Raw genomic sequence first — 57671 nt, 5'->3', positions numbered from 1 at the left:
CTTATTGGTCTGTGGCTGGATCAAACGACACATTTGCGATCACGACTTCATTGTTAGTCCCGACCCGCATCGCCGGTCCCCAGACACCGGCGCCGGAGGTGACAATAGACGTCATAGCCCCCTTTTTCAGGACTCCGCAGGCGTTTTCCCAGAGAAAATGGACCACAAGGTTTGCCGGAAACATCTGACCGTCATGGGTGTGGCCGGAGAGGTCCAGATCGACACCGGCATCGGAGGCTTCTGACAATTCTCCCGGCTGGTGATCCATGACGATGATGGGAAGTGAGGGATCGAGAGGTTCGGTGATCTCAGCAAAGGTTTTCCGCGGGAGCTGTTCTTTTTTTGCCATATCCTTATCCCGGCGGCCGACAAGATAGAATGCATTATTGATGCAGACGGTCTCGTCCTCCAGCATCGTGATACCGGCGTGGTGCAGAAATTCCGTAAACCGCCCGTCCCGGACGATCGTTTCCTTCTGTGGAAATGTGAATCCGGCGAGGATCTTCTCGCTTACGTCATGGTTGCCCCAGCAGGCGTATGTGCCGTACCGGCTCTTGATATCGGATAGAATGTCAGCCACCTCATCCGGGTCCTTGATCGCGTTGTAATCATTGTCGAAGAGATCTCCGGCAATGCAGACGAGATCGACATTTTGGGAGTTAATGGTGTCTACGATCTTTCTTACATGGGACTTCGTGGAGTTGTATCCAAGGTGAAGATCCGCGATCAGGGCGATCTTAAGTCCCGGAAGAGAAGAACTCTTTTCGATGACGACCGGATCCTGCCGCACATAGACCCGTCTTGCATGCAGGACACCGTAAATGCTGACCATAAGGATCAGGCCAATGGCAAAGCCGCCAAAGATCACGAGATTTTTCGGCATGGTATGCAGCATGGCCGGGTACCGGTATTTCATAAAGAAGGAATGGCCGGTGACACGGCGGATCACGTCGAAGGTGATGATAAAAAGCAGAATATATTCCAGAGTGCCGAGCCAGTAGTTGCTGATCACCCGGAGAAAATGGTGAAGTGGTTCTTTTGTGATCAGAAATCCGGTCAGCGGGCTGACGGCAAAAAACAGATAGAGGACTGTGACAGGGATCCTGAAAAACAGTGAATGAAGCGCCGGGGAGCAGGAATCCGCCCAGGCGTAGAGCCATAAAAGAATGTATGCCTGAAATAACAGGTAGACCGGAGATAAAAATACAGCTAACATGAGATACTCCTGATGCTTCGTGGACAGGAATGGTGTATAATGATTCCTGTACGGTGGTTTATGGTGTAAGTATAGCGAACACTTTAACAATTTGCAATGGAAAAGAAGAAAAGAGGTTGTTATGATCGAGCTGACAGGAATGATCTCCATTCCATATTTAAAGAAGACAACATTTACCGGAAGTGAAAAGGGAACGAATTTTATGATCCGGAAGATCAGCGGAGAGGAAGGCGAGCCGGATAAGATCCAGGCGATCACCTGGCCGGGGCCGTTTATTTTTTCTGTGACGGAAGATGAAAAAAAGACGTATCAGGAATTTGAGTTCAGCGAGGACGGGATCAAAGCGGCAGTAGCCTGGCTGAATGAGGTGACATAGAGAGGAATCCTGTATACAAAAAGGCCCGGAAGTTTTCGGGGTGAAAATATTTTAAGAACGAGTATGACCGGTGAAGTTAAGCCGGTTATACTCGTTCCCTGTTTTATAGACTTTAGCCGATCTGCGTATACAGAGCATTAGATCTGATGTACAGATGTGGGAGACGTTCCCTACATCGACGGTGTTCTCGCCACAAGATCCAGTGTCACATCCGTAAATCTCTGCTTTAAGAGCGCGCAGATCTCCTTCCGCTGCTCCATAAGCTTCGGGATCATGTCCTCGGTGAGCTGGAGTTTTGCGCACCACGGCGCATCGGCCTTTGGGTCTGCGGCAGCGGGATCCGGGTACACGCGGACGCGGAAATCGCGGAATCCAAGGTCGGAGAGGGATTTCTCCGCCCATTCCACATCCCTTAATACAGAAGCTTCGATGGAAATTCCCGACGGAACTCTCGTCGCAAGACAGGCGTAGGCGGGCTTGTTCCATGTAAATAATCCGGCATTTCGGGAATATTCCCGGAGTGCCGTTTTTGTTATTCCGGAAAGGCGCAGCGGGGACAGTACCTTCATTTCTTTTAAAGCGCGCATGCCCGGGCGGTCACCGGCGTCATCGGAGGCATTCGTTCCGTCCATGATCTCGGTAAAGCCGTCCTCCTTTGCGGCTTTCAGGATTCCGCCGAATACCTGATTCTTGCAGTAGTAGCAGCGGTCTTTCGGATTGCTCTTTACGACTTTATCCGTCAGCACATCAAAGGGCAGGACCGTCATGTCCGCGTGTAATGATTCAGCGAGAAGCTTCGCGTCATCTAACTCAAATTGCGGCTGGAACGGAGTGGAGACATAGTAAGCATGTACATTTGCTCCGCAGGCCTTTGCGGCATAGAGAAGATAAGAGGAATCCGTTCCGCCGGAAAAAGCAAGAGCGATGGTAGAATGCTCCGCAAAAAATTCCCGGAGTGCGGCCGGAACGCAGTCTATGGAAACGTTGATCGTGTTGTTCATAAGGAATTCTCCGTCCTTTCATATTCTCAAGTTGAACGTCCGTGAGACTTGCCGCGTGATTCTGGTCAGAGAAGCTGACATATTTCTATCAAAATCACTGCGCATCCTCGCGGAGCGTTTATCTTAGCAGTCTCGTACGGGTGGTCATATCTTCATAGCAAATTGGTAGGTTTAATTCACTCATTATAATTCGCAGAGACGTAGAAGTCAAGCTTGTAACCGGGAAGGCGTTACCGTCAGGCGGAATTCCCGATTTTTATAGATTTTCAGTATTTTCATTTCAGTATGTTTGTTATATCATAGATGAATAAAATGGCAAGGAGGATGCAGGCTATGGAAGACAGAGGACTAATCGTGAAGACATCCGCGTATATAGACCGTCACAGGGACGAGATGCTGTCGCTATGGGAAAAGATCGTTTCTATCGAAAGCGGAACCCCGGATAAAGAGGGCGTTGACCGGGTAGGTGCGGTCTTAAAGGATGAACTGGAAAGTGCCGGAGTGGAGACAGCTGTGATCCCGATGGAACGTTTCGGAAACCTCCTGGCAGGTGTATGGAATAAAGAGGCAGCAGGCCAGCCCATCGTCCTGATCGGACACATGGACACGGTATTTGCGAAAGGCACGTTAGAGAAAAATCCGTTCCGCATCGATGAGAACGGAAATGCCCACGGACCGGGAGTTCTGGATATGAAGGCGGGACTTGTGATCGTTGTCTACGTTTTAAAGGCGCTCCATGAGTACGGATATGGGAAACGCCCGATCCGCGTTGTCTTTGCGGGAGATGAGGAGAACGGACACCGTCAGACAAATGCGGAGTCAGAGATCCGGAAACTCTGCGCGGGATGCGCGGCGGCATTCAACTTTGAGACGGGATTTATCGATGACGGACTCGTTGTTGGAAGAAAAGGTTCCTGCCGTGTGACACTCACCGTTCACGGAGTCGCGGCCCACGCTGGAAATGATCCGCAGCGCGGAAGAAACGCGATTTTGGAGATGGCGCATAAGATCATCGAGATCCAGAAGCTTCATGACTTTGAACATGGACTTTTTGTGAATGTAGGTGTGATTCAGGGCGGAACGGTTGCAAACGCAGTGGCTGCGTCCTGTGAGGTTGGAATCGACATCCGCTACGACAGCTTTGAACGCCTTGAGGAAACACTTCAGGCGATCAAAAAGATTGCGGAGACGAGAACTGTCCCGGATACGACGGCAGATGTGACCTGGACGAAGCCGAGCACGGTAATGCCGGTATCGGAGAAAAATCTGGAACTTTTCCGCCATGTCCAGAAGACGGCAGACATGATCGGTTACGGAAAGCTGCAGACAAAGAAAGTTGGCGGCTGGTCCGATTCCTGCCTGGCTGCGGCGGAAGGCGTTCCGGTAGTTTGCGCCATGGGCGTCAAGGGCGCGAACAATCATTCAATGGAGGAGTATGCGGTAGCTGAGACACTGTTTTCCAGAGCGAAACTGGCGTTGGCTTCCATCATTACGTTTTGACAGACATGAAAGAGACAAGAAAAAAATATGACATGCTGACGGACAATCCGGGAAAATCCCTGCTTTTCTTCGTGCTTCCGATGATACTCGGAAATCTTTTTCAGCAGTTTTACAACATCACGGACTCAGTAGTGGTAGGAAAATTCGTCGGGGAACAGGCGTTAGCGGCGGTTGGCGCATCCTATGCGATCACGAACGTCTTTATTGCCATCGCCATCGGCGGCGGAATCGGAAGCTCCGTGGTGATCTCCCAGTTTCTGGGAGCGGGAAAACTCGCGAAGATGAAGACGGCAGTCTACACAACGATGTTCAATTTCCTTGGGATTGCGGCGTTTCTGGCAGCAGTGGGGCTCCTGTTCAACAATCGGATCCTGAATCTCGTCAACGTACCGGAGGATATTTTCTCGGATGCGGCGCTGTATCTGGCGATCTACTTTCTCGGACTGCCGTTCCTGTTCATGTATAACGTTCAGGCATCGATCTTCAACGCACTGGGAGATTCAAAGAAGCCGCTGTACCTTTTGATCTTTTCTTCCCTGTTAAACATCGTGCTGGACATGATCCTCGTGATCATTTTCAAGCAGGGTGTCCGTGGCGTTGCGTTGGCGACATTGATCGCACAGGGAATCTCGGCGGTGATCTCGTTCCTGCTTCTGATGCGCAAGCTAAAGGGGTATCCTGCCGAGGAACCGGTGCGTCTCTACAGCGGAGAGATGGCGGTCTCCATGGTGAAGATCGCCGTTCCGTCCACACTGCAGCAGTCCATCGTCCATATCGGAATCCTGCTGGTCCAGTCTGTGATCAACAGCTTCGGCTCCACGGCGATCGCCGGATACTCCGCGGGCATGCGGATCGAGTCCTTAAGCATCGTGCCAATGCTCGCCATGGGAAATGCCATGTCAACCTTCACAGCCCAGAATATGGGGGCCGGAAAGATCGACCGGGTGAAGGAAGGTTACCGGATGTGCTATGTGATCGTCCTGACGGCGGGTGCGGTGCTCTGCGTGATGTACCAGCTGGCAGGAGGAGCATTCGTGTCCCTGTTCCTTGACAGCGGCAGCAGTGAAGCATATTCGGTGGGACTCAGTTATGTGAAGTTCTTATCGTTTTTCTACTCGTTTATCGGCCTCAAGGCGTCCACGGACGGTCTGCTGCGCGGCGCAGGTGATGTGACGGCATTTACGGTGGCAAACCTCGTGAATCTCGCGATCCGTGTCAGCGTGACGAACCTGTTTGCACCGATTTATGGAATCCAGGTAGCATGGATGGCGGTTCCCCTTGGCTGGGCTGCGAATTATGTGATCTCGTTTGGATGGTATCTGACAGGAAAATGGAAGAAGGTCCGCGTGATAAAGAAGTAAGATATAGATAGGTATACAGTATCAATTACAGAAGAAAGGACAGAAATCATGGAACAGAAAATACTTGCTTACTTAAAAGAACATGAGACGGAGATCTTTGAGGACTTAAAATCTCTGGTCCTGACAGAGGCCAGCACTTCAGATATTGAGGCTCTGGCAAAGGTGCGGGAAAAGCTGGTCATGCTGATCAAGGAGCGCACAGGAGAGGACTGCTTTGTCTACGAGGCGGAGAACGGACACTGTCCGGTGCGGTTCCAGTATGGAAAGGGTACGGAGAAGATCCTGTTTATCGGTCATTATGACACCGTACATCTCATCGGTGCGCTGAAGTATTATACAGAAGGAAATGGGCTCCACGGGCCGGGTGTTTATGACATGAAAGGCGGACTTATTTCCGCGATCTGGACTGTAAAGGCATATAAGGATCTTGGGATCGATCCGGGAAAGAGGCTGGAATTCATCTTTAACGGTGACGAGGAGACCGGAAGTGCTGAGTCTACCGATATCATTTGTGAGCTTGCGAAGGACGCGAAGGCGGCGCTTGTCTGCGAGCCGTGTACAGCGAACGGAGATTTAAAGACAGGAAGAAAAGGCCTTGTCCGTTTTACCGTAAGGATTCACGGAAAGGCATCCCATGCGGGAAATGCCCATAAAGAGGGGATCAATGCCATCGAGGAGCTGGCACATGAGATCCTCGCGATCCAGAAACTGACAGATTACGAGGCTGGAACTACCGTCAATGTGGGCGTTTGCAGTGGCGGTACAAAACCGAACGTTGTCCCGGCCGAGGCAGAGATCGAGATCGACTGCCGCGTAAAGACAGCCGCCGAGGGAGACAGGGTCCGCAAGGCGATCAACGAGATCAGGACGACGGTTCCGGGAACCACAAGGGAAGTCATCGAACGTGACAGCAAGATGCCGATGGAGGAGACGGAGGCGAACATGGCGCTCTTCGAGAAGGCGAAGATCTGCGGCGAGAAGGTCGGGCTTAAGTTTTCCCATCAGTTTGTGGGCGGCGGCAGCGATGGAAACGAGGTATCTGCTATGGGTATCCCGACCCTTGACGGTCTCGGCGCAGCCGGTGACGGGGCCCACTCCGCAAACGAGTACATCCTGATCGACCAGTATATTCCGAGGATCGCGATGCTGGCTTCGTTTGTGCTGACGATCTGAGAGATTTCAATATATAAGATATAAACAGAGAGCGTATTGCCTAAAAAAGGTGGTACGCTCTCTGTTTATAAGAAGCTATTTAGTTTTTGATCGGAAACGTGATCTGCGCCTTAAACAGGTCACCATCGATGATCAGCTCGAACTTTCCGCCCTGAAGAGTTGTCAGGTCTTTCGCGATGGAAAGTCCAAGTCCGCTTCCCTCCGTGGTTCGGGAAACGTCACCGCGGACGAATCGCTCGGTGAGCTCATCCGGGCTGATGTTTAACGGGTTTGCGGACACATTCTTGATCGTGAACACAACGTCGGCGCCATGGTCTTCGATCGTGACGTAGACGCGGGTTCCCTCTAACGCGTACTTGAACGCGTTATTATAGAGGTTTTCAAGGACACGCCATAGCCTTCGTCCGTCTGCCTCGATCATGATGACCTCGTTCGGAAGTGTGTTGACGATCTCCAGATGGCGGATCGCGTATTTTTCCTCAAATTCTCCGGTCGTCTGCTGGACAAGTTCCACGAAATCGATATTTGTGATCTCCAGCTTGATATTTCCGGAGCTTGCGCGGGAAGCTTCCACAAGATCCTCGGTCAGTGTCTTTAACCTCTGGGATTTCTGATCCAGAACCTCCAGATATTTCTGAACCGTCGGGTCTTCAATGTGCTGGCGCTTGATGAGATCCACATAGTTGATGATGGAGGTCAACGGTGTCTTGATATCGTGGGACACGTTCGTGATCAGGTCGGCCTTCAGGCGTTCGCTCTTTACCTGTTCGGCAAGAGCTGTCTCCAGACCGTCACTGATACGGTTCAGTCCTTCGGCGAGTTCCGCCTCCAGACTCGAGAAATCATTGACATCCACCTTGTAGCTCGTCTCCCCGGAGGCGAGTTTTTCGATGGCGGCATGGATCTTGTCAGTCTGGTCCGCATTCCGGTAGATAAAGTAGAATACCAGAAGGTTTCCGGCGATCCAGGCGATCATCACGAAGATGAACGGCATGAACTGGAAAACGGAATTTTCATGATGGAAGATCATGAATGCCCCCACGGTGATCATGAATACGTTGTATGCAAGATACAGCACAAAGCCTATTGTGATCCGGTAGCGGAACGTGCTCTCGGAGAGTGTTTCTGTAAGATCATGTAGAAAGCTGTTCTTCCAGAGTGTCTCCGCCTTGTATCTGCGGATCAGGCTGAAGAAGGTCAGGATGACGCAGAAATACAGGTATCCGAAGGCCACCAGCAGGTTCGCGCGGTCCCAGTAATCTGATGTCACTACCAGGTGCAGGAGCTTTGATGTCACCGGCGCCATGATGTGGATGCAGAGGTAGGACACGAATGCCATCAGGAGCAGCATGAAATCCGTTTTTGTCCGGTCAAACGGGTAAAGCGTGATGGTCCGGTCAGAGATCGACGCATGTCCGGACAGGAACAGAAGGAACGCGAAGGTCACGAGGGAACCGGCAAGTCCCGCGATCGTAATATAAAGTCCGTTGGAGAAATTCACGCGGGACTTATTATAGGCGGTATATGCCTGAGCATAGTCATCGTTCGCCTTATAGGATGTGTCGAGACCGATGACCACATAGTAGCTGTTGCCGTTGTACGGGTTATTTTTCGACATCAGCGCCGGGATACTCGGAAAGTTGGATTCGAAGTTCGTCCGGACCGCAAGGTCGTTGGAGTCTCCGGAATAGTAGATATATCTTCCCATGGCCATAATGTCATCGTTGGACATCTCCGGCGCGTTGGTATGGATCTCATAGATCGCATTATTTTTTGAGTAGTACGCCACGCGGAAATAGAGATTCGTAAAGTCGCTCATGAGTCTCGAATAGATCGAGTAGTAGGAAGAGAAACGCCTTAAGATCTCATATATCAGATCCGGCATCGTCGAGAAAGACTGATCCGGGCTCGTTAAGTCTTCCTCAGACTGGTAGCAGCGGTAGCGGACATAGACCTGTTCCTGATCTTCCTCGGAGAGCGTCTCCGGACCGCCCTTTAACGCGTAATTGTCGGACTCGTCCATGTAGTAGCCCAGGGATTTTCCGTACTGGATAATATCGTCCAGAGTATAGGATTTCTCACCGCCAGGTCCCGTGGTGACTTCCAGAACGATCTTGGAGTAGTCGACCTCGCCGTTGGATTCAAAAATATCCTGATACTGGACATAATCAAAGATATTTGTGATATCCGCCTGAACCTTTTTGCTGAAATCCGGGGACTGTTCGAAGGTCTCCGTTTTGATCCAGTCCAGACCGCGCCCGTAGTTGCTGTTTAAATACATGAACCCGATCCCCACGAGTGTCACGCAGGCAAAGAGAAAGTGAAGGAAGCCGACGAGACGCTTGAAGAATGAGTTTGTCTTTTTTTCTGCCATCTGGACTCTCCTTACTGTTTCTCGATCTTATAGCCGACGCCCCAGACTACCTTTAAGTAGCGGGGTTCTTTCGGGTTGATCTCGATCTTCTCGCGGATGTGGCGGATGTGGACCGCAACGGTATTATCCGCGCCAATTGCGTCTTCATTCCAGATTTTTTCATAAATTTGATCAATAGAGAAAACTTTCCCCGCGTTCTTTACGAGAAGAAGCAGGATGTTGTATTCGATCGGTGTCAGCTTGATCGGCTCTCCGTCGACGGTAACTTCCTTGTTCTCATCGTTGATCATCAGTCCACCGCACTTGTAGACCTGGGAGCTGCCCTGCTGGTTCAAATTGCCGAGCTGGGTGTAGCGGCGGAGCTGGGATTTCACGCGGGCTACGAGTTCTAATGGGTTAAACGGCTTTGTAATGTAGTCGTCAGCGCCGATGTTTAACCCTAAGATCTTATCGGTATCCTCGGATTTCGCGGAGAGGATGATGATCGGGATACTGCTGGTTTCGCGGACCTTAAGTGTGGTGCGGATTCCGTCGAGACCCGGCATCATGACATCCACGATCATTAAGTTTACTTCATTCTTCTCCAGAAGCTCCAGTGCTTCGTAGCCGTCGTAGGCCTTAATTACATTGAAACCTTCGCCGGTCAGATAAATATTGATCGCCTCTACGATCTGTTTGTCGTCATCGCAGACGAGAATGGTTGGCATAATCGATTCCTCCTCATATCAGACATAATAAAAGATGAAAAATCGTAACTGATCATGTTTCCAGTTACAAAAAAATCAAATCAAAGAAAAAAATATATCATAATCCAGTATAGCATAAAAATGACGCAAAAACATAAGGAACGTTCTTAAATTTTTATGTAGAGATGTAAAGGAGTGTTATAGTACACGGATACTCCATGCCCGCGCACTGTAACAGGATTTTGCCGATGCTTCGCATTCCGAATCGGCAAAATCCGCGGCCATAACGGTATCATACGGAATTTTTAGTTCAGAAAATTCCTACCCATGAAAAGTAACAAAGGTGTTACTGTATTGTACAAAAATTTCAGTTCAGAAAAGCTTTTGGTACGACGCGGCGATTTGATGCAGTGGAATAGGTAAAAAAATATGAACGCAAAAATTTGTGTATAATGTTGTGAAAGCGAGGGATAAATAATCACGCAAGAGGTTAAAATAATAAAAAAATATAGAAAACTTTGTGAGATTTGTACAAAATACATATTTTACCGTGAAAAGGTTGATAATAGTTGTGCAATGTGTTATGATTGAGTTAACTTAAAAAAGAAGCCGTGATAGGAGAGCAAAATGTGATCAGCTAACGATTAGCTGTTGTTTGGTGCGCTCCTTTTCTTTTTGAGAAATGGAGAAAAGTTTAGTGAAACGTTATTTTTATCATGCATTGGAAGAAAACCCGATCATCGCAGCGATCAAAAACATGGAGGATCTGGAGCTTTGCTGTTCGCTGGAAGAGATCCGCGTGGTATTTGTCCTGTTCGGCGATATCTGTACGATCCGGACGATCGTAAAACGTTTAAAGGACGCCGGGAAGATCGTGATCGTGCATGTAGACCTGATCGTGGGTTTAAGCAGCAAGGAGATCGTGGTGGACTTCATTAAAATGTCGACGGAGGCAGATGGGATCATTAGTACAAAGGTCCCACTGATCAGGCGGGGAAATGAACTGGATTTCATAACGGTCCAGAGGTGCTTTTTGCTGGATTCCATGGCGTATGAAAATTTAAGACAGCAGCAGCATCAGGTAAAGCCGGATTATATCGAGGTTCTTCCGGGAATCATGCCACAGGTCATCTCAAAGATGTGTAAGGTGTCGAAAGCGCCGATCATCGCAGGCGGACTGATCTCCGAGAAGGAATCCGTTATGAGTGCTCTCACAGCGGGAGCAATGGCAGTTTCATCTACGAAGCATGAAGTCTGGAAGCTGTGAATAGACTGATAACACAAGCTGTTTCAATGCCGGGAAAAGGGCAATTGAGATAAAGCATGGGAAAAACTATATTGAAGGAGGAATTGGTATGGCAAAGTATGTAATGGCACTCGACGCGGGGACAACCAGCAACAGGTGTATCCTGTTCAACGAAAAAGGTGAGATGTGCAGTGTAGCGCAGAGAGAGTTTACCCAGTACTTCCCGAAGCCGGGCTGGGTAGAGCACGATGCAGACGAGATCTGGGCAAGTATGCTGGGGGTTGCCGTAGAGGCGATGAACATGATCGGTGCCACCGCAGAGGACATCGCGGCGATCGGTATTACAAACCAGCGTGAGACAACGATCATCTGGGATAAGAATACCGGAGAGCCGATCCATCACGCGATCGTCTGGCAGTGCCGCAGAACATCGGAATACTGCGACACCTTAAAAGAAAAAGGCCTGACCGACAAGTTCAGAGAGAAAACAGGCCTCGTGATCGATGCATACTTCTCAGGCACAAAGGTAAAATGGCTGCTTGACAATGTACCGGGCGCGAGAGAAAGAGCGGAGAAGGGCGAGCTGTTATTCGGTACGGTTGAGACATGGCTGATCTGGAAACTTACAAAGGGCGCGGTTCATGTCACAGACTATTCCAACGCGTCCCGTACAATGCTCTTCAATATCAATACTTTACAGTGGGACGATGAGATCTTAGCGGAACTCGATATCCCGAAGTGCATTCTCCCGGAGCCGAAGCCGTCAAGCTGTATTTACGGTGAGACAGACCCGTCTTACCTCGGCGGACCGATCCCGATCGGAGGCGCTGCAGGTGACCAGCAGTCCGCACTGTTCGGACAGACCTGCTTCAATCCTGGTGAAGCGAAGAATACATACGGAACCGGCTGCTTCATGTTGATGAACACCGGTGAGAAGCCGATCTTCTCAAAGAACGGTCTTGTTACAACAATTGCATGGGGCTTAGACGGAAAAGTCAACTACGCACTCGAGGGCTCTATCTTCGTTGCAGGCGCTGCGATCCAGTGGCTCCGCGATGAGTTAAGAATTATCGATTCCGCACCGGATTCCGAGTACATGGCAAAGAAAGTAAAAGATACGAACGGCTGCTATGTTGTACCGGCATTCACAGGTCTCGGAGCTCCGCACTGGGATCAGTACGCGCGCGGAACGATCGTAGGAATCACCCGTGGTGTCAATAAGTACCACATTATCCGTGCGACTCTGGAATCTCTCGCATACCAGGTAAATGACGTTCTGGAAGCGATGAAGGCAGATTCCGGTATCGAGCTTGCGGCTCTTAAGGTTGACGGCGGCGCAAGTGCCAACGACTTCTTAATGCAGACACAGGCCGATATCATCAACGCACCGGTGAACCGTCCGCAGTGCGTAGAGACAACCGCTATGGGTGCCGCTTATCTTGCAGGTCTCGCAGTTGGTTACTGGAGCAGCAAGGAAGACGTTATCAAGAACTGGGCGATCGATAAGACCTTTGAGCCGAAGATCGAGGCTGCTGAGAGAGAGAAAAGGATCAAGGGATGGAATAAGGCTGTGAAATACGCTTACGGCTGGGCAAAAGAAGATTAAACCAGATATTAAATGAGGAAAAGGTTTTGGGTAAGACGTGCGGCTTGTAAAAAATGGACTTGAATGGGAATCATTACCCGAAGTTGCGGGAACAAATCAGAAAGTTTTGAAAAAGCAGAAAACTGTCTCCGGCTTTTGAGGGGAACGAAAGCCGGAGATGCCTAAAACAACAAAAAGGGGGATTTTCTATGCTGCCTTATATTGCAGAGTTTCTTGGAACCATGATGCTTATCATCCTCGGTGATGGTGTTGTTGCAAACGTAAACCTCAACAAGTCCGGAATGAAAGGTGCAGGAGCTGTCCAGATCACACTGGCATGGGGCCTTGCGGTTCTGGTACCGGCATTTATCTTCGGAGAAGCTTCCGGCGCGTCCTTCAACCCGGCGCTCACGATCGCACTGGCAGTAGAGGGAAGCTTCGCATGGTCTATGGTGCCCGGATATGTGATCGCACAGCTGGCAGGTGCATTTGTCGGCGCATCGATCGTTTACCTGCTCTTCAAGGGACAGTTTGACGCTACAGAAGATCCGGGAACAAAGCTTGGCGTATTCTGTACAGGTCCATCGATCCCGAACACTGGATTAAACATTTTAAGCGAAGCAGTCGGTACATTCATCCTCGTTTTCGCGATCAAAGGTATCGGCAATGTAACAGGACTTTCCACAGGTGTTGATAAACTCTTCGTATTCGGAATCATCGTTTCCGTAGGTATGTCCCTCGGCGGACTTACCGGTTATGCGATCAACCCGGCAAGAGACTTAGGACCTCGTCTTGCACATGCAGTCCTTCCGATCAAGGACAAAGGCGATTCCAACTTCTCTTACGGTCTCGTAGTTCCGATCGTTGGACCGATCATCGGCGCAATCGTGGCGGTTCTCCTTTATGGAGCGATCCCGTGGTAGGATAAAATAACAGAGGGCTGTGCCCGGTGCAGTACAGCTTGACAATCAGATAATTATGGCATGAGATGAGAGAGCCTGACAGGATAACCGCATAAGGGTATGCGTTTACTTGGCGGGCTCTTTTTTCTCAAGGACGGATGCCGCCGGCTCCCCAAGGTTGTGGGATATGGCGGAAAACTTCTAAAAGAGACAGGATGTAAAGGAGTGAACGGTAAATGTATGATGTGATCATAATCGGAGCAGGCGTAGCCGGATCGGCATCTGCGAGGGAATTGTCGCGGTATCAGGCAAAGATCTGTGTGCTGGAGAAAGAAGAGGACGTGTGCTGTGGCACTTCCAAGGCAAACAGCGCCATCGTCCATGCGGGCTATGACGCGGCGGAAGGTTCCCTGATGGCGAAACTCAATGTGCGCGGAAACGAGATGATGGAACAGATGTCGAAAGACCTGGATTTCCCATTCAAAAGAAATGGTTCGCTGGTAGTATGTCTGCATAAGGACGAGATGTCAGGTCTCGAAACTCTCTATAAAAGGGGAATTGCAAATGGAGTACCGGATCTTCGGATCTTAAACAGGGAAGAACTCCGGGCGATGGAGCCGAATATTTCCGATGAGGCATGCGCAGCTCTCTACGCGCCCACGGGCGGAATCGTATGTCCGTTTAACTTAAATATCGCTATGGCGGAGAATGCCAACGCGAATGGAGTAGAATTCCATTTTGATACGGAGGTCACCGACTTAAGACCGGTGGAAGACGGCTGGGAGATCCGGACAAGCAAGGGCACGTATAAGACGCGGTATGTCGTGAACGCGGCGGGTGTCTACGCAGACAAATTCCACAATATGGTAAGCAACAAGAAGATCCATATCACCCCAAGACGTGGAGATTACTGTCTGCTCGATAAAACTGCCGGAAATCATGTGAGCCATACGGTGTTTGCTCTTCCCGGAAAATACGGAAAAGGCGTTCTCGTGACACCGACGGTCCACGGAAATCTGTTGGTGGGACCGACAGCAATCGATATTGAGAATAAAGAGGGAACCAATACTACGAGAGAGGGCTTAAATGAAGTTATCACAAAGGCAGAGATGAATGTGAAGAACATTCCGATGCGTCAGGTGATCACTTCTTTCGCCGGACTCCGTGCCCATGAGGATGGACATGAATTCCTGATCGGTGAGCTGGAGGACGCAAAAGGCTTTATCGACTGTGCGGGAATCGAGTCTCCGGGTCTGACAAGCTCCCCTGCGATCGGCGAGATGGTGGCGGATATCCTGAAAGAGAAGATGGATCTCAGGGAAAAAGAGAACTTCATCGCGACGAGAAAAGGTGTTCTGAATCCGAATACTTTAAGTAAGGAAGAACGAATCCAGTTAATTAAGGAAAAACCAGAGTACGGAAATATTATCTGCCGATGCGAGATGATTACAGAAGGCGAGATCATCGATGCGATCCGAAGACCTTTAGGCGCAAAATCCTTAGACGGAGTAAAACGCAGAACGAGAGCCGGAATGGGGCGCTGTCAGGCAGGCTTCTGTTCTCCGAGAACTATGGAGATCCTTGCGAGAGAATGCCATAAGAGCATGTTTGAGATCACAAAATCCGGCGGAAACTCGCAGATCGTCAAGGGAATCAATAAGGATTCGTTATAAAAGGGAGGTGTCAGAGCATGAAATCGTATGATATTGTGATCATCGGAGGCGGACCGGCGGGTCTTGCCGCTGCAGTTTCCGCGAAAAAAAACGGAATCGAGAGTATTCTGATCCTGGAACGTGACAGGGAGTTGGGCGGAATCTTAAACCAGTGCATTCATAACGGCTTTGGACTCCACACCTTCAAGGAAGAACTTACGGGTCCGGAGTACGCGGGACGGTTTATTAAACAGGCAGAAGAATTAAATATCGAGTATAAACTGAACACTATGGTTATGGATATCAGTGAGCAGAAGATCGTGACGGCCATGAACCGGGAAGAAGGTCTCTTCGAGATCCGGGCGAAAGCAGTGATCCTCGCAATGGGATGCAGAGAGCGGTCGAGAGGCGCTTTAAGTATTCCCGGATACCGCCCGGCGGGAATCTTCTCTGCAGGTACGGCTCAGAGGCTTGTAAACATTGAGGGATATATGCCGGGACGCGAAGTTGTGATCTTAGGTTCCGGAGATATCGGACTCATCATGGCGAGACGAATGACGCTTGAGGGCGCGAAGGTTAAAGTCGTTGCGGAGCTGATGCCGTATTCCGGCGGATTAAAGAGAAATATCGTCCAGTGTCTCGATGATTATGGAATTCCGCTAAAGTTGAGCCATACGGTGGTGGACATCAAGGGAAAAGAGAGGTTGGAAGGAATTACACTGGCCCAGGTAGACGGAAAAGGAAATCCGATTCCCGGAACGGAAGAGGAATACAGCTGTGATACGCTGCTTCTCTCCGTCGGATTGATCCCGGAGAATGAGATATCCAGGGGAATGGGCGTGGACATGAACCCGGTGACATCCGGTCCGAAGGTCAACGAAAGTCTTGAGACGAATATTGAGGGTGTTTTCGCCTGCGGAAATGTGCTTCATGTCCATGATCTCGTGGATTTTGTATCTGAGGAGGCGGCGATTGCCGGAAAGAATGCGGCGGCCTATGTGAAACAGGGCGAGAACCGTCCGTCCGGCGGACATGAGATCGTCTTAAATCCGATCGAAGGTGTGCGCTACACAGTTCCGGGAACCATCGATCCGGCGAGAATGGACGAGGAGCTGACCGTTCGTTTCCGCGTGGGTGGTGTTTATAAGAACTGCTATGTGAGTGCGTATTTCGGTGACGAACGTGTGATCCACAGAAAACGTCCGGTCGTGGCACCGGGGGAGATGGAGGAACTGAAATTCAAAAAGGCAGATCTTTTGAAATATCCGGATCTTGAGACGATCACGGTCAAAATCGAGGAGGCATAGACGATGGAGGAAAGAAGATTAACATGTATCGGCTGTCCGATGGGCTGTCCTCTTGTCGTAACGATGGACGGCGGTGAGGTCGTAAGCGTGACGGGAAATACCTGTAAGCGCGGCGAGATCTATGGACGGAAAGAAGTGACAAACCCGACGAGGATCGTGACTTCCACAGTCCGGGTATCCGGCGGAAGTATCGACATGGTGTCGGTGAAGACGAAAGAAGATATCCCGAAGGGAAAGATCTTTGACTGTGTGAAAGCGTTAAAGACAGTCGAGGTTGCTGCTCCGGTGCATATCGGGGATGTGATCATGAAGGACGTTGCCGGAACGGGAGTTGATGTTGTGGCGACGAAGAACGTGGAGTAAGAGTAAGTAAGGTCAATAAATGCAAGAAATATAGGTGATGATTGAGGTGCTGTCCGCTTACCGTTTTCTGAGGAGAATGGAAGTCGGGCAGTTCCTTTTTATGTGGGAAATTGCAACAAAGCTGCATGTGTCAGAATTTCCTGAAAATATGTATCTGGGTGTGCTGTTTGTGAAAATCAGAACATCCGTCCTGAACCTGTTTTTAGTGGATTCAGGACGGATGTGTTACTTGCAAAATATATATTTTTAGTTGAACTTAAAGATTGCAGTCCCGTACGCCGGCAGCGGATACGCAAAGGAGTATGGCTGGCCATCGCACTCGCTCTTCTTGGAGCGGGCGGAGAATGCATGCTCGCCGCGCTTGTAGAGCCCATGCTCGGAATCCAGGATCAGGGAGTAGGTTCCGGACTTCGGAACGCCTACCCGGTAATCGTCGCGTGCAACCGGTGTAAAGTTAATGACGAATAAGAGATTCTTCTTGCCCGTCTCATCACGGCGGATAAAACTGAAGATGCTGCGGTCACCATCGTTGGCGTTGATCCACTGGAAACCGTTCCAGTCGGAATCCAGCTGCCACAGTGCCGGATATTTCTGGTATACATGCAGCAGGTCGCTGTAATATTTCTGCAGGTCTTTGTGAAGCGGCTCGTCGGCGAGATACCAGTCGAGGGAAACCTTCTCATCCCACTCATGATACTGACCGAAATCCTGGCCCATAAACAGGAGCTTCTTTCCCGGATGCCCCATCATGAAGGTGTATCCTGCTTTCAGATTCGCAAACTTGTCGCCATTTAAGCCCGGCATCTTGTTGATCATGGAACACTTCAGGTGAACGACCTCGTCGTGGGACAGCGTCAGGATATAATTCTCACTGGTGGCGTAGGTGATGCCGAATGTCATCTTATTGTGGTTGAATTTTCTGAAATATGGATCCAGTTTCATGTACTCCAGAAAATCATGCATCCAGCCCATGTTCCACTTGAAGGTGAAGCCGAGACCTCCCTCTTCCGGCGGTTTTGTGACACCCGGCCATGCGGTGGACTCCTCAGCGATCATCATGGCACCGGTGAGATGTCCGGTGAGGACACTGTTCAAATGGCGGAAGAACTCGATGGCTTCGAGGTTCTTGTTCTCGCCGTACTTATTCGGAACCCAGTTTCCATCGCTGCGGCCGTAATCCAGGTACAGCATGGACGCGACGGCATCTACGCGGAGACCGTCAACATGGAAGTTCTCTACCCAGTAGAGGGCGTTAGCGATCAAGAAGTTTTTGACCTCATTTTTGCTGTAATCGAAGACCTTTGTGCCCCAGTCCGGGTGCTCGCCCTTTCGCGGATCTGCGTATTCATAGAGCGGCTGACCGTCGAAGTCGGCAAGTCCGTGGGCATCCTTCGGGAAGTGGGCCGGAACCCAGTCAAGGATGATACCGATCCCTTTTTTGTGGAGGTAGTTCACAAAGTACATGAACTCTTTTGGAGTGCCGTAACGGGAAGTCGGCGCGTAGTAGCCGGTAACCTGATAGCCCCAGGAACCGTCGTATGGATGTTCCGCAATTCCCATGAGTTCTACGTGGGTGTAGCCCATCTTCTTTACATAATCAGCCAGCTCGTGGGCAGCTTCCATATATGTATAGTAACCTTCCTTCTGTGGACGGTCTTTCTTGCGCCAGGAACCGAGATGGACCTCGTAGATTGCCATCGGGGATTTCACAGGATCAGCTTTTTTTCTTGTCTCCATCCAGGCTGCGTCATCCCATTTGAAGCCGTTAATGTCTTCTGTGATAGAAGCGGTTCCCGGACGGAATTCCGCATGGACCGCATACGGGTCAGCCTTGAACAGGATCATTCCCTCCTGTGTGGTGATCGCGAATTTATAGAGTTCTCCGAGACCGACGCCGGGAATAAACGCCTCGTAGATTCCGGAGTCAGCTAACGGGGACATCGGTGCGGCGTCCGGATCCCAGCCGTTGAAATCGCCCACAACACCGACGGCCTTTGCGTGGGGAGCCCAGACGGCAAAATACATTCCGGCTTTCCCCTTATAAGTCTTTGGATGTGCACCAAGTTTTTCGAAGATTTTATAATGGGTCCCCTGTCCGAAGAGATACCGGTCCAGTTCGGTGATGAAACCGAGACCGATCTCCTTTGTTTTGGCAGGAGCTGTGGTTTTCTTTGTTCTTGTCATCACTTAAACCTCCTGAAGTTTAAAGATCGCGCCGCCGTTTGCCGGGAGCGTGACGGAAAGTCTGCCGTTTTCGAGGGAGAATGGGATCTCTCCGGGCAGCAGGGATACAACATCTGAGGCTGCGCATGGCAGCGGGATCGAGATGGATGCCGGCTGTTCATCATTATTGACAGCGGAGATCACGGTTCCATGTTCCCCGGACCGGCTGAAAGCATACTGGCGGTTCGTGAGGAGAAGTTCCTTGTAGGAGCCGTTGTGAAACGCGTCATTTTCTGTGTGGATTTTTCCGAGTGCCGCGATGTGGGACGCGAGCTCCGGAGCTTTTCCAAGCATGTCAGACAGGTTGAGTGCCGGGCGAAGGACCTCATCGGATGTTCTGGAACGCTTTCCTTCAATTCCCCACTCGCTTCCATAATAGACAGAAGGAATTCCGGGGAGAGTGAAGAGAAGCTGGTACACCGGAAACAGGTTTGCCAGGTTGTTTAATTTACTTGCGATCCGGTCCTCGTCGTGGTTGTCCACAAAGGTGTAAAGCGATCTTCCCACCGCCTCCAGACGTCGCACATTGTGGGCAATCTCAAAGTAGTTGTGGTCATTGTGACCGGAGTAGAGCGCCTTGTGAAGCTCATAGTTTGTCACGGAATGCAACATTTCCGGGTTCACCCAGCGGTTATATTCGCCGTGGATCACCTCGCCCATGAGCCAGAAATCAGGTTTCATGGCGGAGGTCTTTTCCCGGAGCTCTTTCATGAACCCGAAATCCAGGACGTTCGCGCAGTCCAGGCGGATCCCGTCGATATTGAAGTTGTCGACCCAGAACTGGATCGAGTCAAACAGATACTGGCGGACCTCCGGGTTCCAGAGATTTAAGCAGGGGAGCTCGAAATGTCCCTGCCAGGCCTCGTAGCCGAATGGGTTACCCAAAGGGCTTCCCCAGCCGAAGTTTACGCCGCGGTACCAGTCCTTATACGGGGAAGCTTCCCGCTTTTCGCGGATATCCTGGAAAGCGAAAAACTCACGTCCGGTATGGTTGAAGACGCCGTCCACCACAACGCGGATTCCGTTTTCATGGCAGAGGCGCACAAAACGGGCAAAATCTTCGTTGGAACCAAGTCTGCGGTCCACGAGACGGAAATCTTTTGTATCGTAGCCGTGGGTGCAGGACTCAAAGAGCGGTCCGATGTAGATCGCGGAGCCATTTAAGTCGCTGATATGCGGGATCCAGGACTCAAGCTCCGTGAGCCGGTGGGCGGTCTCTGTGAGCGTGTTTGTTTTTTCTGCCCCCAAAAGTCCAAGGGGATAAATATGGTAAAAGACAGCCTGTTCGTACCAGGTATGCATGGTTATCAGACCTCCTGAAGCTCCCGTTTTTTCAGGCGGCGGAGAAGAAACTGATACCGGAGCTGCGCGGCGTTCAGCTCATAGATATAGCAGTCGACTAAGGTCGGGTCAACGACCTGTTCGAACTGGTTCTGGGCGGATAAGATCGCCGTTTTGCTGAGCTCGATCTGGCGCTTCAGTTCATTTGTTTCCCGGCGGTAAGCCTGTTTGGAAGCATTTTTTTTCGAAAAAAACATAAATATCATACCCCAATTCCTTTACGGATAGTGCCAACAGCAGTCTGTTTCAGGCGGCCGAAGGCTGTTTTGCCGAATTTTGTTCACAGATAGGCTTTGCCGGATCGCGGCGCGTCTGTCTGTGGAGAAAACCAGAAGTTTCTGTAATTGGTAGTATGAGGATCATTCACCCGGAATATTCAGGATTCCGGATATTTTTCAAGCTCTTCTTTCAGACGACCGAGCTTGTCGATGGCGCTTTTGTTTGTGAGATAATAATAATTGCACACGCCTTTTCTTAAAACATCGATCAGGCCGGTATCTTTTAAAATCTTTAAATGGTGAGAAACAGCTGGACGGGAGAGACTTGTCCGGTCCGTGATCTCGTTGACATTTAAGCCGGGGATCCGTCCTTCACCAGTGGTCTGTGTCTCAAAGAGACACTGCAGGATCGTCAGTCTTGTTCGGTCACCGAGCGCAATAAATAAAGGAATGCACTCTTCAAAGATATCGCCCAGAAGATTTTCTGAGATCATGAATTCTCTCCTTTCCGGAATGTTTTGGTTTAAAAATTTAAACTTAATTGCATTTTACCATTTTTCCTGAATTGCGTCAATGAATTGTTCAACATTTCTGGAAAATGATGGGTGACATAATATTTTTTGGTAAAATTTGACGAAAAATGGCACCTTGATTTTACGAAACTGAAATTGACTTTCGGCCAAAATTCAGAGATAATAGGGGCACATTCAGAAATGAGTTCTTCATTTCTAGATAGCAGATGTATGACCGGCAGCTTCGCCGGATGCCCGGATTCAGGGCATGAAATCCGTTTAACGTATTGATTTTTGAATTGCAGTAACTGGGAAAAGGCTCTTTTTTGATCCTTTCGGGAGAATTCTGTTCTCCGGGGAAGGTGATTGGAAAAGATGGCTGTGCGGGAGGTGATCTTATCGTGGTATTGTTTGCAGTTTTGCTGTCCGCAGCGGTGACAGACTGAAAGAAAGGAAAGATCTTTCACATTCAGATCATAGCAGGGATCGCGGCTGGAATAGTCCTTGCTTTTGTAGAAAGCAACAAGTCGTCGGGGGCGCAGCCTTTGGTGACTCTGGCGTTTATCGAGGTTGGATCATTTATCCTGCGGTTTGTGGGGACATGCGCGGTCTTTTACCCGTTTTTCCTGTGCCGGACCATCGGCGCGGGGGATATCAAGCTTATGGGAGTAGTCACTGGATTTCTGGGAGTCTGGGATGGCGTGCTTGTAATTGGTCTTGGAATGGTCTTTGCTGCTGTAGCGGCGTCTTACCGGATGATCAAACAGGGAACTTTCTGGTATCGCATGGAGCGGGCCGCCAGATTTGCGGTGGAGACAGGAATTAAAGGGCGGCTCACGGAATATCCGGGGTATTTTGAGAAAGAAGGTCTTTTACGGCTGGGGTCGTATCTGTTTGCGGGATACTGTCTGTTTATGCTGATCCAGTAAAGAGACGGGAACGCATATCTTACAGGACTGCGTAGCGGTCTGATCAAATGTATGCCGGAGTCTGATTCCGGCGGGGGAAAGGAAATGAGAAGACATGAAAAAGATGATGGCGGTTTATGACGCGGATACCAGGTATGCGGAACGGTTGTCTGATTATGTAAACCGAAAGGAAAAGGGAGTTTTTATTGCCCAGGTGTTTACTTCAAAGGAAAAGCTGGCAGAGTACGCAAAAAAGCATGAGATCGATGTCCTGCTCTCGGGGGAACGGACGGATTCCGGGGATATTTCCGGAATCCCGTCGGCCCAGAAGATCTATATGTCTGAGGAGACAGAGAAGCAGATGGATTCTGGAAAAGAGATCTATAAGTTCCAATCCGGGGACGATATTATCCGGGAGGTGATGGCTGTCTACAGTGAGATTCCGGGAATCCGGCCCAATACTGCCGGAGCTACTGACCAGTCCAGGCGGATCATCGGTGTCTACTCGCCCATCGGAAGATGCGGGAAGACATGTCTGGCGTTAGCAATCGGACAGATCCTTGCTAAGGAGGAGAAGGTCCTGTTTGTGACACTGGATACCTTTACAGGATTTACAGGACTCTTAAATGAGCGGTGGAAACGGGATCTTTCAGACCTCATCTACTACTATAAACAGGACCGTTTTCATGTGGTCCGGCTGAATTCCATCGTCTATTATCTGGGGGACATGGCGTGGATCCCGCCGATCCGCATTCCACAGGACTATACGCAGCTGTCGGTGCAGGAGATGGCGGATCTTTTGGAACGGATCCTGCAGGAAGGAAATTATACGACGCTGGTTCTCGATGTGGGGGATTACGGGCGGGATGCGCTGCCGTTACTGGAAAAATGCCAGGTGATCTACACGCCGATCCGGGAGGACCCGTTTTCTGCAGAAAAAATGCGGGAGTTTGAGGAATACCTGGAGGCAGTGGGAAACGGCGCGGTCATGGAAAAGATCCAGAAGATCCATGTGCCGATGGTGACCGGCGGGAGAAGAATGGAGCATTTTCCCCAGGAACTTCTGTGGGGGGATATGGGTGATTTTGTGAGGAGTCTGCTGAAAGGACAGAGGAACTTATGGGACAGCTGAAACAGATGCTGCGGGCGCAGATCCTGGCAGAGATGACATATGACCGGCAGATGTCGGACGAGGAGATCGCGGAGCTTATCGATCGGAGGATGGATGTCTGTATGGAGGAACAGCCGGAGGAATTCCCGCAGACACTTGGGGAGCGCCTAAAGCTTCACCGGGAACTCTTTGATTCGTTCAGACGTCTGGATATCCTGCAGGAGCTGGTGGACGATCCGAGGGTGACGGAGATCATGGTGAACGGGCCGGACCAGGTATTCGTAGAGACAGGGGGAAAGATCGGGCGGTGGGAAAAGTCTTTCGAATCCAGGGAGCAGTTGGAAGATCTGATCCAGCAGATCGTCAGCAGTGTGAACCGTATCGTCAACACGTCGATGCCGCTGGCGGACGCCAGGCTTTCAGACGGATCCCGAGTTCATGTGGTGTTGGAGCCGATAGCGTTAAACGGTCCGATTTTGACGATCCGGAAATTTCCGGAGCCAATGACGATGGAACGCCTTTTGGATTATGGAAGTATTTCCCCGGAAGCCGCGGACCTCTTAAAAACACTTGTAGCTGCGCGGTACAACATTTTCGTCAGCGGCGGAACCGGAGCGGGAAAAACGACCTTTTTGAATGCACTCTCAGAGTTTATCCCGCCCGGTGAGCGCGTGATCACGATCGAGGACGCAGCGGAGCTGCAGTTAAACCACATCGAAAACCTGGTGCGGATGGAGACGAGGGAAGCCAATGCGGAAGGTGCCGGGGCTATTGGGATCGGGGAGCTGATCCGGGCGGCCCTTCGTATGCGGCCGGACAGGTTGATTATCGGTGAAGTACGTGGAAAAGAGGCGCTGGACCTTTTACAGAGCCTCAACACAGGACATGACGGCGGCTTTTCCAGCGGACATGCCAACAGTGTGAAGGATATGCTGTCCAGGCTTGAGACTATGGTGCTGATGGCAGCTGATCTGCCGCTGGCGGCGATCCGGAGCCAGATCGCGTCGGCGGTGGACATTATGGTCCATGTGTCAAGAATGCGGGACAAGACGAGAAAAGTAACGGCGATCGAGGAGGTGGACAGATTTGAAAACGGCGAGATCATCCTCAATCCCCTGTTTACCTTCCGTGAAGCGGAAAAAGCAGGAGACGGTTTCGGAAATACAGGGAAAGTGGAAGGAAGTCTTGAGCAGATCGGAACGCTTAAGCACCGGGAAAAACTCAGACTTGCAGGGTATCGAGTATGAGACGTATACGCTGAGCCGAAGGGAGTGGGTGCTTTACGGGGCAGAAGGAATTCTTTTGGCAGCGGCGCTGGACTATGTGTTTTACCGGAGTTTTCTTTTGATTTTGCTTATTTTTCCGGCGGGGATCCTGTTTCCGCTGGCCTTAAAGAAAAAGCTGAAGCAGAGGCGGATGGAAAAACTGCGGGGAGAGTTTAAGGACGCGATCCTCGCAGTGGCATCAGGGCTGAATGCGGGGTATTCGGTGGAGAATGCGTTTGCGGTGAGCTTAAAGGAGATGGAGGAGATTCACGGGAGCGATTCCATGATCGCGAAGGAGATCCGGCTGATCCTGCGAAAGGTCCGGATGAATCTGACATTTGAGGATGCTTTGGGGGACTTTGCGGCGAGAAGCGGCCTGGACGATGTGAAAAATTTTGCGGACGTGTTTCTTGCGGCGAGAAAAAGCGGCGGAGAACTGATGCGGATCATCACCAGGACCGCAGAGATCATCGGGGAAAAGATCCGGATCCAGGAGGAGATCCTGACGGCAACGGCATCAAAACGCATGGAGCAAAGGATCATGAGTGGGATTCCCGTCTTGATCGTAATCTACATTGAGCTGACGTCACCGGGGTTCTTTGGGATTCTGTATACAACGCTGATCGGACGGATGCTGATGACGGTCTGCCTTGCAGTCTATCTCGCTTCATGCTGGCTGGCTGATTATTTCCTGGAGATCGAAGTATGAGAGAAAAAACGCGAAGAGGCAGGTTGAACGAGTACGGAAACGAGTATGGAAAGTATGCGGCATGTGTGCTCTCTGGTTTTGTGCTTTACGGGTTATCGGAGGCGGTAGGAGAAATAGGGGATCCTGTCCGTGACGGGGTTCTCGCCCGAAATGAGTATGGCGGCGGGGATCGGCAGTATGAGCTTCTGGTGGAAGGTCTGGAAAACGGGGAGGAACAGGTGAAAGTCACGGTTCCTGAGAGGAAAATGTCAGACGCGGAGGTTCAGAAAGAACTTCCGGGGATCATGGAGTACCTGAAGGGGGAGATATTAGGGGGAAATTCGTCTCTTTCGAAGGTACAGAGTGACCTGAACCTTACCAGGACCCTCGTAAAGTATGGACTTTCTGTTGAATGGGAGTCCGGGGACCCCGAGACCGTGAGCGATATGGGACTGATCGGATCTGAGATGCCTGAGAGCGGGAAAACGGTGACTCTGCGGGCAGGACTTATGAACGGATCTTCGGTTACCTGGGTGGAGATTCCTGTGACGGTGTTTCCAGAGACCGAGACGTTGAGAGAAACATTTTCCGCGTTTTTGGGGAAGCTTGCGGAGAAAGATCTGGAGACAGGACAGGTGGTGCTTCCAGAAACTTTTGACGGGAGAACTCTCCATTATCGGTCGGCAGATGGATGCGGAAACGGCGGACTGATCTTTCTGGGGATCGCTGCGGCGCTATGTCTATTCCTGAAGGAAAAGAGTGACGCAAAGGAAGCGAAAAAGCAGTGGGAAGACCGGATGATCCTGGACTATCCGGAGCTGCTGTCGGACTTTGTGGTCCTGACCGGGGCCGGTTATCCGGTCCGCCAGGCATGGAAAAAGCAGGTCGTGGATGCAGAGAGCAAAAATACAGTGCTTATCCATCCGGTATATCGGGAGATGAGGACTGCCTTGAACCAGATGGAGACAGGGACACCTGAGATCCGGGCATACGGGGAGTTTGGACGGCGGATCGGTCTGGGATGCTATATAAAATTTGCGTCCCTGCTCGGAAACAGTGTGAGTACGGGAGGAAAAGATCTGAGGCGGCTTCTCGAGGAGGAGATGGAGACGGCATTCCGTCAGAGAAAAGAACTTGCGCTCCGAAAAGGCGAGGAGGCGTCCACAAAGCTTCTGATCCCGATGTTTCTCATGCTGGGAGTTGTGATGGTCATGGTGGTGGCACCGGCATTTTTGTCACTGTAGAGACTGAAAAAAGGATCCTTTCTGTTTTAGCCGCACGGCGGAAAATGCCTGCGGCAGGAATGAGAAGATCCAGAAGGGATATGGGAGGTGTATGTATGCAGTTGAAGAGATTTCTTATGGAAGAAGATGGCGTTGGAGTTATTGAGGTGGTTCTGATCCTCGTAGGAATATTAACCCCTTATCATTGAGTGGGTATAAGGTGTATAGAGTTAAAATATGTAGATAAACAGAACTGAATATACAGCGAGAGGTGAAAGTGTGTATGAGGTCAAAGGGAAAAACAGCAGATGGGATTGTAGTGCTCAGATATTATAATGTACTGTTTTACTTATTTTTTAGAGCTGAAGTAGATGATTTTAAGAGACAATGCTTAGTAAACAGAATCGATGCGGGGGAATCCATACGGATGAAGCAAATACAGGATTGGTGCGACTGTCACCAGATTCCATTTACAACTAGATTTATATATAGAAAGGATTTCCCAGTAAAAGCAAACCTGTGGAATCTATATTCATATTGTAGATTTAGGGCTGAACTGTTAATGTTACATTTGACAGGGTCTTAAATTAGTAATACTTTTTAATATGAAAAACATCTGAAAATAATTTGTTGAAAAATGTATTCAAAGCAGTAAAAGAATATTATAATGTGATTTAGAAATATTTTTGGAGGGCGGTATGGATACATTGAGATGGTTACATTTATCAGATGTACATTTTTCTGATGGTGAAAGTTATGAAATTAAGAGAATGAGAGACAGCATCATTGATAAAATGAAAGAAGTGTTCGAAAAAAATAAAGTGGATTTTGTTGTGCTTTCGGGAGATTTGGCGTATCAAGGTGGTGGATACGATGCAAATTTGAAAAAATTTATTGAATCTTTAGTAGATGTTTCTGGTGTAAGTATTGATGAATTGTTTATAGTGCCAGGAAATCATGATTTAAAAAGAACCCAGATGAGAAGTGTTTTGTTAAATGGGATGAGAACAGAGCAGTTTAAATTCGAAAAAGAAACAATAGAACAGTTACAAAAAGATTTCAAAAAATATATGACGTTTTATAATAAAGTAAAGGGTGAAAACAGTAACTACATATATCGTCTCGTAAAAAAGGAAAAGTATAATATCTTTTTAATGAATACTGCATTTACAGCAGGAACAGATGAAGATGATGGAAAACTAATTTTGGAAATAGATTCATTTTATAATGAAATAAAGCAGCTTAAAGATCAAGAGAATTGTATTAACATAGCGATTGGCCATCATCCTATTTCGTGTTTTATGAATGGTATTCAGAAAAAGATATGGAATAATTTTAATGATTTTAATATTGATTTTTATTTGTGTGGTCATTTGCACAAGGGAGCATATGATTATGACTTAAGTGGAGGTAGGACAATTCCAACATATCAGTGTGGAAGCGGTAGAGTAGATAATTATGCAACAGTTACATTTATAATAGGCGAATTAGATATGGATACTAAAAAAGGAAAGTTAATATCCTATAAATGGCTCAAAGATGAAGAATGCTGGGCGATTGGAGGAATAGATGGTCGGAGAGCGGTTCCTGGTGAAATGGAAATTAATCTTGATAGGTTTAAACAGGATTCAAATGTATATGTAGAGGATGAAGATTTAGATGAAGATGAGTTTCGAAGATTTATGATGAAATTTCATGAGAAATTGAAGCATAGCGGAATGGAAGATATTAATATAGACCCGAAAGATGTATTTGAAAAATTTTCAAATATGAAATGTAATAAAAGTGTTGAGAAACAATATCCCATCTTTGACAGTTGTTTAGTCAAATAAGTGCCGCAACCCTTGTAAATACAAGGACTGTGGCACTTTGAGCTACATACACGAAATATAGTAATATTTTATCTTCGTTTACTTTTTTTCTGAATTCCTTTCATGTTTCGTTTTGTTATGAATTGATAGTCAGTTCGGAATTTACAGGCTTCATGGAGGTCATCGGTTATTTCATGACGTTCATATACCGGCATGAATCCTTGCTCTTCGACATCAGCAAACTTTATATCTTTCAAAGTGTGAAGTAATTGGCTGGTCGTATAAGTTCCTTTTAAAGAACGATTTAATAATCTAAAATGGAGCAATGCAAGAAAACAAGTAAGAAAATGTGCTTTAATGCGATCCTTACGGGTTAAATAAACCGGTCTGGCTTCAAAATCAGTTTTCATAGTTCTAAAACAATCTTCAATCTGCCATCTTCCTTCACTTACTTTTAAAATATCTGCAACATCATCATCAAGCAGGTCTGTACAGATGGCATAAAGTCCATCATACATTTCTTCTTCTGCAATCTTCTCCAGATCAAGATAATAATGGATTGTGGCTTTTTCCCCCTCATTTGTGACAGCAACCTTATTTACAAATCGAGCAGGATCATTTGGATTTTTGCGTTGCTTTTTTAAAGTTCCATTTGCAACCATTTTTTCTGCTCTACTGATTTGCTCTGCACGGATAGCTTTTTGGTAAGCAGCATATTTAGGGGAGTAGGTTATGATCAATCGTTGATGTAACTTTTTGGTTGTAAAAGGCTCATCTTTATAGAAAAGCTGTTCTTTATCGTTTTCTGTTAAATTTGTAATATCGACAACTTTATCATCTGATAATCGTTTAAAATCTGTTTTGTTCAAAGCCCATGCCCGATCTTCAGCAGGCAGCTTTTTGATTGACTGAGTGACAATAAATGCCCGTTGTCCCATATGATTGAGTACACGGTTATCTTCGGAAGCAAGCCCGGCATCACTGCAATAAATAAATTTCTCACAACCGAATTGTTGAAGAATCTTAGTTTCTAAAGGCTTCAAAGATTTCTGCTCATTTTGATTTCCCGGAAAAAGAGAAAATGCTAGAGGGATTCCGTCGCCATCTGTGAAAAGTCCCATTTGGATAATCGGGTTGGGACGATGCTCCTTGCTTTTCCCATATTTCTTGTCTCCATCTTCCTGTTCAATTTCAAAGTAGTAGTTTGTACAGTCATAATAAAGGATCCGATCATTTCTGTTTCCGAGGAAAAAACTGTTTTTATAAACTTCCGATTGAATAAAATCCATTTCTGATGCAAGAACGGAAAGAGCGCGATATACATCATGAAGTTCATATGTTGGTGGTTCAAGGAATTGTTTTGCAGCACGAAAGGAAGAACTTTTACTGGAAGGTTCCAACACTCTTGTATAGATCAAATCTGACAAAATCGCATTGAGATCATACTCGAATTTATGCCTGCTTTTGATTTTTCGACAGATAGAATCCATTTTCAGTCCATAATAAATGGATTGAAGAAAAAGATAACCGCCAGAAAAAAGTTTCTGTTTATGATAGTCCATGAACCGATTTGAATGGAATGGAATCATAACAGTTGCATCTTCTTTTTCACTTTTATATTTCAGAGTTTCAAGACGGGCTTGTTCATTTGCCCATGCGAGAACCCCTTCGCGATCCGTATGAAGTTGTTTTGATAAATCAGCCAAAGTACCTAATTTACGGATTGTTTTTGAAGTACTTTTTCCCTGAGCACTTGTATAGGATTGTGTAATATAAAATGACTCAGAATTTTTCGATTTTGATGTTGTTACACGCATAATGATCACCTCTGTCATTATTATAACATATATCACCATATATTACTATATAATAAAAACAAAAATTTGACAAAAAAATAAGCCTGTTTCAAGGCTTTGCAGTATCCTTTTTAATTTTGATGTGTCAAACTCCCGCGGAATGGAAGATATTAATATAGACCCGAAAGATGTATTTGAAAAATTTTCAAATATGAAATGTAATAAAAGTGTTGAGAAACAATATCATTCCTTATGCAGATATTTTCCTGTAATTGATGAGATTATGGAAAGTACACTTTTGACACAAATAGAACGTGAAAGTATTCCTAATATAGTCATTTCTGAATATAACAAAGTGTGGAAAAAGGCTATAGATGGAAATGAAATAATAGAACTAATTGTAGAAAATATATTTCAGATCTATAAAGATGAATTAAATTATTCTAATACAAAATTAAAGACATATTTTAAAATATTAGTATACTGGTCAATTTATGAATGTGATATTTTTAATGATTCAATTCAGGAGGAATAATGGACTATTTTAAAATTAATAAATATTCATCAATAGAAGAAAATATTTTGTATATTTCTAAGAATATTATTGAGCTGCTAAAGGGTAGCGAAAAAGAGTTTGGTAAGATAGTAGAGTTATATGAAAAAAAGTTCTTTACAGAAATGAGTGTAAATATTGAAACAAGTATTTACTTAGCGATACTTTTTCTTTTTGGGATAGGTAAAATTGACATTGAAAATAAAAAAATCAAATTGGTGGTGGAATGATATGATTTTGAAAGAACTTTATGTTATTTCATTAAAAGAAAAAGAGATTATTAGAAAATACGTATTTAATACGTCCGGATTGAATGTAATATTAGGTGTCGCAAAAAAAGATTCTAATGGTGTAGGAAAAACGGCAATGGTTGATGCTATTCGAATGCTGTTAGGAGCGAAAATGCCAGAGGATTTTCAACACAAAGAAGAACTGGCCCAAAGAGATATTTTATTAGTGCTAAAAATTGAAGTTAATGGTAAGGTACTATATTTGGCAAGGCAAATAATCGATGACGAGAATGGGTACATTTCCGAAAATGTAGCATTGGATTTAAAGGGATGGAATATGTATGATCTGGAAAGTTATCGTATAAAAGTACAAGATTATGTTTTTGGCAATTTAAATTACGAAGAGGCTCCCTCACTTCAGACAATACGAGAATATCTGATTCGAGATGAAAAGCAAGGGTTTAGTGATATTACCTTAAGTAAACGTAAGGCTATTAAGAACAGTCAATGTTTAGATTTTTTATCACTATTACCAATCTATTATGAGACGGAAATAAATAAGCTGAAAAATGAACAGGCTTCATTACAAACAGAAATTAAAATTATAAAAACATTAGCCAAAGACATTACTAAGTTAAAAAGTGACAAAATTAAATTAGAATCAGAAATAAATAGAATGAAAAATATGTTAGATTCTGTCAATGTAAGTGATAAGATTGATTATGATGAAGAAAAATATATTTTAGCAAAAAAAGAATTAAAAAAAGTAGAATCACAAATTTTTAAGAAAGAATACAGTAAAAAACAGTTCGAGCAAAATGTTGAGGGTTTGGAACAGCGACACCAAAAAATGTGTGAATTAGTAAATTTGCAGATATATTATGAGCAGATATTGAAATATTTTCCGGAAGAGTTGAAGAAAAACTATGAAGAGATGGAAATGTTTTTTTCTTATATGCTTGAAAATAGAGGGGATTATTTTAAAAATCGGATAGAAAAGCTTGAAGGAGAACTTGAAAAATTACAAAATGAAAAAAAAGGTTTGCAAAAAATAATTTCGGAGAGCACCAAAATATTTCAGAACACACAGCTAGTGGATGATATACATAATATTAATGAACAATTAAATGTAGAATACCAAAAACTAGCAGATATTAAAATGAAAATTGATAAGTATAATGAGATCAATAAATTGACAAAAGAATTAAATGCAAAAGGAAAGGAGATATTAGAAAAAACATTTGAATATGAGAAGGATTATAATCAGTACGAAGATAATATAATAAATATTGAAACCCATTTTAAAACATTGACTGAAACGGCTTATGATGAATCTGGTGATTTAACTTATAATTATGAGAATGATGTTAAAAAAAGCTCTGCTACGGGTAGAGTGAAAATTACATGTCAGATTGCAGATGAAAACTCACATGGACGTTTGTATATGAAAATTAATATGTTCGATTTAGCTCTTTTCTTGAATAGAATAGATTTAAATGCGGGATGTCAATTTCTTATACATGATGGTTCTTATTGTAAACCAAATCCAGACGCTAAAGCAAAAGTAATAAAATATGTAGATGAGTATTTAAAAAGAAAGGGTACAGGTCAATATTTTATTACAATAAACAAATCAGAACTAGATGAAAAGGATTTAGAATTTTTGAAGAGCCAAGGAACGGTTGTTGCTGAATTCGACAGGGAGTATAAAGATACACATAGATTCTTTGGTTTTAAATATTAAATATTATATCAAGGAAGTCAGTGCTTACAATTATGTAATCACTGACTTTAAAGTTTTTGTAGAGATTTTGGAGGAGCTTATATACTTGAAAGTAGAATAAAGTGGACAGTTAACATATGGCTGATGGGGAAGGAGGGGTATTTTTAAGAGAATGCCATAGATTTGTGATTTTGTAGCTGAAATTATAGTAGGAACTTAAAAGGCAATCATGCTTTATTTAGCAAAGTGTGATTGTCTTTTTGGTGTTTAAAAACAGGTGAAAATAAAGGAGGAATACAATGATTCGATTTATGAGTGATACAACTTATGCTGGAGTGGAGCAGGAAATGCAGCACATACCGGGATTTCGTCCAAGAAGAAGCGGAATGGTTATCAGTCACCTTTCTGGTTGTCTAGAAAATCAGCGCAGCCTGTGTGAAAGCCATGTGACCGATTGTGTCCCGTTTTATGAGCTTCTGGAGGTGTTGGCAGAGGAAGTGGCTGTCAGCACCTTTGTAAACCGCGTGTGTCGTCTGACAGGGAGAAGAAATCCGTGCTTTTTTCAAAACGGTCATAGAGAACGGTTTCTGGCTATGGGAGAGAAGTGCAGCAGAGCCATTGAAGAAGCAGCGACCTGTTCTGCGGTTTATCTTCTTTCCGCAGATCGATTTTTGTGGAGCAGAGCATTAGAGGTGATTGACCAGGAGGGAATTCATTTTGCCAGAATCCATATCCATGGTGTTGATTTGGATGGCTATGTCTTGTTTCATATGGCAAGGGACCTATATCAGGGAAGCAGGCATATCCGTTTATCAGAACTTATAGATCCAGATCTGGTCAGCGACCGGGCATTTGAATGGATTATGACGGCCTGTGTGATTCGTAGGCATGGAAGCAGATTTTTACGAGAGGAGGAAAGAAGGATTGACAGGAGCAGAATTGGACAGCAGCAGTGAAAAAACAACAGAGCGTTCTGTGCTTCGGCTTTTTAGCCCTTTGACAGCTATCATATATGCAAAGGATGACTGGATAGAGTTGGAGGAATGCAGTGAGGAGGTATTTCCAGCTGAGTTGTGCAGCTATGAGACGGAAATTCTGGAACAGATTGCAAAGGAGTGCCTTCCGGAAGAAGGAGACAGAGGACTGGCGGTTTATTTGGATATTCCAGAATTAGAAGAAAAGATTTATAGCATGAAGCCTACTGTGGAAGTCTGGCAGGGGGAATTGTGGGGAGTGCTGGAAGTAGAAAGCTATAACCAGCTTTCTGAAAGAGAGATTGAAGCAGTGAAGGAGTACTGGGAAGGGCAGGAAAGCGATGGATGGGGAGAGGGGTTTGAACAGAGGGAAATCAAAATTTCAGAGGGAGAACTGTATGTCAGTTTTTGGAACAGTGGAGATGAATTCTTTCTGGTTACAGAAGAAGGTTTGAAAGGAGAAGAGCAGGAACCTGACATTCAGAAAGGAGGGATTGTTTTTGGAGCATTATGATAGAGAATTTTATATCTTTCGATAGTTTAATACCATGGAAGGAGAGCTGTATTTTTTGAATAGTATGCAAGGAAGGTACTCGTCTGACGGCTTATGAGATGGAAAACGATATGAATAAGGTGTAGAGGAGAATAGAAAATGACTTATGAAGAGTTTTTGAGATTAACGAAAGAGAATTTAAAACGATTTTTTCCGGACTCTTTTCAGGAGAGAAAAGTGGAAATCAAGGAGGTGTTAAAGAATAACAATATCAAATTACAGGGAGTATATCTGTCAGGTAGTCCAAGCTACACCTCCATCCCGCTTTTATATCTGGAATCCTATTATCAGGAGCTTGAGAACGGAAAGAAGCTTGAAGATGTGTGGCGGACCATCGCTCGGGATTATCAGAAGTGTCAGGAAACGGCAATAACCATAGATGGCATTTCCAGTAAAGAATGGGATTATGAAACCATAAAGAAGGGGCTGACCGTCTATGTCCGAAATGCACAGGAAAATGTTGATTTTCTTGCAGATTGTCCTCATGAAATATGTGAGGATCTGGCACTGGTTTATGGATTTCATGTTTTGGTGGACGGAGAAAAGGACGGAAGTGCCATTATCAATTATGACAGGCTGAAGTGGCTGGGAGTCAGCGAGGAGCAATTAAAGCAGGATGCCTGGGAAAACATGAAGCAGAGCAATCCTCCTTGTTTTTTGGATTTACAGGATATGTTGGCAAAAATGTGTTTTGACGAATCGGGAGATGTAAAGGCCGGTAGTTTGGAACATTTAGAGGATGTGGATCCCAATGCAATGATGTATGTTTTGACGAATTCAAATCAGGTCAATGGGGCGGTTTATATGTGTGATGAAGAAGTAATGTCTCTTATTGCAGAAAAGCTGGGATCAGATTTAATCGTGATTCCGTCATCGATTCATGAAACGATTATTCTAAAAGAAACAGAGAATATGAGCGTAAGAGAACTGAATGCGATGGTAGAGGCAGTAAATGCGGAAGCCGTGGATCCACAGGAAAGGCTGGGGAATTTTGTTTACCGATTTGATAGGGAGGCCCAAAGACTGGAAAAAGCAGTAGAACAGGCAGAGGAGCTGGATTTTGAACCTGGGATGTCACCGGTATTTGCGTAGGACTCAGTTATATGTTTCATGAGTATTGTGGATGTTAGGAGGGATGCAGAATCAACAGTTTTATTTCATGGGTTGGCGGAAAGAAAGCACTCCGCAGCCTGATTTACACAATGTTTCCGGCAAACTTTGATCGTTACATTGAAGTGTTTGGCGGAGGTGGTTGGGTACTGTTTGGAAAACCACCAGATGACCGGTGTATGGAGGTTTATAATGACTATAACTCAAATCTGGCAAACCTGTTTTATTGTGTTAAGAACCGCACGGGGGCATTCCTTAAGGAACTCGGATTTCTTCCGTTAAACAGTAGGGATGAATTTACAGTAATCCGTAAATTTATTGAAAAGCAGGAACCGGATACCCGATTTTTAATTGAGGAGTTGGAACTTGCAGAGAAGTATTTGCTGCCGCCGGATTATGAGGAAGTGAAAAAAATCCTGCTGGAAAATGCAGAGGTAACTGATGTAAAACGGGCGGCTGCATTTTTTAAATTGATCCGGTACAGCTATGGAAGTGGTTGTACATCCTATAGTTGCCGTCCGTTTGATGTGCGGAACTGCTTTGACACCATTTGGCAGGCATCTCGCAGGCTGGCAGATACCGTAATAGAAAATAAAGACTTTGAGGCACTGATTCGGCAGTATGACCGGGATAGTGCCTTTTTTTATTGCGATCCGCCCTATTATGAGACGGAAGGTCATTATGCAGTGGTATTCCGAAAAGAGGATCACAAACGGCTCCGAGACACTCTGACAGGGAGCAGGGGGAAGTGGATGGTCAGCTACAATGACTGCGATTTCATCCGGGAACTGTATGCAGGATATTTTATTACAGCCGTTACGCGCATCAATAACCTGGCTCAGAGGTATGAGGAAGGTTGTGAGTTTCCAGAGGTCATTATTACCAATTATGATCCTGGTGAGAGGGAGCGGTTAAAACCAAGACAGCTGGATCTATTTGGAATGTGGGGAGATGGAGAAACGGATCATTACGAAATCCGGGAAGAAATCTGTCCGGAAAGAGAGGTGCTATGAGAACAGAAAACAAGAGAAAAACAATGGTGCAAAAAAAGGAAAACGGTGTCCTTTCTGTGCCTAGTGAACTGTTACTGACGGCTGGGATTCCGCTTGATTGTGATTTGATGATAGAAACAGTCCCCGGAGTGATTCTGATTGGTATTGAGGCTCCGGTACAGACGGTTTGCAAACCCTATCTGAAGGTGTTCGATGAGCTGGGGATTGAACCCAATGAAGTGGAGGCATTGATGGGAAAGGAGAAAAGGACCAGATGAGTAAACCGATGTATCGTTTAGTGGATGGAAAGGGACGTGTCTTGATTCCAAAATCTATGAGGGAAGCGGCAAAGCTGGAGTATGGGGATATTGTTTGTCTGGGAATGGCGGGTGGAAAAATTACAGTCCGGAAGGTAGAGGTTATCGAGGTGGGAGATCAGTCTCCGGAGGCAGTGGAGGCATATGTCCGTACTGCATTTCAGTTTATGCCAGATAGTCTCCGACTGGATCTGATCGGAGAACTGAGTAGACTGCTGCAGAAAAAGGAGGGGTAAGATCATGCAGGAATTCACAGAAAAGGATTGTATGCAGACAGAAAAGGAGATATCTATCCAGAACCGGGTGGTGGTTCTTCCCTCAAAGGTATTACCAGAGCATTACACGGGGCAGCTTTTTTTCTGTACGAATATCCAGAAAACAGAAAATCCCAGACATTCCATTGCCCATTTGGTTTCTTTATCTACTGGGGAGGCATGGCACTGCTGGAACAGGGATGTGGTTGGTGTGCTGCTACCAGAACTGTTGGGGGAAAAGGAACGGCTCCAGCTCTCCCAGATCCGTCCATTTGGGGCGCTGGATTTACATGGACATTCCCCAGAATATTCTGGATACAGTTTTCTGCCGGATGGACGCTATGCGTCAGGGGTATGGCTGGCAAATCCAGAGGAAGTATGGAGCTATGTAATGATGCAGAAGGACTACCAGTATCGGATTTTGATCTGCGACAGGGATGATTTTGCCGTACTGGAAATGTTAGAGGGAAGGATGATCTTTCCTGATGTGCAGAGTCTGGAACAGTTTCAACAGGCACAGAAGGACGGGGGGATGGAGATGATTTAGAAATGAGGGAAGGGAAATGAAGCAGATTCAGATTGAAAATGGAGTGATCCGGTATTATGGGAACCGGGTAGGTCGTGTGACGGAAGGATGTGCAGTAGTGGATCCCATGTTTCAGAATGAAGCATTAGAAAGCTTCCTGCGTAAGCAGAGGAATATCCAAAAAATTCAGTGGCAGGACGGGATCTACGACCGGTTGGCAAATAGTCAGGAAGATATGGAATCGGCAAAGGGGTTAAAAGATGTACGCATCTGGCAACTGAGAGGAGATGTGGATGTGCATATGAAGTTCCTTGCACTTTCCCAGATGGAGCAGCAATATGGCTCCCCCAAGCCGGATTTTTATATCAAAGTCTATGAAGGGGCATCTGACACCAATGACCTGGAAGAACTCTATGATAAATTCCGGTATCATCCGCCGTCCGGTTATACAGGTCATGGGCTATCCATTAGTGATGTGCTGGAACTCTATGATGAAACAGGGAGTTCCTTTTTTTATGTGGATCGCTATGACTTTAAGAGAATTGATTTTACAGAGTCGCAACCGGCGGAGGAATTCATACACACCATGCAGTTTTAGCAGGCAGTTTTGGCTGCCTGTTTGACTGAAATAGATCCAGAAAGGAACGGTTTATGAGCAGAAAAAAACAAAGGAGGAAGAATCAGTATGCCAGATTTAGACGTTCGGATTACATCTATGTATCCACCAGGAGTACAGGGCGGGATCAGAGCCTATGCATCCGCCACAATCGCCGGGTGTTTTGCCGTCCGGGGAATCAAAATCGTCGAGGGAGGTAAGGATGGGCTTTTTATGTCTATGCCCAGTCGGAAAACACAGGATGGATACAAGGATATCTGTTTTCCTGTGACGGAGGAATTCCGCAACGAGCTGAAACAAGCGGTATTGGGAGCGTATGGAGAGGCACTGTCCATGGCACAGGCATCTACCTTACAGACAGCACCCCCTCAAAATCCAGGGCAGAACATGGTCTGATTTAAGGGGTACAGAGAACAAAAACAGAAAATCAATGGAGGAGATCAAATGAAGAATATTAAAAGACAGCTGGTAAATTATCGAAATGCAATGGTTATGCATATGTGGAACGTAAAAAACAAGCTTCAGGATACATCTGGTGAGGGATATGTGGACACAGCCATTAAGATCCTGATCGCAGTTGTGCTGGGAGCACTGCTTCTGGCAGGTCTTTATGCACTGTTTAATGATACCGTACTTCCTACACTGGTACGCAGGGTGCAGGAAATGTTTGATTATAGCGGTTGATATGGAGATCAGGATATCGCTGCTTCAGGCAGTACAGGCAGTGTTTTTTTTCTCGCTGCTTATTGCGGTTTCTGCCTGGGATCTTCGGTACCGGATTATTCCGGACCGATTCCAGGCAGGGATTGCCCTGCTTTCCTTTCTGAACTTTGCACCCAGACAGCTGTTTGGAGCTTTAGGGGCAGTGCCATACCTCATAGTTGCATTATTTTGCAAGAGGGAAGGTGGAATTGGCGGCGGTGATATCAAGCTGGCAGGAGCAACCGGCTTGGTACTGGGACTTCCTGCAAGCCTGACTGCTTCCTGTTTAGGACTGACAGGATTTGTGATGTATGGTTGTATGGTCTGCCTGTGGAATCGGTTCAAGGGAAAACGAGATAAAGAAGCATTTCCTGTGGGACCGTTTCTGGCAGGAGGAGCGGCAGCCGTTTATTGTATGAGATTAGGAGGATGGATGATATGAAGAAGAAATTATGGATCATGGTTTGTGTTGCAGTGCCGCTTACAATGATTGCGGCCATCATATACCACAACAGAAAATAGGTAGACAGCAGTCAGTGGAACACTGGTTAAAAAGGAACCAAAATAAGGAAAAGAGTTGGAGGAGATGAAATGCGATTTTTGAAAAACAGGACTGTACTTGGTGTGCTTTGCATCGTGCTGTCTTTAATCATCTGCTTTGCAGTTACACCATTGTTTAATAAGGCTATGAGTGAAAAGACGGAAATTGTACGTGTAGTAAAACCAATTTCAGTGGGAGAAGAAATTACTTCTGACATGGTAAAGACCATAGAGGTTGGCAGTTATAACCTGCCAGATGATGTAGTAAAACATTCGGATACTGTGGTTGGGGCATTTGCATCTGCAGATTTGGCGCCAGGAGATTACATCCTGACATCCAAGATTGCAGAAGAGCCGGCGGCAGAAAATGCCTATCTCTATCATCTGACAGGAGAAAAGCAGGCAATCTCTGTTACGGTTAAGGCATTTGCCAATGGATTGTCCGGAAAGCTAAAGAGCGGCGATATTGTGTCAGTTATAGCTCCAGATTATAGAAAGCAGGGAAAAACGGTAATTCCTGCGGAGCTTCAGTATGTGGAGGTCATTGCTGTGACTGCAAACAGCGGATATGATGCAAATACGGGAGAAGAACTGGAAGATGGAGCGGATCGTGAGCTGCCTGGAACCGTTACCTTGCTGGTAACGCCAGAGCAGTCAATGGTTCTGGCAGAGCTGGAGGCAGATGGAAAACTGCATTTGTCTCTGGTGTATCGTGGGGATGAAAAGAGTGCAGGGCAGTTTTTGGAAGCGCAAAACCAGATATTAACGGAACTGTATCCTCCAGAAGATATGGAAGGAGAAGCGGAAGAAAACGAGGCGCCGGATCATTCTGATAAGGAGCCAGAGGAAACCAAAGCAGAGGAGCAGGAGGAGTCCGAACAGGGCGAAACAGAGGAAAGCGAGGTGGAGTAAGCCTTGAATTTTCTGAAAAACAGTATTTTCAGCAGGGGAGCCGGGGACAGCTCTCCTGACTGGGAACCGGAAAATGAGAATCAAATGCTGGCAGTCTGGGGAAGTCCTGGATCTGGTAAAACCACGACAGCAGTGAAGCTGGCGGTGCGCCTTGCCATGCAGAAGAAGGATGTGGCTCTCCTTCTGTGTGATATGAATACACCGATGCTTCCCTGTATCTGTCCTCCTGGAGACCTGGAAGAGGAGCATTCTCTGGGGAGTGTTCTGGCAGCAACCCATGTGTCGGAATCGTTGGTACGCCATAACTGTATTACTCATAAAAAAATACGCCATCTAACAATCCTTGGAATGAGGAAGGGGGAAAATGAATACACATATCCACCTTACGAGCGGACACAGGCAGAGGAATTACTGCAGTGTTTAAGAAAGATCGCTCCCTATATCATCGTTGATTGTGGAAGCTGTATTGCCAATGACATTCTTTCGGCCATTGCCTTGATGGAGGCGGATGCAGTGCTGCGGCTGGTAAACTGTGATCTGAAATCCATCAGTTATCTTTCCAGTCAGCTTCCGCTTCTTAAGGACAGTCAGTGGGATGCAGAAAAGCAGTATAAAGTGGTGAGCAATGTATATCCCAATGAGGCCAGCGAACACATTGAACGGGTGCTCGGCAATGTGGCATTCCAGATCCCTCATTCCGAGGAAGTAAAGGCACAGGTTCTGGAAGGGAACCTTCTGAAAGAACTGGTACTAAAGGACAGTAAGGGGTTTAGAAAAAACATGGAAGCAATCACAAAGGAGGTGTTCGGATGTTAGGGGAAAGACGCAGCAAAGCCGCGTTTTCTGCGGGTTTTCCCGAAGCTGTTCGGGAAGAAACACGACAGGATTCTGGACATCTTCCGGAGGAGATCATGGAAACGGAGGCTTCTTTGGATGGCTTGGATGGAGGGGAGGGGACAGAAGAAAACTTTCAAAATGATAGCCTGTCGGAACAGGCTTGTGAAGGACAGATGCATGGAAAGGAGGATATCTGGTCAGAAGAGGAGGATATAGAGGCTCCTTTGTGTACTCAAAAAACGGGAGGTCGTTCTCTCCGTACCCATGACCTGTTTTTTGCATCAGAGGATGAAGGGCGTGACTTTCAGTCCGTGCTGCAGGAGATACAGGCGTATCTTTCCAAAGAATACAGTAATCTGGTAACCGGAGATGGAAACGAAGAAATAAAAGCACAGATCCGCCGATTTGCCGGGAAGTATATTCAGGATAACCGTATACAAGTACCGGGAAAAACCACGGATGAGCTGATTGATGCGATTTATTCAGAAATGGCAGAGTTCGGTTTTCTCACAAAGTACATCTACGGGGAAGAAATCGAGGAGATCGATGTAAATGCCTGGGATGATGTGGAGGTCCAGTATTCTGGTGGAGTGACAGAAAAATTGAAAGAGCATTTTGAAAGCCCCGAACATGCCATCAATGTCATTCGGCGTATGTTGCATGTGTCTGGGATGGTGCTGGATGATGCGAGTCCAAGCGTTCTGGGACATTTAAGTAAAAATATCCGTATTGCTGTACTGAAGACACCTCTTGTTGATGAGGATGTCGGGGTGGCAGCCTCGATCCGAATTGTGAATCCCCAGAGCATGAAGAAACAGGACTTTATAAAGGGAGGAACGGCAACCAGTCAGATGCTGGATTTTTTATCGGAGTGCATCCGGTATGGAATCTCTGTGTGTGTGGCGGGAGCCACAAGCTCCGGAAAAACCACACTGTTAGGCTGGCTTCTGACCACAATTCCGGACGGTAAGCGTATTTACAGTATTGAGAATGGTTCAAGGGAGCTGGCGCTGGTACGCAGAAAGGATGGGAGGGTAGTCAATTCCGTGATTCATACCTTGACCCGTGACAGCGAGAATGAGAGGCAGAGAGTAGATCAGATTGCACTCCTTGATATGGCGCTACGCTTTAATCCGGACATTATTGTGGTAGGAGAAATGCGTGGACCAGAAGCGAATGCGGCACAGGAGGCTGCCAGAACCGGTGTTGCGGTTGTGACAACCATCCATTCCATGAGTTGTGAGGCAACTTACCGCCGCATGGTTTCCCTGTGTAAACGTGCTGTGGATATGAGTGATGAGACTTTGATGGGATTTGTAACGGAAGCCTATCCGATCATCGCTTTCTGCAAACAGCTGGAAAACAAGGAACGCCGTTTAATGGAAATCATGGAGTGTGAGATTCTGGCAGATGGAACCAGACGATACCGTCCACTGTTTCAATATCAGATTACGGAAAACAGGGTGGAGGATGGAAAGTTTGTAATTGTGGGGCACCATAGACAAATTAACCCAATCTCGGACAGTCTGGCAAGACGGCTGATGGAGAATGGAATGCCGCAGGAAACGCTGGCAGGACTTTTGAATGTAAAAAAGGATAGAGAGGAGGAGAATGAATGACGGCGATTCAGCTATTGGCGTGTGTGGGAATGATCGTGGGTGTATTTTTACTGCTGGGAATGAAGCCAGTGGAGTTTACGGACAGCCTGTTTGGATTTCTATTGAATCCAAAACGAAGTCTGCGGGAAGACATCAGGGAATCATCAGGAAGAAAAAAATCAGGGATTTTGCGCAGGGAACTGGAGGAAGCACAGAACATCCTTCAAATGACGGGCAGGGGGAACCGGTTTTCCATCATCTGCGCAGTTGCTCTGGCACTGTTTTGCGCTGGGGGATCCATTGCTATTTTGTTGGGGAATTTTTTCCTGGCTCCGGTGATGGCAGTGGGTTTTTTATTTCTACCATTCTGGTATGTGAAACTGACTGCCAATCATTATAAAAGGGATGTGTCTGCAGAACTGGAAACGGCGCTTTCGGTCATTACCACAGCATATCTGAGGACAGAAGATATTGTGACGGCGGTGGAGGAGAATATAGCATATTTAAATCCTCCAGTGTCCAGAGTATTTCAGGATTTTCTCATCCAGATTAAAATGGTAAATCCGGATGTTCAGGCCTCCCTTCGGATTTTGCGGGGAAGGATTGATAATGAGGTGTTTCGGGAGTGGTGCGATGCAGTTAGTGACTGCCAGCATGACCGGAGCTTAAAGACTACACTGCCGCCCATCGTATCAAAGCTGTCAGATATGCGGAATGTGAACGCAGAACTGGAATACATGATCGCAGAACCAAGAAAAGAGTTTATGATCATGGTTGTGTTTGTAGTAGGCAATATTCCTCTTATGTATCTACTGAATCAGGACTGGTATGATGTACTGATGCATACGGTACTGGGACAGTGTATTCTGGCTGCCACTGCGGCGGCTATTTTTATATCCGCTGGCTTTGTAGTGAAACTGACCCGTCCCATTGAATACAGGAGGTAGCTATGGAAGGCTTGTTATTTTTATTCGGGCTGTTTTTAGCTCTGGGACTTTTCTTTTTAACTGCGTCTGTTCTAAAGTTACCTACCATGGGTGCGGCGAAGGCCATGCTGGGTACGGTAAAACAGGAGCGGAAAGCGGCAAAGACATTGGAGACTTATTTTATGATCCTAGCAGTGCGACTGTCTGGTTTCATCCGGATGGATGCATATAAGAGAAGCAGGATGCAGAATGTGTTAAAAGCCAGTGGAATGAATATGACCCCGGAAGTGTATCAGGCGTATGCTCTGGTAAAATCAGGCGCAGTACTTTTGGGGGCGATTCCCTGCATGTTCCTTTTTCCGCTACTGGTTCCTGTCGTGGTTGTGCTGGCATTACTTCTTTACTTTAAGGAAAATCAGAAAGCGGATGAAACCTTAAAGGCAAAGCGGGAAGAGATAGAGGGGGAGCTTCCGAGAATGGTGGCGACTATGGAACAGGAACTGAAAGCAAGCCGTAATGTGATCGGTATGTTGGAGCGGTTCAAGGGGAATGCGGGACCAGCGCTGACTGGAGAGTTAGATATTCTTCTGGCGGATATGCGTTCCTCCAATTATGAAGCGGCGCTGACACGATTTGAGGCAAGACTGAACTCGCCCATGCTGTCCGATGTGGTACGTGGATTGATTGGTGTCCTTCGAGGGGATGACAGCACAGTGTATTTTCAGATGCTGGCTCATGATTTTAAGCAGATCGAACTGCAGAGATTAAAAGCACAGGCACAGAAAATCCCTCCCAAGATCCGTGTTTTTTCCTTTGTCATGCTGGTATGTTTTCTGCTGACTTATTTGGCGATTATCTGCTATGTGGCATTGGAGAGCCTTGGAGGAATGTTTTAGACAGGAAGGAGGAGAGGATGAGGAGTCATCGTTTATGGAGAGCGCTGTCAGAAAGACGGGGCGAAGGATATGTGGATGTGATTGTGCTGGTTTTGTGTGCGGTCATGGTGCTTGCCCTTGCCATGCGTGTGCTTCCGGTTTTTATTCAGAAACAGCAGCTGGATACCTTCGCTACAGAACTGGTGCGTGAAGCAGAGGTAAGCGGGCGCGTAGGTGCAGAGACAAGCCGCCGTGCCGCTGTGCTGTCGGAAAAAACAGGGCTTCATCCGGACATTTTATGGTCCAGTCATGGAAGAATCCAGTTAAATGAAGAGGTTACCGTTATCCTGACGATGGATACAAATATCGGTCTGTTTGGCGAGTTTGCTTCTTTTCCGGTTACGCTTCGCGCACAGGCAGCTGGAAAATCAGAAGTTTACTGGAAATGAGGTGGAGGGATTGCGGAAACGGATGAAAGAGATACTGAGAGACAGGCGAGCCTCCTCATTTCCCATGACCATTGGGATTGTTCTTTCGCTGATTATTCTGATGTGTGGGATTAGTGAGTATTTCCGGCTTCAAGTCATTGCGGCAGGTGTGCGGGAAGCCGTGGAGGATGCTGTCATTTCCACAGTCAATGATAATTATGCAGGTGTGTATCATGGAGTCAGGGAGGGATATTCTGGCAGCTATGTTCCCTTTGGAGAGGGAAGCTGGGAAGAAGATCTGAATGAAGGGGACATTTATGATTATCTGGATGAAACCATAGGGACCCAATTGTCTGGCGGCAGACATGTAAAGTATGCGGATACTGGAACTGCAATGGAGTTTGCCATAGATAGCCTGCAAGTGACGCTTCGGAATGCACCTCTGGCCCCATCGGATCCAGCCCATGCGCAGCGGTTTGAGGCAGATGCCATTGTTAGACTGGAGGTTCCAGTTCGGTTTGGCGGCCGGATTCTTCCATCCATGTGGATCACATTGAAGGTACAGGCTGGATATACAGAGGTGTTCTAGGGAATGACCTGGACTTTGAGAGGATTGTATAGTATGTTGTGCATAACAAAACAGAAAACAGGATAAAGGAGGAGCAGAATCATGAAACTGACAGAGAAGATGAAAAAGAATCTGGCAATTTTGGGCGGCGTGCTCATAGGAATCGGCCTGATCGCTGCCATTGGAATGCAGTTTGGTCCGAAACCGTCCGGTGAAGATGTTCTGCCAGGAACAGGGGAGACGGAAACAGAATTGATTGTAGATCCTGGAGATTTTGAAAAGAAGGAAGAGGAAAGTAAAGTAGTATCCAGAGAAGAAGAGAGCCTTGTGATTCATCCAGGAATCGGAGAAAATCAGGAAACAGACACTCAGGCGGTGGACAGCCGGTCGCCACAGACTGATCAGACAACGCAGAGTATCCAACCAAAACCAACTAAACCAGAACCGCCAAGCAAGGAGATCCTGACAGATCCAACACAAAAACCAGATGGTACAAAGCAGGATACCCCTCCGGTTCCCGTGGATCATGAAGCGGTAGAAAAACCGTCCGAACCGGTAGCAGATCCGGAACAGCCGCAGGCAGGAGATACTTCCGGGAACCAGATCTATGTTCCAGGATTCGGCTGGGTAGAAAACCATGGAGGAGGAGGCTCTGGAACTGCAGCAGAAGATATGTATGAAAACGGGAATAAGATTGGCATTATGGATTAAGACAGAAAGAAGAAGCACCACATCAATGTGGTGTTTTTTCTTTTCCCAGATACCAGGGAAGGAAACAAGGCTTCCTGTGGTTGGAAAGGAGGATACTTGAAACAGAAGAAATGTGTGTTTTTCATAGTCTCAATCGTACTGTCTTTGATACTCTCCATCCAGGTTTATGCAGTAGGGGACGGAAATCTTGATGGGGGCGGCGGAAGTATGGGACAGGGGACCAGTCAGAATTCCTGGTCACCGGGAAATGAAGGGGTGCGGGTTACTGTCATTCGGGCAGAGAGCCATGATCCGGTAACAAGACCGATTGACTTAACAAACAAGCATCCGAATATTGCCTACTCCTTTGGGAAAGTCAGTAAAATGTCTTATACCAGAGGAAGTGCTTTGATGATTGATACCAATCCATATGAGTATGTAAATCCGGCACAGTCTCTACCCAGAATCATCAGCTCGAAAAGCTTGGGGCAAGCCAATATTGAGCAGATCAAAAGCTATTTTACAGATGAACAGGTGGTGCGCAGCATTGCCGGACTAACCGGAATGGACTTTGATACACTGGTGGGAGGAGAGTACCGGCTTTTATTGGAGCCAATCAGTTTTCTAAAATTTCAGGGAACTCTGATTGCGGTCACGGCAACAGAGGCAGCACTCTATGATGAGATGTTAAGCGGAGGGCTTCGAGCTGTTCTTCCAACCGTGGCATTTCAGAACCTGCCGCTGTCCATGTTTTTGGAAACACCGGATCTGGGATATCCGGCCTGGGGAGGTCCGACATCGGGAGTCCGTTCCAACAGTGAAATAAAGAGTTCCTTGGGTCTTGGTATTGTACGGTTCCGGGATGTGCCTCCAGAAGAACCGGAAATCACGACCTATGATTATGAATATCGGACGAATACGGAAGTGATTACGGCAGTAGAGGTAAGCGGCGGGCAGAGTGATCCGGATCATCCGGTATCCGTAACATTTTCTGTAGGAGGAAGAAGCTATGAGGTAGGGGAGGTATATTATCCATCCGGCGACAGCCAGTTGGCTTGGATCCGTTGGACAACACCGGAAGAACCCCAGGCCATGACGATGACCGTCCGTGTGCGAGGTGGAGGAGGAACCAGTAAAGGGACTCTTCATATCAATGTCGTGGATCTGGATGAAAATCCACCGCCAGATCCCAATGCGGATGACCGGAATGACGGATTTACAAGGCCTGTGATTCCTTCTAATGCAGAAGTAACCTCCGCATCCTGGAGCGTGTGGAGACCATGGTGGCAGGAACATTGGGTATGGCACAGCGGAGATGAGGATGATGACGGGTACTGGTGTGACCATGGCTGGTGGGAGTTTGACCTGGATCGATACTCCGCAAGCCTGACTGCAGATATGAGAATTACAACCGATGAAAAGTCTCCTACCGCTACGGGAAGGACGATGAAATCCGGTTATGGATTCCAAGAGAAGGTAACGACACATGTCAGCACCAATCAGAGTTCTGCAGTGACATCTGCGCAGAATGCGGTGACTTATTTTCCGGAATTTCAGTATGAGAGGTTTTGGAGGCTTTTGGAACGGATGAATGGCGGCTATGATATGACCCATGAGTTTAAGAAAAATGGTTACAGTACCTATGAGAGGAGAACGCATTTTACACCAATTTGGTATCCGGATGGAAGTTATACGCCATATACTTGGCTGCTGGATTGCTGGACACCGGCTGGAATGCTCTCCATGAATCTGAATGATTCTATTATCATTGATGGGAACTTGTGGAGTGACTGGCATATCGCACCACAGAAACCAGAGTAGGAGGAAGTATGTCATATCAACAGACGGAGAAACCAAGGGGATTTTTGTATCATTACACAACCCGTGACCATTTGGAAGATATTCTGAGGGATGGCAGGATACGAAGGATGGGTGATAAGGAATGCTGGTTTTGTACATCTTTAGAGGATACACTGGAATTAATGCAAAAGACGGTGATGATGGAAGGGAAGCCTTACTATGGAGTTGGAGGAGTATTAAGGTATTATCCTGTATTTGTTCCGGAATCCTATGTGATTTTGAGATTGCAGCCACGTTTTCAAAATGGGGAATGGGTTCGGTGGAATCAGGAACTTCCACTAGATGCACCTACTTCTTTGCAGGAGGAGGCAAAGCGGTTTAGCAGTTTAAAAGTTGGCTTTCGGGGAGATCTAAAGTTTCAGGAACATCCGGATATTATCGAATTGGCTCCTCTTCTTGAAAGACAGCAAAGAATGGGGCTGAAACTCACACAATCTTAGTAGAAAGGAAAAATAAATGAGAACAAAGAAAATTTCAGCAGTTATGTGCATGGTATTCGTACTGGTAGTTTTGTTCTGCGTTCCGGTATATGCATCGGGCGATGTAGCCGGTGCGATTGAGGGAACTTGGCAGACGGCATCCCAACAGATTAAAACAGTTGTCGATCATGTTGTATTTCCCGCTATAGATTTGATCCTTGCCGTGTTCTTTTTTGGAAAACTGGGAACGGCATACTTTGATTATCGGAAGCACGGACAGTTTGAATGGGCAGCACCTGCAATTCTGTTTGCCTGTCTGGTATTTACCCTAACTGCACCGCTTTATATCTGGCAGATTCTTGGAATTTAGGAGGTATATCATGGGATGTTGGGGAATTACTGCGTTTGAGTCCGATGCTGGACTGGATGCCATCAGTCTCATACGGAAACATCTTCCGGAACAAGGGGATGTAGAACTCCGGCAGATGCTTGCCTGGCTGAAGGCAGATTCTTGGAATGCCCATCCGGAAGTGTCAGAAGGGGTGTCTCATACAAGCCCAATGGCAGTGGCAGAACTAATTGTAAAATTCCAGGAGAAGGATTTTTCTGCACTGGATGGAATCAGGGGGGATAAGAAGTTTTCCTCCCTGTCTTCTTTTACAGCATCGAAAGAATCCCTTCAGTGGGTAAGGGAATATCTGTCGGAAACTCTTTTTTACAGCCGTAAATGTGCAAAAGAGCAGGAGAAGTCGGGAGTTTTGTGGTGCGGCTGGTTTCAGGAACGGGATTGGAAGCACTGGCAGGCGCATATGGAAAAACTGATTGGAAGGATGGATGAACTGCTTACAAGAGAGGGAGAAACAGTTGCATTATGGACAGGAAGCGTTTGCCAGAAGGTGGAACCGGGAAAAATGGCAGGAAAGAAAGAAGGGGAAGAACGTGAGAACCCACATAGGTCGGAGGAGGAAAGCATGACATTTTTTGAAAGGGAACTAAAAAAAATGTTTGGAACGGGAGCGAGCTTTTCAGAACCAAGGTTTGTTGGGAATTGTTGTTATGGAAGGCTGACGGATCAGATCCGTGTCAAAATCAACTTTCAGACAGGCATGGTTGCGGATCATTATGACCGATTGAAAGTGACCCTTTTGAATCGGAATGAAGGAATGATCGACAGCATGGTTGTGAAATTTAGAGATGTGTGGGGCCTGAAAAACACGACGAACCCTAATTTTCGTGATGGGGTAAATCCCCACATTTGGTCCTATGGAAAAGAGACCAGCTGGTATGTATATCAGCCCGGGAAAGAAGATTATAAAGTACTCAGCGAGGCGATAAAGACTTATTTGGAAGTGTTTCAAGAACCGGAGGAAGCTATGCAAATGGGACAGAAGATGTGTTAAGGGGAGGTGGTTAAAACTTGTTTATCTGGGATTTTGTTGCAGATACGGTTCTGGGACAGATCATTGACTGGCTGTATGGTCAGATTGTTGGATTTCTGGGAGATTTTTTCATGCAGATGGGAAGCATGGGGGCTGAACTGTTTGAAATGAGCTGGGTGCAGTCTGTCGTGCTTCTTTTTTCTTATCTGGCATGGGCACTTTATGTGACGGGAATCGTAGTGGCAGCCTTTGAATGTGGAATTGAATATCAGAATGGCAGGGGCAGCATACGCGACACGGCACTGAACGTAATCAAGGGATTCCTGGCAGCCAGCCTGTTTACTACTGTTCCAGTGGAACTGTATAAACTCAGTGTTTCCCTTCAGGGAAGTTTTACAGCTGGTATTACAGGATTGGGAGAAGATATTGGGACAGTTGCGGCAGGGATTGTGCAGTCTCTTCAGGATGCCGCCACCTGGCAGGAGGCTGCCGCATCAGGTGTTTTTGGTGGAATCGGAATGATTAGTAGCCCGATTTTTATGATTTTTCTCCTGATTCTCATGGGTTATGCGGTAATCAAAGTGTTCTTTGCGAACTTAAAACGGGGCGGGATCCTGCTGATTCAGATTGCAGTAGGGAGCCTTTATTTATTCAGTGTGCCAAGGGGATATATTGATGGATTTGTTGGCTGGTGCAAGCAGGTAATCGGTCTGTGCCTGACCGCATTTTTACAGGCGACGGTCCTGATCGCAGGTCTGATGGTCGTTAAGGATCAGGCACTGCTTGGTCTGGGGCTTATGTTATCGGCAGGTGAGATTCCGCGGATTGCGGGGCAGTTTGGGTTGGAAACAGGAACCAAAGCAAATGTGATGGGAGCAGTCTATGCAGCGCAGGGAGCTATGAACCTAACAAGGACGGTTGTGCAAGTGGTTTCCAAGTAGAGAGGACGGTGAAGGATGGAACACAACAAACTGGTGTATATTGCATCTCCGTATTCTGGAGATGTTGAGCGGAATGTAGCATTTGCAAAGGCAGCCTGTCGTTATGCCATGAACCAGGGGGTTACGCCAATTGCCTCTCATCTGCTATATCCGCAGATGCTGGATGATGGAGTCCCAGAAGAGAGAAAGCTGGGAACAGATATGGGGCTTCGGATTTTGAAGGTTTGTGAGGAAATCTGGGCGTGTGGAAGTGAACTGTCTTCAGGAATGGAGCAGGAAATCCGTGCAGCAAGGCAGCTCCGGATTCCGCTTAGACGGGTCAGCGAACAGGAAATTGGATGGGAACTGTGTGAAGTACCGATACAAAAGGGAATGGAGATGGGCGGATGATGACACTGGGGAGCCTATTTGATGGGATTGGAGGATTCCCTCTGGCGGCAGTTCACTGTGGAGGTGTGCCGGTATGGGCCAGTGAGATAGAACCGTTTCCCATGAGGGTAACCAAACTCCGGTTTCCAGATATGATCCATGTAGGGGACATTACAAAACTGGATGGAGCAAAATTGCCGCCTGTGGATGTAATCTGTGGAGGCAGCCCCTGTCAGGATTTGTCAGTAGCCGGATTACGGAAAGGATTGGCAGGGGAGCGCTCCGGCCTGTTTATGGACCAGGTACGCATAGTAAAGGAGATGAGAGCAGAGGATGAAAGACGAGGGGTATCAGATGACTTTATTCGACCTCGATACCTCGTTTGGGAAAATGTCCCTGGAGCATTCAGCTCCGCAAATGGAGAAGATTTCCGGGCGGTCATCGAGGAGATTGTCCATATCAAGGACAGTACCTGTCATGTGCCTCGACCTGACACCGGGCGCTGGGAATCTGCTGGGGCTGCCATTTTGGGAGATCAATTCAGCTTGGCTTGGAGAGTCTTGGATGCTCAATACTGGGGAGTCGCCCAGCGCCGCCGTAGAATCTTCCTTGTCGCAGATTTTGGAGGACTCACCGCACCAAAGATATTATTTGAGCAGGAACGCCTGCTTAGGGATCCTGCGGAGGGCCAAGGTCAGGGGAAAGGAGTTACCACCGCAGCTGGAAACAGCTCTGCGGATTCAGGCGGGAGTAGAGTAGCAGAGGAAAAACAGGTGGATATTTTTGCGTTCCATATTAATCAGAGGGAAGAAACGATCAACCTCAACGGAATATCCGGAGCTTTGATGGCAACGACCAATATGCAGATGCAGACCTTTGTGGCAGAGGGGATGAGGAAGTTTGAAAGTGCAGAAAAAAAAGAAGAGTGTCTGTGCCTCAATGACCAAGGAGGAGAGCGTATGGATGTTTCGGTCGATATAACAGCAACCCTGCGGGCAGGGATGAGTGGTCATCCGCCTCTGGTGATGGGCATCCAGCAGGGGAGTGCTGGGACAGAGAAAATTCCGGATCCAGCTCTTACAGAGGAGGCAGAAACCGGCGGGAACAATCAGCAGATTCTGTTTGAGAATCACGGGATTGATGCCAGATATACAGGTCCGCATGAGGTGGCCCCTACCATGTCAGCCCGGTATGGAACAGGAGGAAACAATGTCCCACTGGTCTCAGATATGCCGGAGAGTTATTGTATTGCCGGAAATATCATTGATCGGGAAGTACAAAATGGAGGAAATGGTCTGGGATGCCAGCCGGATATTTCCTATACTCTTACTAGTGCAGACCGTCATGCAGTGTTCAGCCGCCAAAGAAGTGATGAATTTCTGCAAAATCGGGTAACAGCGACTCAGAGTGCCAGACAGCATAAGGATGCTACGGATTTGGTGTGTGAGCCGTATCAGAATACGGTAGGAACCATTGGATATACAGATCATAAGGGGATCAATAATCAATATGTCAGCGAAGATAAATGTATTGTTGAGAACCGGAAATTGATCCGGAGGCTGACGCCTTTGGAGTGTGAACGGTTGCAGGGTTTTCCGGATCACTGGACAGATATCCCTGGTGCCTCGGACAGTGCCCGTTACAAAGCTCTTGGAAATAGCGTAGCGATACCGTGTGTGGATTTTGTTCTCCGTGGTATCGCTTATTTTTTGCGGAAGATGAAGGAGGAGAAAGAACCATAAGATTGGTAGTTCTGCTTCCGTTTTCAGGCAATCTTTGTTGGGTATCGTCATAGCTATCTCATCTCTTTATGGATATACTTGGCTTGTAAAAACGAGGAAAGGAGAGTCAAATGGAAGAGCGTAAGAAAAATTTATGCGCCATGATTCCAGAATCCCTGCATAAGAAAGTGAGGGAAGAACAGGAAGAATGGGGAATCAAGCTGAACGAGTATATGGAACGGATTCTAAAAGACCACTTTGAGAAGGGAGAAAGAGAGATGGCAAACGGAATCAGGACACTGGCATTTCAGGTATCAGAGGAGTTTTTTCAGAGGTTAAAAAAATACCTCAAAAAGACAGGACAGAGCCAGAAAGAATTTGTGATCTGACTGATTGAAGATGTACTTTCGCAGGAAGAACATGTAGTATCTGGAGAGATGCAGGAGACAGAGGGAAAGGCAGAACTTGAGGAAACTGAATAAGAGGAAGGATCGAACATACCGCCGGCAGAGCTTCATCATGCCGGCGGTTATTATTTGGAGGTGATCGGTTGTATATTTATCCGGACCATTTGAAATCAAAAGCAACACTTTGGTTATGGCAGCTTCGGGACATTGGGATTCTTGGTATTTGCGGATTGGTCTCCATTTTAGTAGCTACGCAGGCGGGATTTATGTTCCCTTGTGTTCTGACAGGGGTATATGGATTTCTGACGATCCGATTTGAAGATACCAGCATTCTGGATTTTGTCCGGTATGCCTGTGCGTATTTTTTTATGCGTCAGCAATTTTTTGAGTGGAGGTATGAATGAGCAGGGAGAAAAGAAAAGCGAAAAAAGAGGCAGAGAAGCGCCTCTCCACACGGCAGTTCATTGGTGCAAAGGAGATTACAGACTACAGTCTGGTGACCTACGGACAGGGGGAGCTGGTGTATTTTATTGTAAAACCAACGAATATTTCTGTTTTGTCCGAATCTAGTGTCGGGGCAAGAATCTATGCTCTTATGACTGTGCTAAAAGGAGTGGCAGAGATTGAGATGCTGTGTCTAAACAGCAGGGAAAGCTTTGAAGACAACAAGCGGTTTCTGAAAAGTCAGATGGAGCAGGAAGAGAATCCAGTCATACGCCGTCTTTTGGAACAGGATCAGACCCATCTGGACCGGATTCAGGTGCAGATGGCGACAGCCCGTGAATTTCTGATTATGCTGCGGTTAAAAGATGAAAAGGAATCGGATATTTTTCCGTACCTTTCCAGGATTGAAAAATCCCTGAAGGAACAGAGTTTTTCTGTTAAACGGGCAGATAAAGAGGATATCAAACGTATCCTGGCTGTTTACTATGAGCAGAACGTGACCACAGAGAAGTTTGAAGACTTTGACGGGGAGCGGTGGATCATACCAGAGATTTAGAGTGAGGAGGAGATGACTTGAAAAAAGGAAGAACAGCAGTTGATGACAGGGAAGATAATGTGCGTATCCAGGAATTTCTGGATATGATCGCCCCGTCTGTCATTAAATTTGAAACAGATCATTTTATTTGTGGTAACACCTATCGTTGTGTCTGGGCACTGCGGGAGTACCCGACTGCTACGGAAGAGCAGGCAATTCTCTCCCATTTAGGGGAGAAAGACGGTGTAACCTTGCGGATCTATACTCGTCATGTGACACCCGTTGAGGAGCGGAAGATCATCAGCAATGCAGCCAACAAAAACCGGATGGATCGGAGCAATACCAGTGATTTACAGCAGACCGTTCTGGCTGAAAGTAATTTACAAGATGTAACTACCATCGTAGCCCAGATGCACCGCAACCGAGAACCCCTCCTCCATACGGCAGTATATCTGGAGTTGTGTGCCCATGATCTGGAGCATTTGAAGCTTCTTCAGACAGAAGTACTAACGGAACTGATCCGGTCAAAATTGAATGTAGACCGACTGATCCTCCGTCAGCAGCAGGGGTTCCGGTGTGTAATGCCAAGCGGTTATAACCTGTTTAAGGATCAGTTTGAGAGAGTGCTTCCGGCCAGCAGTGTGGCGAATCTGTATCCCTTTAACTATTCAGGAAAGACGGATCCTCACGGGTTCTATATTGGGAGAGATAAATTTGGGAGTAATGTACTGGTGGATTTTAACCGGAGAGCAGATGATAAGACGAATGCCAATATCCTGATTCTGGGAAACAGCGGACAGGGAAAAAGCTATCTGCTTAAATTGCTGCTGACGAATTTAAGGGAGTCCGGAATGCATATCTGCGCTCTGGATCCGGAAATGGAGTATGAAGATCTGACCAATAATCTGGGAGGGTGTTTTATCGACTTAATGAGCGGGGAGTTCATTATCAACCCTCTGGAACCGAAAACCTGGGACGAAGCGGGAAGCCCGGAGGATCTGGATGCACCTCAGACCTTTCGCATCCGATCCAGATTATCCCAGCATATCAGTTTCTTAAAGGACTTTTTCCGAAGCTACAAGGATTTTTCCGACAGGGAAATTGATGTGATTGAGATCATGCTGCAGAAGTTATATACCAGATGGGGGATTACAGACGAAAGTGATTTTGAATGCCTGGTTGCGGAGGATTACCCGGTTCTCTCCGATCTTTATGCGTTCATTGAGGAAGAATATCAGGGATTTGACGAAAACAGAAGACAGCTTTATACAGCAGAAATGCTTCAGAGTATTCTTCTTGGGCTGAATTCTATGTGTGTGGGAGCTGAGAGCAAGTTCTTTAATGGACATACCAATATCACCGATGATGGCTTCATTACTTTTGGGGTAAAAGGACTGTTACAGGCCAGCAGGAGCCTTAAAAATGCATTGCTTTTTAATGTGCTTTCGTTTATGAGCGATGTTCTTTTGACACAAGGCAATACGGCAGCCAGCCTGGATGAGTTTTATCTGTTCCTTTCCAACCTGACTGCAGTAGAGTATGTTAGAAATTTTATGAAGCGTGTGCGAAAAAAAGATTCTGCAGTTATCATAGCAAGCCAGAACCTAGAGGATTTTAATCTGGATGGCGTGAGAGAGTATACCAAGCCGCTGTTTTCCATCCCGACGCATCAGTTTCTGTTCAATGCGGGGAGCATTGATGCCAAGTTTTATACGGATACCCTGCAGCTGGAGGATAGTGAGTATAACCTGATCCGGTATCCACAAAGGGGAGTTTGCCTGTATAAATGTGGAAATGAGCGGTATAACTTAATGGTAAATGCCCCGGAACACAAAGCCAGACTGTTCGGAAAGGCAGGAGGACGTTAAAAGGGGAGACTATGAATGGAGTTAAAGGAGCAGAAATTTGGCATTGAGATTGAGATGACCGGCATTACCCGTGCGAAAGCGGCTGAGGTAACGGCAGAGTATTTTGGAACTAGAGTCAAATATCTGGGAACCTATTACGATACCTATGCAGCCATTGACACGGAGGGGCGGCAGTGGAAATTTATGAGCGATAGCAGTATTCACGCAGAACGGAAGGTAAATGGAAGCAGGGTAAATGCTGATGTGGAATACCGGACAGAGATGGTAAGTCCAATCTGCCGCTATGAAGACATTGTTACCATTCAGGAAATTATTCGGAAACTGAAAGAGCATGGTGCCCTGACAAACAAGAGCTGCGGAATCCATGTGCATATCAATGCAGAGCCGTTTGATGCCAGAACTCTCCGTAATATCACCAATATCATGGCATCCAAGGAAGACTTGATCTATAAAGCGCTTGGAGTGTCTGTGGAAAGGCAGCATCGTTGGTGTCAGCCGGTGGATACACGATTTTTGGATGAGTTAAACCGGAGAAAACCTAGAAGTATGGAAGCTGTAGAGCGGATCTGGTACAACGGAGAGAGCCGGAGGGATGCGCATTATGATGATAGCCGCTATCATTGTCTGAACCTTCATTCTGTTTTTCAGAAAGGAACTGTGGAATTTCGTCTGTTCAATGGGACGCTTCATGCAGGCAAGATTAAGGCCTATATCCAGTTTTGTCTGGCGATTGGCGCCCAAGCGCTGAATCAGTCCTGTGCCAGCAGAAGAAAAACTCAGACCAGCAATGAGAAGTATACATTCCGCACTTGGCTTTTACGGCTAGGATTAAATGGAGAAGAATTCGCCACAGCTCGTCAGCATCTGCTGGCAAATCTGCCGGGCTGTATTGCCTGGAAGGATCCGGCTCAGGCGGAAGCACAAAAGGAAAGAATGCGACAGAAGCGGGAGAAGGAATTGGCAGAACGGATCCAGAGACAGGAAATCATTCATCCAATTGAGGAATTAGAATCAGCTGGGGAAGCACAGGAATCCTCGGCTTTTTGTATGCGAATGTGACAGGAGGAAGCAAATTGAAAGGAAAACAAAGACTTTATATTGCCTATGGGAGCAATCTGAATCTGGAGCAGATGGCATTTCGTTGTCCGACTGCGAAGGTAGTAGGAAAGAGTGAGTTAAAAGATTATGAACTGTTATTTCGGGGAGGCCGCAGGGGAGCTGTGGCAACCGTAGAACCTAAAGCAGGGAGTACTGTGCCGGTGCTGATCTGGGAGATCCAAAACAGAGATGAGGCATCGCTGGATCTTTATGAAGGGTATCCCAATTTGTATGGGAAGCAGATGCTGGAGGTTGAACTGGATGGAAAAACTGTTCCGGCCATGGTTTATGTGATGACACCAGGGCATTCATTTGGAATTCCCTCTGACCATTATGCCAATGTAATCTGGCAAGGGTACGAAACGGCAGGGTTTGAAACCCAGTTTCTGGAGGACGCAATCGAACATGCTTATCAGCTTGTACAGAAACAGGAAAGAGAGGGATGCTTCTATCAGCAGAGCCTGTTTCATATGGGGGGCTATGATGGAATGAAATAAATCCTGATGCGTCAGATGAATATCTCGATAAAAAGTGTGGAAGGAGTGATTTTATGGCCGTCTCAGCTGCCGCTGTGACAGCAAAACTGGTAGCGCTTACCCTCTCTGACCGGAATGGGCGGACTGTGTTTTTTTCTGTTATTGCAGCATTAGTAACCCCTGTTATTTTAATTGTCACCATGATCCTGTGCACGCTTTCTGGGACTGCAGACCATAACATTTCTGCTGTCCAGAAGTCCTTTCATGGGGGGTATTTGTCCTCAAAGGTGCCAGCAGAGTATCGGATGTACATCGAAAATATGCAGGACAGTTTTGAAAAACTGGATGGGGTGTTAAATGAAATCAATGGTATGGCAGAAGCCGAAGAAGTA

61 protein-coding genes (1 of these 61 only partly in view) are annotated in these 57671 nt (G+C 46.8%); 52 read left to right on the top strand and 9 right to left on the bottom strand.

Annotated elements, in window-relative coordinates:
- Nucleotide 1 precedes the first annotated feature (1 nt).
- Nucleotides 2-1216 carry a metallophosphoesterase gene (locus tag DW677_RS03985; protein ID WP_158553035.1) on the bottom strand — a complete coding sequence of 405 codons (1215 nt, stop codon included), beginning with the start codon at nucleotides 1214-1216 and terminating at the stop codon, nucleotides 2-4.
- A 121-nt stretch (nucleotides 1217-1337) separates the two neighbouring features.
- On the opposite strand from DW677_RS03985, the gene DW677_RS03980 reads away from it, so the two are divergent.
- Nucleotides 1338-1592, top strand: a complete 255-nt coding sequence (locus DW677_RS03980; protein ID WP_117503604.1) for a hypothetical protein — start codon at nucleotides 1338-1340, stop codon at nucleotides 1590-1592.
- A gap of 170 nt (nucleotides 1593-1762) precedes the next feature.
- Here the strand turns inward: DW677_RS03980 and larE are convergent, their stop codons facing one another.
- Nucleotides 1763-2593 (bottom strand): ATP-dependent sacrificial sulfur transferase LarE, encoded by an 831-nt coding sequence (gene larE / locus DW677_RS03975; RefSeq protein WP_117471185.1) that lies wholly within the window; start codon nucleotides 2591-2593, stop codon nucleotides 1763-1765.
- A 333-nt stretch (nucleotides 2594-2926) separates the two neighbouring features.
- Here larE and DW677_RS03970 point away from each other — a divergent pair, with 333 nt between their 5' ends.
- From DW677_RS03970 to DW677_RS03960, 3 genes are read left to right on the top strand one after another with little or no spacing between them, the layout of a single operon-like run.
- The gene (locus DW677_RS03970; protein WP_117471186.1) at nucleotides 2927-4093 is read left to right on the top strand and encodes a M20 family metallopeptidase; all 1167 of its coding nucleotides are present in this window, start codon (nucleotides 2927-2929) and stop codon (nucleotides 4091-4093) included.
- 5 nt (nucleotides 4094-4098) lie between these two features.
- Nucleotides 4099-5454, top strand: a complete 1356-nt coding sequence (locus tag DW677_RS03965) for an MATE family efflux transporter (protein ID WP_117471200.1) — start codon at nucleotides 4099-4101, stop codon at nucleotides 5452-5454.
- 48 nt (nucleotides 5455-5502) lie between these two features.
- Nucleotides 5503-6627 carry a M20 family metallopeptidase gene (locus DW677_RS03960; RefSeq protein WP_117471187.1) on the top strand — a complete coding sequence of 375 codons (1125 nt, stop codon included), beginning with the start codon at nucleotides 5503-5505 and terminating at the stop codon, nucleotides 6625-6627.
- Nucleotides 6628-6706: 79 nt separating this feature from the next.
- Here the strand turns inward: DW677_RS03960 and DW677_RS03955 are convergent, their stop codons facing one another.
- Nucleotides 6707-9001 carry a HAMP domain-containing sensor histidine kinase gene (locus tag DW677_RS03955; protein ID WP_117471188.1) on the bottom strand — a complete coding sequence of 765 codons (2295 nt, stop codon included), beginning with the start codon at nucleotides 8999-9001 and terminating at the stop codon, nucleotides 6707-6709.
- Between the two features lie 11 nt (nucleotides 9002-9012).
- Nucleotides 9013-9708, bottom strand: coding sequence for a response regulator transcription factor (locus tag DW677_RS03950; protein WP_015552872.1), 696 nt, complete (start codon nucleotides 9706-9708; stop codon nucleotides 9013-9015).
- A 676-nt stretch (nucleotides 9709-10384) separates the two neighbouring features.
- On the opposite strand from DW677_RS03950, the gene DW677_RS03945 reads away from it, so the two are divergent.
- The 6 genes from DW677_RS03945 to DW677_RS03920 all read left to right on the top strand — a co-directional run bounded on the left by DW677_RS03945 (nucleotide 10385) and on the right by DW677_RS03920 (nucleotide 16742).
- Nucleotides 10385-10954, top strand: coding sequence for a glycerol-3-phosphate responsive antiterminator (locus DW677_RS03945; RefSeq protein ID WP_117566519.1), 570 nt, complete (start codon nucleotides 10385-10387; stop codon nucleotides 10952-10954).
- A gap of 88 nt (nucleotides 10955-11042) precedes the next feature.
- Nucleotides 11043-12539 carry a glycerol kinase GlpK gene (glpK, locus tag DW677_RS03940; protein ID WP_117566518.1) on the top strand — a complete coding sequence of 499 codons (1497 nt, stop codon included), beginning with the start codon at nucleotides 11043-11045 and terminating at the stop codon, nucleotides 12537-12539.
- Between the two features lie 188 nt (nucleotides 12540-12727).
- Nucleotides 12728-13441 (top strand): MIP/aquaporin family protein, encoded by a 714-nt coding sequence (locus DW677_RS03935; protein WP_015552874.1) that lies wholly within the window; start codon nucleotides 12728-12730, stop codon nucleotides 13439-13441.
- Nucleotides 13442-13656: 215 nt separating this feature from the next.
- Nucleotides 13657-15093: an NAD(P)/FAD-dependent oxidoreductase gene (locus tag DW677_RS03930; RefSeq protein WP_117566517.1), complete on the top strand. Its 1437-nt coding sequence runs from the start codon at nucleotides 13657-13659 to the stop codon at nucleotides 15091-15093.
- Nucleotides 15094-15110: 17 nt separating this feature from the next.
- Nucleotides 15111-16379: an FAD-dependent oxidoreductase gene (locus tag DW677_RS03925; RefSeq protein WP_117566516.1), complete on the top strand. Its 1269-nt coding sequence runs from the start codon at nucleotides 15111-15113 to the stop codon at nucleotides 16377-16379.
- A gap of 3 nt (nucleotides 16380-16382) precedes the next feature.
- The gene (locus tag DW677_RS03920) at nucleotides 16383-16742 is read left to right on the top strand and encodes a DUF1667 domain-containing protein (protein WP_015552878.1); all 360 of its coding nucleotides are present in this window, start codon (nucleotides 16383-16385) and stop codon (nucleotides 16740-16742) included.
- A gap of 246 nt (nucleotides 16743-16988) precedes the next feature.
- Here the strand turns inward: DW677_RS03920 and glgB are convergent, their stop codons facing one another.
- The 4 genes from glgB to DW677_RS03895 all read right to left on the bottom strand — a co-directional run bounded on the left by glgB (nucleotide 16989) and on the right by DW677_RS03895 (nucleotide 21018).
- The gene (glgB, locus tag DW677_RS03910; protein WP_015552880.1) at nucleotides 16989-18926 is read right to left on the bottom strand and encodes a 1,4-alpha-glucan branching protein GlgB; all 1938 of its coding nucleotides are present in this window, start codon (nucleotides 18924-18926) and stop codon (nucleotides 16989-16991) included.
- A gap of 3 nt (nucleotides 18927-18929) precedes the next feature.
- The gene (locus DW677_RS03905) at nucleotides 18930-20267 is read right to left on the bottom strand and encodes an alpha-amylase family glycosyl hydrolase (RefSeq protein WP_117566515.1); all 1338 of its coding nucleotides are present in this window, start codon (nucleotides 20265-20267) and stop codon (nucleotides 18930-18932) included.
- A gap of 5 nt (nucleotides 20268-20272) precedes the next feature.
- Nucleotides 20273-20503: a YaaL family protein gene (locus DW677_RS03900; RefSeq protein WP_117471201.1), complete on the bottom strand. Its 231-nt coding sequence runs from the start codon at nucleotides 20501-20503 to the stop codon at nucleotides 20273-20275.
- Nucleotides 20504-20682: 179 nt separating this feature from the next.
- A complete protein-coding gene (locus DW677_RS03895; protein ID WP_015552883.1) occupies nucleotides 20683-21018 on the bottom strand; it encodes a metalloregulator ArsR/SmtB family transcription factor in 336 nt (111 codons plus the stop codon).
- Nucleotides 21019-21581: 563 nt separating this feature from the next.
- Here DW677_RS03895 and DW677_RS03890 point away from each other — a divergent pair.
- The 6 genes from DW677_RS03890 (at nucleotide 21582) to DW677_RS03860 (ending at nucleotide 28063) form a co-directional block, all read left to right on the top strand.
- Complete coding sequence (locus tag DW677_RS03890; RefSeq protein ID WP_117566514.1) at nucleotides 21582-21965, top strand: hypothetical protein; 384 nt, start codon at nucleotides 21582-21584, stop codon at nucleotides 21963-21965.
- 94 nt (nucleotides 21966-22059) lie between these two features.
- Nucleotides 22060-23076, top strand: coding sequence for a ParA family protein (locus DW677_RS03885; RefSeq protein ID WP_117471196.1), 1017 nt, complete (start codon nucleotides 22060-22062; stop codon nucleotides 23074-23076).
- A 50-nt stretch (nucleotides 23077-23126) separates the two neighbouring features.
- The gene (locus tag DW677_RS03880; protein WP_117471202.1) at nucleotides 23127-24302 is read left to right on the top strand and encodes a CpaF family protein; all 1176 of its coding nucleotides are present in this window, start codon (nucleotides 23127-23129) and stop codon (nucleotides 24300-24302) included.
- On the top strand, nucleotides 24283-25029 hold the full coding sequence (locus DW677_RS03875) for a type II secretion system F family protein (protein ID WP_242990544.1): 747 nt from the start codon (nucleotides 24283-24285) through the stop codon (nucleotides 25027-25029). Before DW677_RS03880 ends, DW677_RS03875 begins: the two co-directional genes overlap by 20 nt.
- Nucleotides 25026-26252 (top strand): immunoglobulin-like domain-containing protein, encoded by a 1227-nt coding sequence (locus tag DW677_RS03870; RefSeq protein ID WP_117551949.1) that lies wholly within the window; start codon nucleotides 25026-25028, stop codon nucleotides 26250-26252. The genes DW677_RS03875 and DW677_RS03870 overlap by 4 nt, the downstream gene beginning before the upstream one ends.
- A 677-nt stretch (nucleotides 26253-26929) precedes the next feature.
- A complete protein-coding gene (locus DW677_RS03860; RefSeq protein WP_117566513.1) occupies nucleotides 26930-28063 on the top strand; it encodes a metallophosphoesterase in 1134 nt (377 codons plus the stop codon).
- A 68-nt stretch (nucleotides 28064-28131) separates the two neighbouring features.
- Here DW677_RS03860 and DW677_RS03855 read toward each other — a convergent pair whose 3' ends face one another.
- Nucleotides 28132-29859 carry an IS1634 family transposase gene (locus DW677_RS03855; RefSeq protein WP_117566512.1) on the bottom strand — a complete coding sequence of 576 codons (1728 nt, stop codon included), beginning with the start codon at nucleotides 29857-29859 and terminating at the stop codon, nucleotides 28132-28134.
- 139 nt (nucleotides 29860-29998) lie between these two features.
- On the opposite strand from DW677_RS03855, the gene DW677_RS03850 reads away from it, so the two are divergent.
- From DW677_RS03850 to DW677_RS03675, 36 genes are all read left to right on the top strand, one after another.
- Nucleotides 29999-30373 carry a hypothetical protein gene (locus DW677_RS03850; RefSeq protein WP_117566511.1) on the top strand — a complete coding sequence of 125 codons (375 nt, stop codon included), beginning with the start codon at nucleotides 29999-30001 and terminating at the stop codon, nucleotides 30371-30373.
- Nucleotides 30373-30621 carry a hypothetical protein gene (locus DW677_RS03845; RefSeq protein WP_117472014.1) on the top strand — a complete coding sequence of 83 codons (249 nt, stop codon included), beginning with the start codon at nucleotides 30373-30375 and terminating at the stop codon, nucleotides 30619-30621. The genes DW677_RS03850 and DW677_RS03845 overlap by 1 nt, the downstream gene beginning before the upstream one ends.
- A 1-nt stretch (nucleotide 30622) precedes the next feature.
- Nucleotides 30623-32365 carry a DUF2326 domain-containing protein gene (locus tag DW677_RS03840; protein WP_117472011.1) on the top strand — a complete coding sequence of 581 codons (1743 nt, stop codon included), beginning with the start codon at nucleotides 30623-30625 and terminating at the stop codon, nucleotides 32363-32365.
- A 278-nt stretch (nucleotides 32366-32643) separates the two neighbouring features.
- Complete coding sequence (locus DW677_RS03835) at nucleotides 32644-33300, top strand: hypothetical protein (RefSeq protein ID WP_117472009.1); 657 nt, start codon at nucleotides 32644-32646, stop codon at nucleotides 33298-33300.
- A complete protein-coding gene (locus DW677_RS03830) occupies nucleotides 33269-33832 on the top strand; it encodes a hypothetical protein (RefSeq protein ID WP_117472007.1) in 564 nt (187 codons plus the stop codon). The genes DW677_RS03835 and DW677_RS03830 overlap by 32 nt, the downstream gene beginning before the upstream one ends.
- A gap of 138 nt (nucleotides 33833-33970) precedes the next feature.
- The gene (locus DW677_RS03825; RefSeq protein WP_117472005.1) at nucleotides 33971-34963 is read left to right on the top strand and encodes a DUF5688 family protein; all 993 of its coding nucleotides are present in this window, start codon (nucleotides 33971-33973) and stop codon (nucleotides 34961-34963) included.
- Nucleotides 34964-35013: 50 nt separating this feature from the next.
- Nucleotides 35014-35994 (top strand): DNA adenine methylase, encoded by a 981-nt coding sequence (locus DW677_RS03820; RefSeq protein WP_081034906.1) that lies wholly within the window; start codon nucleotides 35014-35016, stop codon nucleotides 35992-35994.
- The gene (locus tag DW677_RS03815; RefSeq protein ID WP_008400407.1) at nucleotides 35991-36251 is read left to right on the top strand and encodes a hypothetical protein; all 261 of its coding nucleotides are present in this window, start codon (nucleotides 35991-35993) and stop codon (nucleotides 36249-36251) included. The genes DW677_RS03820 and DW677_RS03815 overlap by 4 nt, the downstream gene beginning before the upstream one ends.
- On the top strand, nucleotides 36248-36526 hold the full coding sequence (locus tag DW677_RS03810; RefSeq protein WP_002593826.1) for a hypothetical protein: 279 nt from the start codon (nucleotides 36248-36250) through the stop codon (nucleotides 36524-36526). The genes DW677_RS03815 and DW677_RS03810 overlap by 4 nt, the downstream gene beginning before the upstream one ends.
- Before the next feature lie 4 nt (nucleotides 36527-36530).
- Complete coding sequence (locus DW677_RS03805; RefSeq protein ID WP_055650597.1) at nucleotides 36531-37091, top strand: hypothetical protein; 561 nt, start codon at nucleotides 36531-36533, stop codon at nucleotides 37089-37091.
- A gap of 16 nt (nucleotides 37092-37107) precedes the next feature.
- Nucleotides 37108-37668, top strand: a complete 561-nt coding sequence (locus DW677_RS03800) for a YodL domain-containing protein (RefSeq protein WP_002593824.1) — start codon at nucleotides 37108-37110, stop codon at nucleotides 37666-37668.
- An 87-nt stretch (nucleotides 37669-37755) separates the two neighbouring features.
- The gene (locus tag DW677_RS03795; protein WP_002593823.1) at nucleotides 37756-38082 is read left to right on the top strand and encodes a SpoVG family protein; all 327 of its coding nucleotides are present in this window, start codon (nucleotides 37756-37758) and stop codon (nucleotides 38080-38082) included.
- A gap of 90 nt (nucleotides 38083-38172) precedes the next feature.
- Nucleotides 38173-38370: a DUF6133 family protein gene (locus DW677_RS03790; RefSeq protein ID WP_333491461.1), complete on the top strand. Its 198-nt coding sequence runs from the start codon at nucleotides 38173-38175 to the stop codon at nucleotides 38368-38370.
- Nucleotides 38354-38830 (top strand): A24 family peptidase, encoded by a 477-nt coding sequence (locus DW677_RS03785; protein WP_242866159.1) that lies wholly within the window; start codon nucleotides 38354-38356, stop codon nucleotides 38828-38830. The genes DW677_RS03790 and DW677_RS03785 overlap by 17 nt, the downstream gene beginning before the upstream one ends.
- Before the next feature lie 149 nt (nucleotides 38831-38979).
- The gene (gene cpaB, locus DW677_RS03780; RefSeq protein WP_117472002.1) at nucleotides 38980-39840 is read left to right on the top strand and encodes a Flp pilus assembly protein CpaB; all 861 of its coding nucleotides are present in this window, start codon (nucleotides 38980-38982) and stop codon (nucleotides 39838-39840) included.
- 3 nt (nucleotides 39841-39843) lie between these two features.
- Complete coding sequence (locus tag DW677_RS03775; protein WP_117566510.1) at nucleotides 39844-40656, top strand: AAA family ATPase; 813 nt, start codon at nucleotides 39844-39846, stop codon at nucleotides 40654-40656.
- 194 nt (nucleotides 40657-40850) lie between these two features.
- Nucleotides 40851-42296: an ATPase, T2SS/T4P/T4SS family gene (locus tag DW677_RS03770; protein WP_347465779.1), complete on the top strand. Its 1446-nt coding sequence runs from the start codon at nucleotides 40851-40853 to the stop codon at nucleotides 42294-42296.
- The gene (locus DW677_RS03765; RefSeq protein WP_117471998.1) at nucleotides 42293-43222 is read left to right on the top strand and encodes a hypothetical protein; all 930 of its coding nucleotides are present in this window, start codon (nucleotides 42293-42295) and stop codon (nucleotides 43220-43222) included. The genes DW677_RS03770 and DW677_RS03765 overlap by 4 nt, the downstream gene beginning before the upstream one ends.
- A gap of 2 nt (nucleotides 43223-43224) precedes the next feature.
- Nucleotides 43225-44097, top strand: a complete 873-nt coding sequence (locus DW677_RS03760; RefSeq protein ID WP_002593816.1) for a hypothetical protein — start codon at nucleotides 43225-43227, stop codon at nucleotides 44095-44097.
- 17 nt (nucleotides 44098-44114) lie between these two features.
- Nucleotides 44115-44525, top strand: coding sequence for a DUF4320 family protein (locus DW677_RS03755; RefSeq protein ID WP_117471996.1), 411 nt, complete (start codon nucleotides 44115-44117; stop codon nucleotides 44523-44525).
- Between the two features lie 22 nt (nucleotides 44526-44547).
- Nucleotides 44548-45093 (top strand): hypothetical protein, encoded by a 546-nt coding sequence (locus tag DW677_RS03750; protein ID WP_002593814.1) that lies wholly within the window; start codon nucleotides 44548-44550, stop codon nucleotides 45091-45093.
- 81 nt (nucleotides 45094-45174) lie between these two features.
- Entirely contained in the window at nucleotides 45175-45783 is a 609-nt protein-coding gene (locus DW677_RS03745; protein ID WP_055650603.1) for a DUF6550 family protein, read from the top strand.
- 96 nt (nucleotides 45784-45879) lie between these two features.
- Nucleotides 45880-47583 (top strand): hypothetical protein, encoded by a 1704-nt coding sequence (locus tag DW677_RS03740; RefSeq protein WP_117471992.1) that lies wholly within the window; start codon nucleotides 45880-45882, stop codon nucleotides 47581-47583.
- 8 nt (nucleotides 47584-47591) lie between these two features.
- Nucleotides 47592-48062, top strand: coding sequence for a hypothetical protein (locus DW677_RS03735; protein ID WP_117471990.1), 471 nt, complete (start codon nucleotides 47592-47594; stop codon nucleotides 48060-48062).
- Nucleotides 48063-48078: 16 nt separating this feature from the next.
- On the top strand, nucleotides 48079-48411 hold the full coding sequence (locus DW677_RS03730; protein ID WP_008400387.1) for a DUF3852 domain-containing protein: 333 nt from the start codon (nucleotides 48079-48081) through the stop codon (nucleotides 48409-48411).
- 10 nt (nucleotides 48412-48421) lie between these two features.
- The gene (locus tag DW677_RS03725) at nucleotides 48422-49441 is read left to right on the top strand and encodes a DUF4259 domain-containing protein (protein ID WP_117566509.1); all 1020 of its coding nucleotides are present in this window, start codon (nucleotides 48422-48424) and stop codon (nucleotides 49439-49441) included.
- A 17-nt stretch (nucleotides 49442-49458) separates the two neighbouring features.
- Nucleotides 49459-50361 carry a conjugal transfer protein TrbL family protein gene (locus tag DW677_RS03720; protein WP_117471984.1) on the top strand — a complete coding sequence of 301 codons (903 nt, stop codon included), beginning with the start codon at nucleotides 49459-49461 and terminating at the stop codon, nucleotides 50359-50361.
- Nucleotides 50362-50376: 15 nt separating this feature from the next.
- On the top strand, nucleotides 50377-50751 hold the full coding sequence (locus DW677_RS03715; RefSeq protein ID WP_117471981.1) for a DUF4406 domain-containing protein: 375 nt from the start codon (nucleotides 50377-50379) through the stop codon (nucleotides 50749-50751).
- A complete protein-coding gene (gene dcm / locus DW677_RS03710) occupies nucleotides 50748-52472 on the top strand; it encodes a DNA (cytosine-5-)-methyltransferase (RefSeq protein ID WP_181968293.1) in 1725 nt (574 codons plus the stop codon). Before DW677_RS03715 ends, dcm begins: the two co-directional genes overlap by 4 nt.
- A gap of 110 nt (nucleotides 52473-52582) precedes the next feature.
- The gene (locus DW677_RS03705) at nucleotides 52583-52840 is read left to right on the top strand and encodes a 4-oxalocrotonate tautomerase (protein ID WP_117471979.1); all 258 of its coding nucleotides are present in this window, start codon (nucleotides 52583-52585) and stop codon (nucleotides 52838-52840) included.
- Between the two features lie 161 nt (nucleotides 52841-53001).
- The gene (locus DW677_RS18645) at nucleotides 53002-53262 is read left to right on the top strand and encodes a hypothetical protein (protein ID WP_117471977.1); all 261 of its coding nucleotides are present in this window, start codon (nucleotides 53002-53004) and stop codon (nucleotides 53260-53262) included.
- Nucleotides 53259-53858 (top strand): hypothetical protein, encoded by a 600-nt coding sequence (locus DW677_RS03695; protein WP_002593804.1) that lies wholly within the window; start codon nucleotides 53259-53261, stop codon nucleotides 53856-53858. The genes DW677_RS18645 and DW677_RS03695 overlap by 4 nt, the downstream gene beginning before the upstream one ends.
- An 83-nt stretch (nucleotides 53859-53941) precedes the next feature.
- Complete coding sequence (locus tag DW677_RS03690) at nucleotides 53942-55705, top strand: DUF87 domain-containing protein (RefSeq protein ID WP_242990552.1); 1764 nt, start codon at nucleotides 53942-53944, stop codon at nucleotides 55703-55705.
- 15 nt (nucleotides 55706-55720) lie between these two features.
- Nucleotides 55721-56764 carry an amidoligase family protein gene (locus tag DW677_RS03685; RefSeq protein ID WP_117471972.1) on the top strand — a complete coding sequence of 348 codons (1044 nt, stop codon included), beginning with the start codon at nucleotides 55721-55723 and terminating at the stop codon, nucleotides 56762-56764.
- A 14-nt stretch (nucleotides 56765-56778) separates the two neighbouring features.
- On the top strand, nucleotides 56779-57300 hold the full coding sequence (locus tag DW677_RS03680; RefSeq protein WP_117471970.1) for a gamma-glutamylcyclotransferase family protein: 522 nt from the start codon (nucleotides 56779-56781) through the stop codon (nucleotides 57298-57300).
- Nucleotides 57301-57353: 53 nt separating this feature from the next.
- On the top strand, nucleotides 57354-57671 hold the 5' end (the start) of the coding sequence (locus DW677_RS03675) for a C40 family peptidase (protein ID WP_117566508.1). 675 nt of this gene lie beyond the right edge of the window; the window shows 318 of its 993 coding nt (coding positions 1-318); its start codon is at nucleotides 57354-57356; its stop codon lies beyond the right edge, outside the window.

Source organism: Clostridium sp. AM25-23AC (assembly GCF_003435125.1).
Classification (GTDB): Bacteria; Bacillota; Clostridia; order Lachnospirales; family Lachnospiraceae; genus Pilosibacter; species Pilosibacter fragilis.
This window is presented reverse-complemented; position numbering and strand designations above follow the sequence as displayed.

Coding starts and splice junctions, on each gene's coding strand:
- DW677_RS03985 (WP_158553035.1), bottom strand. CDS start 1,216: ATGTTAGCTGTATTTTTATCTCCGGTCTACCTGTTATTTCAGGCATAC.
- DW677_RS03980 (WP_117503604.1), top strand. CDS start 1,338: ATGATCGAGCTGACAGGAATGATCTCCATTCCATATTTAAAGAAGACA.
- larE (WP_117471185.1), bottom strand. CDS start 2,593: ATGAACAACACGATCAACGTTTCCATAGACTGCGTTCCGGCCGCACTC.
- DW677_RS03970 (WP_117471186.1), top strand. CDS start 2,927: ATGGAAGACAGAGGACTAATCGTGAAGACATCCGCGTATATAGACCGT.
- DW677_RS03965 (WP_117471200.1), top strand. CDS start 4,099: ATGAAAGAGACAAGAAAAAAATATGACATGCTGACGGACAATCCGGGA.
- DW677_RS03960 (WP_117471187.1), top strand. CDS start 5,503: ATGGAACAGAAAATACTTGCTTACTTAAAAGAACATGAGACGGAGATC.
- DW677_RS03955 (WP_117471188.1), bottom strand. CDS start 9,001: ATGGCAGAAAAAAAGACAAACTCATTCTTCAAGCGTCTCGTCGGCTTC.
- DW677_RS03950 (WP_015552872.1), bottom strand. CDS start 9,708: ATGCCAACCATTCTCGTCTGCGATGACGACAAACAGATCGTAGAGGCG.
- glpK (WP_117566518.1), top strand. CDS start 11,043: ATGGCAAAGTATGTAATGGCACTCGACGCGGGGACAACCAGCAACAGG.
- DW677_RS03935 (WP_015552874.1), top strand. CDS start 12,728: ATGCTGCCTTATATTGCAGAGTTTCTTGGAACCATGATGCTTATCATC.
- DW677_RS03930 (WP_117566517.1), top strand. CDS start 13,657: ATGTATGATGTGATCATAATCGGAGCAGGCGTAGCCGGATCGGCATCT.
- DW677_RS03925 (WP_117566516.1), top strand. CDS start 15,111: ATGAAATCGTATGATATTGTGATCATCGGAGGCGGACCGGCGGGTCTT.
- DW677_RS03920 (WP_015552878.1), top strand. CDS start 16,383: ATGGAGGAAAGAAGATTAACATGTATCGGCTGTCCGATGGGCTGTCCT.
- glgB (WP_015552880.1), bottom strand. CDS start 18,926: ATGACAAGAACAAAGAAAACCACAGCTCCTGCCAAAACAAAGGAGATC.
- DW677_RS03905 (WP_117566515.1), bottom strand. CDS start 20,267: ATGCATACCTGGTACGAACAGGCTGTCTTTTACCATATTTATCCCCTT.
- DW677_RS03900 (WP_117471201.1), bottom strand. CDS start 20,503: ATGTTTTTTTCGAAAAAAAATGCTTCCAAACAGGCTTACCGCCGGGAA.
- DW677_RS03895 (WP_015552883.1), bottom strand. CDS start 21,018: ATGATCTCAGAAAATCTTCTGGGCGATATCTTTGAAGAGTGCATTCCT.
- DW677_RS03885 (WP_117471196.1), top strand. CDS start 22,060: ATGAAAAAGATGATGGCGGTTTATGACGCGGATACCAGGTATGCGGAA.
- DW677_RS03880 (WP_117471202.1), top strand. CDS start 23,127: ATGTCGGACGAGGAGATCGCGGAGCTTATCGATCGGAGGATGGATGTC.
- DW677_RS03870 (WP_117551949.1), top strand. CDS start 25,026: ATGAGAGAAAAAACGCGAAGAGGCAGGTTGAACGAGTACGGAAACGAG.
- DW677_RS03860 (WP_117566513.1), top strand. CDS start 26,930: ATGGATACATTGAGATGGTTACATTTATCAGATGTACATTTTTCTGAT.
- DW677_RS03855 (WP_117566512.1), bottom strand. CDS start 29,859: ATGCGTGTAACAACATCAAAATCGAAAAATTCTGAGTCATTTTATATT.
- DW677_RS03850 (WP_117566511.1), top strand. CDS start 29,999: ATGGAAGATATTAATATAGACCCGAAAGATGTATTTGAAAAATTTTCA.
- DW677_RS03845 (WP_117472014.1), top strand. CDS start 30,373: ATGGACTATTTTAAAATTAATAAATATTCATCAATAGAAGAAAATATT.
- DW677_RS03840 (WP_117472011.1), top strand. CDS start 30,623: ATGATTTTGAAAGAACTTTATGTTATTTCATTAAAAGAAAAAGAGATT.
- DW677_RS03835 (WP_117472009.1), top strand. CDS start 32,644: ATGATTCGATTTATGAGTGATACAACTTATGCTGGAGTGGAGCAGGAA.
- DW677_RS03825 (WP_117472005.1), top strand. CDS start 33,971: ATGACTTATGAAGAGTTTTTGAGATTAACGAAAGAGAATTTAAAACGA.
- DW677_RS03815 (WP_008400407.1), top strand. CDS start 35,991: ATGAGAACAGAAAACAAGAGAAAAACAATGGTGCAAAAAAAGGAAAAC.
- DW677_RS03810 (WP_002593826.1), top strand. CDS start 36,248: ATGAGTAAACCGATGTATCGTTTAGTGGATGGAAAGGGACGTGTCTTG.
- DW677_RS03805 (WP_055650597.1), top strand. CDS start 36,531: ATGCAGGAATTCACAGAAAAGGATTGTATGCAGACAGAAAAGGAGATA.
- DW677_RS03800 (WP_002593824.1), top strand. CDS start 37,108: ATGAAGCAGATTCAGATTGAAAATGGAGTGATCCGGTATTATGGGAAC.
- DW677_RS03795 (WP_002593823.1), top strand. CDS start 37,756: ATGCCAGATTTAGACGTTCGGATTACATCTATGTATCCACCAGGAGTA.
- DW677_RS03790 (WP_333491461.1), top strand. CDS start 38,173: ATGGTTATGCATATGTGGAACGTAAAAAACAAGCTTCAGGATACATCT.
- cpaB (WP_117472002.1), top strand. CDS start 38,980: ATGCGATTTTTGAAAAACAGGACTGTACTTGGTGTGCTTTGCATCGTG.
- DW677_RS03770 (WP_347465779.1), top strand. CDS start 40,851: ATGCATGGAAAGGAGGATATCTGGTCAGAAGAGGAGGATATAGAGGCT.
- DW677_RS03765 (WP_117471998.1), top strand. CDS start 42,293: ATGACGGCGATTCAGCTATTGGCGTGTGTGGGAATGATCGTGGGTGTA.
- DW677_RS03760 (WP_002593816.1), top strand. CDS start 43,225: ATGGAAGGCTTGTTATTTTTATTCGGGCTGTTTTTAGCTCTGGGACTT.
- DW677_RS03755 (WP_117471996.1), top strand. CDS start 44,115: ATGAGGAGTCATCGTTTATGGAGAGCGCTGTCAGAAAGACGGGGCGAA.
- DW677_RS03750 (WP_002593814.1), top strand. CDS start 44,548: ATGAAAGAGATACTGAGAGACAGGCGAGCCTCCTCATTTCCCATGACC.
- DW677_RS03745 (WP_055650603.1), top strand. CDS start 45,175: ATGAAACTGACAGAGAAGATGAAAAAGAATCTGGCAATTTTGGGCGGC.
- DW677_RS03735 (WP_117471990.1), top strand. CDS start 47,592: ATGTCATATCAACAGACGGAGAAACCAAGGGGATTTTTGTATCATTAC.
- DW677_RS03730 (WP_008400387.1), top strand. CDS start 48,079: ATGAGAACAAAGAAAATTTCAGCAGTTATGTGCATGGTATTCGTACTG.
- DW677_RS03725 (WP_117566509.1), top strand. CDS start 48,422: ATGGGATGTTGGGGAATTACTGCGTTTGAGTCCGATGCTGGACTGGAT.
- DW677_RS03715 (WP_117471981.1), top strand. CDS start 50,377: ATGGAACACAACAAACTGGTGTATATTGCATCTCCGTATTCTGGAGAT.
- dcm (WP_181968293.1), top strand. CDS start 50,748: ATGATGACACTGGGGAGCCTATTTGATGGGATTGGAGGATTCCCTCTG.
- DW677_RS03705 (WP_117471979.1), top strand. CDS start 52,583: ATGGAAGAGCGTAAGAAAAATTTATGCGCCATGATTCCAGAATCCCTG.
- DW677_RS03695 (WP_002593804.1), top strand. CDS start 53,259: ATGAGCAGGGAGAAAAGAAAAGCGAAAAAAGAGGCAGAGAAGCGCCTC.
- DW677_RS03690 (WP_242990552.1), top strand. CDS start 53,942: ATGATCGCCCCGTCTGTCATTAAATTTGAAACAGATCATTTTATTTGT.
- DW677_RS03685 (WP_117471972.1), top strand. CDS start 55,721: ATGGAGTTAAAGGAGCAGAAATTTGGCATTGAGATTGAGATGACCGGC.